The sequence below is a fragment of the Micromonospora sp. NPDC051925 genome, assembly GCF_044548625.1.
Classification (GTDB): Bacteria; Actinomycetota; Actinomycetes; order Mycobacteriales; family Micromonosporaceae; genus Micromonospora.
The window spans coordinates 1-56,285 of record NZ_JBIUCH010000030.1; the positions used below are offsets into that span (position 1 = coordinate 1).

General features: G+C 72.9%; 51 protein-coding genes, 1 rRNA gene and 1 pseudogene (1 of these 53 running past the window's edge). 16 read left to right on the plus strand and 37 right to left on the minus strand.

Going from position 1 to position 56,285, the window contains the following annotated elements; translation table 11 throughout:
* From rrf to ACIG87_RS29505, 3 genes are all read left to right on the plus strand, one after another.
* Positions 1-91, plus strand: a 5S ribosomal RNA gene (rrf, locus tag ACIG87_RS29495); the annotation flags it as partial.
* 235 nt (positions 92-326) lie between these two features.
* Positions 327-914, plus strand: coding sequence for a LuxR C-terminal-related transcriptional regulator (locus tag ACIG87_RS29500; protein ID WP_396854890.1), 588 nt, complete (start codon positions 327-329; stop codon positions 912-914).
* Between the two features lie 110 nt (positions 915-1,024).
* Complete coding sequence (locus ACIG87_RS29505) at positions 1,025-1,726, plus strand: LuxR C-terminal-related transcriptional regulator (RefSeq protein WP_396854891.1); 702 nt, start codon at positions 1,025-1,027, stop codon at positions 1,724-1,726.
* 12 nt (positions 1,727-1,738) lie between these two features.
* On the opposite strand, the gene ACIG87_RS29510 is transcribed toward ACIG87_RS29505, so the two are convergent.
* The 15 genes and pseudogenes from ACIG87_RS29510 to ACIG87_RS29580 all read right to left on the minus strand — a co-directional run bounded on the left by ACIG87_RS29510 (position 1,739) and on the right by ACIG87_RS29580 (position 18,478).
* Complete coding sequence (locus tag ACIG87_RS29510; protein WP_396854892.1) at positions 1,739-3,649, minus strand: ATP-binding cassette domain-containing protein; 1,911 nt, start codon at positions 3,647-3,649, stop codon at positions 1,739-1,741.
* Positions 3,646-5,313: an ABC transporter ATP-binding protein gene (locus ACIG87_RS29515; RefSeq protein WP_396854893.1), complete on the minus strand. Its 1,668-nt coding sequence runs from the start codon at positions 5,311-5,313 to the stop codon at positions 3,646-3,648. The genes ACIG87_RS29510 and ACIG87_RS29515 overlap by 4 nt, the downstream gene beginning before the upstream one ends.
* A 72-nt stretch (positions 5,314-5,385) precedes the next feature.
* On the minus strand, positions 5,386-5,505 hold the full coding sequence (locus tag ACIG87_RS29520; RefSeq protein ID WP_396854894.1) for a SapB/AmfS family lanthipeptide: 120 nt from the start codon (positions 5,503-5,505) through the stop codon (positions 5,386-5,388).
* A gap of 76 nt (positions 5,506-5,581) precedes the next feature.
* Positions 5,582-5,701, minus strand: coding sequence for a SapB/AmfS family lanthipeptide (locus ACIG87_RS29525; RefSeq protein WP_088647629.1), 120 nt, complete (start codon positions 5,699-5,701; stop codon positions 5,582-5,584).
* A gap of 67 nt (positions 5,702-5,768) precedes the next feature.
* Complete coding sequence (gene lanKC / locus ACIG87_RS29530; RefSeq protein ID WP_396854895.1) at positions 5,769-8,375, minus strand: class III lanthionine synthetase LanKC; 2,607 nt, start codon at positions 8,373-8,375, stop codon at positions 5,769-5,771.
* Between the two features lie 433 nt (positions 8,376-8,808).
* Positions 8,809-9,510 carry an aspartate/glutamate racemase family protein gene (locus tag ACIG87_RS29535; protein ID WP_396854896.1) on the minus strand — a complete coding sequence of 234 codons (702 nt, stop codon included), beginning with the start codon at positions 9,508-9,510 and terminating at the stop codon, positions 8,809-8,811.
* A complete protein-coding gene (locus ACIG87_RS29540) occupies positions 9,507-10,808 on the minus strand; it encodes an NAD(P)/FAD-dependent oxidoreductase (protein WP_396854897.1) in 1,302 nt (433 codons plus the stop codon). Before ACIG87_RS29540 ends, ACIG87_RS29535 begins: the two co-directional genes overlap by 4 nt.
* An 11-nt stretch (positions 10,809-10,819) precedes the next feature.
* A complete protein-coding gene (locus ACIG87_RS29545) occupies positions 10,820-11,695 on the minus strand; it encodes a family 3 encapsulin nanocompartment shell protein (protein ID WP_396854898.1) in 876 nt (291 codons plus the stop codon).
* A 51-nt stretch (positions 11,696-11,746) separates the two neighbouring features.
* Complete coding sequence (locus ACIG87_RS29550; protein ID WP_396854899.1) at positions 11,747-12,586, minus strand: class I SAM-dependent methyltransferase; 840 nt, start codon at positions 12,584-12,586, stop codon at positions 11,747-11,749.
* 36 nt (positions 12,587-12,622) lie between these two features.
* Positions 12,623-13,450 carry an SDR family NAD(P)-dependent oxidoreductase gene (locus tag ACIG87_RS29555; RefSeq protein ID WP_396854900.1) on the minus strand — a complete coding sequence of 276 codons (828 nt, stop codon included), beginning with the start codon at positions 13,448-13,450 and terminating at the stop codon, positions 12,623-12,625.
* A gap of 5 nt (positions 13,451-13,455) precedes the next feature.
* Positions 13,456-14,430 (minus strand): sulfotransferase, encoded by a 975-nt coding sequence (locus ACIG87_RS29560; RefSeq protein WP_396854901.1) that lies wholly within the window; start codon positions 14,428-14,430, stop codon positions 13,456-13,458.
* Complete coding sequence (locus tag ACIG87_RS29565) at positions 14,427-15,602, minus strand: MFS transporter (RefSeq protein ID WP_396854902.1); 1,176 nt, start codon at positions 15,600-15,602, stop codon at positions 14,427-14,429. Before ACIG87_RS29565 ends, ACIG87_RS29560 begins: the two co-directional genes overlap by 4 nt.
* Complete coding sequence (locus ACIG87_RS29570) at positions 15,599-16,978, minus strand: DegT/DnrJ/EryC1/StrS family aminotransferase (protein WP_396854903.1); 1,380 nt, start codon at positions 16,976-16,978, stop codon at positions 15,599-15,601. Before ACIG87_RS29570 ends, ACIG87_RS29565 begins: the two co-directional genes overlap by 4 nt.
* Positions 16,979-17,728: 750 nt before the next feature.
* Positions 17,729-17,887 (minus strand): annotated as a pseudogene (locus ACIG87_RS29575) (AAA family ATPase); the annotation flags it as partial.
* Between the two features lie 189 nt (positions 17,888-18,076).
* Positions 18,077-18,478, minus strand: a complete 402-nt coding sequence (locus tag ACIG87_RS29580; RefSeq protein ID WP_396854904.1) for a hypothetical protein — start codon at positions 18,476-18,478, stop codon at positions 18,077-18,079.
* A gap of 451 nt (positions 18,479-18,929) precedes the next feature.
* Between ACIG87_RS29580 and ACIG87_RS29585 the strand changes: the two genes are divergently transcribed.
* The gene (locus tag ACIG87_RS29585; RefSeq protein ID WP_396854905.1) at positions 18,930-19,856 is read left to right on the plus strand and encodes a 3'-5' exonuclease; all 927 of its coding nucleotides are present in this window, start codon (positions 18,930-18,932) and stop codon (positions 19,854-19,856) included.
* A 144-nt stretch (positions 19,857-20,000) separates the two neighbouring features.
* Positions 20,001-20,861 (plus strand): phosphotransferase, encoded by an 861-nt coding sequence (locus ACIG87_RS29590; protein WP_396854906.1) that lies wholly within the window; start codon positions 20,001-20,003, stop codon positions 20,859-20,861.
* A 134-nt stretch (positions 20,862-20,995) separates the two neighbouring features.
* Here the strand turns inward: ACIG87_RS29590 and ACIG87_RS29595 are convergent, their stop codons facing one another.
* The 8 genes from ACIG87_RS29595 to ACIG87_RS29630 form a co-directional block, all read right to left on the minus strand.
* Positions 20,996-21,511: a Uma2 family endonuclease gene (locus ACIG87_RS29595; protein ID WP_396854907.1), complete on the minus strand. Its 516-nt coding sequence runs from the start codon at positions 21,509-21,511 to the stop codon at positions 20,996-20,998.
* A 157-nt stretch (positions 21,512-21,668) separates the two neighbouring features.
* A complete protein-coding gene (locus ACIG87_RS29600; RefSeq protein WP_396854908.1) occupies positions 21,669-21,953 on the minus strand; it encodes a hypothetical protein in 285 nt (94 codons plus the stop codon).
* Positions 21,953-23,098, minus strand: coding sequence for a WXG100 family type VII secretion target (locus ACIG87_RS29605; protein ID WP_396854909.1), 1,146 nt, complete (start codon positions 23,096-23,098; stop codon positions 21,953-21,955). Before ACIG87_RS29605 ends, ACIG87_RS29600 begins: the two co-directional genes overlap by 1 nt.
* Complete coding sequence (locus ACIG87_RS29610) at positions 23,095-23,415, minus strand: type VII secretion target (RefSeq protein WP_396854910.1); 321 nt, start codon at positions 23,413-23,415, stop codon at positions 23,095-23,097. The genes ACIG87_RS29605 and ACIG87_RS29610 overlap by 4 nt, the downstream gene beginning before the upstream one ends.
* Entirely contained in the window at positions 23,402-23,803 is a 402-nt protein-coding gene (locus ACIG87_RS29615; protein WP_396854911.1) for a YbaB/EbfC family DNA-binding protein, read from the minus strand. Before ACIG87_RS29615 ends, ACIG87_RS29610 begins: the two co-directional genes overlap by 14 nt.
* 69 nt (positions 23,804-23,872) lie before the next feature.
* Complete coding sequence (locus ACIG87_RS29620) at positions 23,873-25,426, minus strand: B12-binding domain-containing radical SAM protein (RefSeq protein ID WP_396854912.1); 1,554 nt, start codon at positions 25,424-25,426, stop codon at positions 23,873-23,875.
* A gap of 62 nt (positions 25,427-25,488) precedes the next feature.
* On the minus strand, positions 25,489-26,139 hold the full coding sequence (locus ACIG87_RS29625; protein ID WP_396854913.1) for an HAD family hydrolase: 651 nt from the start codon (positions 26,137-26,139) through the stop codon (positions 25,489-25,491).
* A 42-nt stretch (positions 26,140-26,181) separates the two neighbouring features.
* Positions 26,182-28,347 (minus strand): hypothetical protein, encoded by a 2,166-nt coding sequence (locus ACIG87_RS29630; protein WP_396854914.1) that lies wholly within the window; start codon positions 28,345-28,347, stop codon positions 26,182-26,184.
* A 401-nt stretch (positions 28,348-28,748) separates the two neighbouring features.
* On the opposite strand from ACIG87_RS29630, the gene ACIG87_RS29635 reads away from it, so the two are divergent.
* Positions 28,749-30,215, plus strand: coding sequence for an SDR family NAD(P)-dependent oxidoreductase (locus ACIG87_RS29635; RefSeq protein WP_396854915.1), 1,467 nt, complete (start codon positions 28,749-28,751; stop codon positions 30,213-30,215).
* A gap of 22 nt (positions 30,216-30,237) precedes the next feature.
* On the opposite strand, the gene ACIG87_RS29640 is transcribed toward ACIG87_RS29635, so the two are convergent.
* The 3 genes from ACIG87_RS29640 to pip form a co-directional block, all read right to left on the minus strand.
* Complete coding sequence (locus tag ACIG87_RS29640) at positions 30,238-31,812, minus strand: glutamate synthase-related protein (protein ID WP_396854916.1); 1,575 nt, start codon at positions 31,810-31,812, stop codon at positions 30,238-30,240.
* A gap of 60 nt (positions 31,813-31,872) precedes the next feature.
* Positions 31,873-33,006, minus strand: a complete 1,134-nt coding sequence (locus ACIG87_RS29645; protein ID WP_396854917.1) for a peptidoglycan-binding protein — start codon at positions 33,004-33,006, stop codon at positions 31,873-31,875.
* 214 nt (positions 33,007-33,220) lie between these two features.
* Positions 33,221-34,192 carry a prolyl aminopeptidase gene (gene pip, locus ACIG87_RS29650; protein ID WP_396854918.1) on the minus strand — a complete coding sequence of 324 codons (972 nt, stop codon included), beginning with the start codon at positions 34,190-34,192 and terminating at the stop codon, positions 33,221-33,223.
* 267 nt (positions 34,193-34,459) lie between these two features.
* On the opposite strand from pip, the gene ACIG87_RS29655 reads away from it, so the two are divergent.
* The 3 genes from ACIG87_RS29655 to ACIG87_RS29665 all read left to right on the plus strand — a co-directional run bounded on the left by ACIG87_RS29655 (position 34,460) and on the right by ACIG87_RS29665 (position 38,765).
* Positions 34,460-36,094, plus strand: a complete 1,635-nt coding sequence (locus ACIG87_RS29655; RefSeq protein ID WP_396854919.1) for a protein kinase — start codon at positions 34,460-34,462, stop codon at positions 36,092-36,094.
* 75 nt (positions 36,095-36,169) lie between these two features.
* The gene (locus ACIG87_RS29660) at positions 36,170-37,270 is read left to right on the plus strand and encodes a hypothetical protein (RefSeq protein WP_396854920.1); all 1,101 of its coding nucleotides are present in this window, start codon (positions 36,170-36,172) and stop codon (positions 37,268-37,270) included.
* Positions 37,271-37,457: 187 nt separating this feature from the next.
* Positions 37,458-38,765: an MFS transporter gene (locus tag ACIG87_RS29665; protein WP_396854921.1), complete on the plus strand. Its 1,308-nt coding sequence runs from the start codon at positions 37,458-37,460 to the stop codon at positions 38,763-38,765.
* Between the two features lie 43 nt (positions 38,766-38,808).
* On the opposite strand, the gene ACIG87_RS29670 is transcribed toward ACIG87_RS29665, so the two are convergent.
* Positions 38,809-39,222 (minus strand): YchJ family protein, encoded by a 414-nt coding sequence (locus ACIG87_RS29670; protein ID WP_396854922.1) that lies wholly within the window; start codon positions 39,220-39,222, stop codon positions 38,809-38,811.
* Positions 39,223-39,300: 78 nt separating this feature from the next.
* Positions 39,301-39,960 (minus strand): C39 family peptidase, encoded by a 660-nt coding sequence (locus ACIG87_RS29675; protein ID WP_396854923.1) that lies wholly within the window; start codon positions 39,958-39,960, stop codon positions 39,301-39,303.
* Positions 39,961-40,505: 545 nt separating this feature from the next.
* On the opposite strand from ACIG87_RS29675, the gene ACIG87_RS29680 reads away from it, so the two are divergent.
* Positions 40,506-41,510, plus strand: coding sequence for a phosphotransferase family protein (locus ACIG87_RS29680; RefSeq protein ID WP_396854924.1), 1,005 nt, complete (start codon positions 40,506-40,508; stop codon positions 41,508-41,510).
* Between the two features lie 9 nt (positions 41,511-41,519).
* Here ACIG87_RS29680 and ACIG87_RS29685 read toward each other — a convergent pair whose 3' ends face one another.
* The 4 genes from ACIG87_RS29685 to ACIG87_RS29700 form a co-directional block, all read right to left on the minus strand.
* The gene (locus ACIG87_RS29685) at positions 41,520-42,629 is read right to left on the minus strand and encodes a magnesium and cobalt transport protein CorA (RefSeq protein WP_396854925.1); all 1,110 of its coding nucleotides are present in this window, start codon (positions 42,627-42,629) and stop codon (positions 41,520-41,522) included.
* 118 nt (positions 42,630-42,747) lie between these two features.
* Positions 42,748-43,380, minus strand: coding sequence for a class F sortase (locus ACIG87_RS29690; RefSeq protein WP_396854926.1), 633 nt, complete (start codon positions 43,378-43,380; stop codon positions 42,748-42,750).
* A gap of 118 nt (positions 43,381-43,498) precedes the next feature.
* Positions 43,499-43,987, minus strand: coding sequence for a hypothetical protein (locus ACIG87_RS29695; protein ID WP_396854927.1), 489 nt, complete (start codon positions 43,985-43,987; stop codon positions 43,499-43,501).
* A 355-nt stretch (positions 43,988-44,342) separates the two neighbouring features.
* Positions 44,343-45,203 carry a class I SAM-dependent methyltransferase gene (locus tag ACIG87_RS29700; protein WP_396854928.1) on the minus strand — a complete coding sequence of 287 codons (861 nt, stop codon included), beginning with the start codon at positions 45,201-45,203 and terminating at the stop codon, positions 44,343-44,345.
* Positions 45,204-45,212: 9 nt separating this feature from the next.
* On the opposite strand from ACIG87_RS29700, the gene ACIG87_RS29705 reads away from it, so the two are divergent.
* Positions 45,213-46,544 carry an MFS transporter gene (locus ACIG87_RS29705; RefSeq protein WP_396854929.1) on the plus strand — a complete coding sequence of 444 codons (1,332 nt, stop codon included), beginning with the start codon at positions 45,213-45,215 and terminating at the stop codon, positions 46,542-46,544.
* Positions 46,545-46,583: 39 nt separating this feature from the next.
* On the opposite strand, the gene ACIG87_RS29710 is transcribed toward ACIG87_RS29705, so the two are convergent.
* Together ACIG87_RS29710 and ACIG87_RS29715 are read right to left on the minus strand one after the other, a co-directional pair.
* Entirely contained in the window at positions 46,584-47,651 is a 1,068-nt protein-coding gene (locus ACIG87_RS29710; RefSeq protein ID WP_396854930.1) for a Gfo/Idh/MocA family oxidoreductase, read from the minus strand.
* Between the two features lie 164 nt (positions 47,652-47,815).
* Positions 47,816-48,913, minus strand: coding sequence for a serpin family protein (locus ACIG87_RS29715; RefSeq protein WP_396854931.1), 1,098 nt, complete (start codon positions 48,911-48,913; stop codon positions 47,816-47,818).
* 182 nt (positions 48,914-49,095) lie between these two features.
* Here ACIG87_RS29715 and ACIG87_RS29720 point away from each other — a divergent pair, with 182 nt between their 5' ends.
* Positions 49,096-50,283 carry a lycopene cyclase family protein gene (locus ACIG87_RS29720; protein ID WP_396854932.1) on the plus strand — a complete coding sequence of 396 codons (1,188 nt, stop codon included), beginning with the start codon at positions 49,096-49,098 and terminating at the stop codon, positions 50,281-50,283.
* A 39-nt stretch (positions 50,284-50,322) separates the two neighbouring features.
* On the opposite strand, the gene ACIG87_RS29725 is transcribed toward ACIG87_RS29720, so the two are convergent.
* Positions 50,323-51,429: a serine hydrolase domain-containing protein gene (locus ACIG87_RS29725; RefSeq protein WP_396854933.1), complete on the minus strand. Its 1,107-nt coding sequence runs from the start codon at positions 51,427-51,429 to the stop codon at positions 50,323-50,325.
* 133 nt (positions 51,430-51,562) lie between these two features.
* On the opposite strand from ACIG87_RS29725, the gene rnhA reads away from it, so the two are divergent.
* Positions 51,563-52,039, plus strand: a complete 477-nt coding sequence (rnhA, locus tag ACIG87_RS29730; RefSeq protein ID WP_396854934.1) for a ribonuclease HI — start codon at positions 51,563-51,565, stop codon at positions 52,037-52,039.
* Between the two features lie 31 nt (positions 52,040-52,070).
* Here the strand turns inward: rnhA and ACIG87_RS29735 are convergent, their stop codons facing one another.
* Together ACIG87_RS29735 and ACIG87_RS29740 are read right to left on the minus strand one after the other, a co-directional pair.
* Positions 52,071-52,322 (minus strand): hypothetical protein, encoded by a 252-nt coding sequence (locus ACIG87_RS29735; protein WP_396854935.1) that lies wholly within the window; start codon positions 52,320-52,322, stop codon positions 52,071-52,073.
* Positions 52,323-52,369: 47 nt separating this feature from the next.
* Positions 52,370-53,230 carry a pentapeptide repeat-containing protein gene (locus ACIG87_RS29740; RefSeq protein ID WP_396854936.1) on the minus strand — a complete coding sequence of 287 codons (861 nt, stop codon included), beginning with the start codon at positions 53,228-53,230 and terminating at the stop codon, positions 52,370-52,372.
* 138 nt (positions 53,231-53,368) lie between these two features.
* On the opposite strand from ACIG87_RS29740, the gene ACIG87_RS29745 reads away from it, so the two are divergent.
* The 3 genes in view from ACIG87_RS29745 to ACIG87_RS29755 are tightly spaced (at most 51 nt apart) and all read left to right on the plus strand, a layout consistent with a single transcriptional unit that may run on beyond the window.
* A complete protein-coding gene (locus ACIG87_RS29745; protein ID WP_396854937.1) occupies positions 53,369-53,974 on the plus strand; it encodes an MBL fold metallo-hydrolase in 606 nt (201 codons plus the stop codon).
* A complete protein-coding gene (locus ACIG87_RS29750) occupies positions 53,971-55,461 on the plus strand; it encodes a flavin-containing monooxygenase (RefSeq protein WP_396854938.1) in 1,491 nt (496 codons plus the stop codon). Before ACIG87_RS29745 ends, ACIG87_RS29750 begins: the two co-directional genes overlap by 4 nt.
* 51 nt (positions 55,462-55,512) lie before the next feature.
* Positions 55,513-56,285 carry the 5' portion of an SDR family NAD(P)-dependent oxidoreductase gene (locus ACIG87_RS29755; RefSeq protein ID WP_396854939.1) on the plus strand. 118 nt of this gene lie beyond the right edge of the window, so 773 of the gene's 891 nt are visible here — the first part of the coding sequence; it begins with the start codon at positions 55,513-55,515; the stop codon falls past the right edge of the window.

Below are 56,285 nucleotides of genomic sequence, written 5' to 3' on the forward strand. Positions count from 1 at the left end.
GCCCGGTCACATTCCGAACCCGGAAGCTAAGCCCTCCAGCGCCGATGGTACTGCACTCGGGAGGGTGTGGGAGAGTAGGACACCGCCGGACAACCTTTCACCAGTAGGCCCACCCCACCACGGGGCGGGCCTACTGGCATTTATCGGGCCTGACGTTATCGGCCCCGTTTCCACCCATTTCGGCTCCGTCGTCATTCTGACAATCGCGCCTGGTTCGGCATTTTCTCGGGAAAATGTGATGAGTGGATGAACTGACGAATCGGAAACAGCCGTCGTCGGGTCCGGGCCGGCCTTCGGAAACCGATTCACCGACGATCCGGGTCGTCGTGGTGGGCCCACCGGGCCTGTTGCGCACCGCACTGGCGGCGGTCCTGGCCGCCACGCCCGGGTTCGAGCTGGCCGGGGAGAGCGACCCCGACCATCACCCGGCGGAGGGGGTCGTCACCCGGCGTCCGCACGTGGTCCTGCTCGACCTGGACGCGATCGAGGATCCCGCTGTCCTCACCGGACAGTGGCGTGCCCGGTTGCCGGAATGCGCAGTGGTGGTGCTGACCTCCCGACGGACCGCCCCGGTGCTGCGACGTGCCCTCGGGGCGCGGGCCCGGGGCATCATCGCCAAGGATGTGCCACCACAGGAACTGCTGGATCAACTGCGGCTGGTCGCCGCGGGGCGACGAATGATCGATCCGGTGACCGCGTTGGCCGCGCTCGACGCCGCCGTCAACCCGTTGAACGATCGGGAGCGCGAGGTGACCGCCGCTGCGGCGCGCGGCCTGCCGACCAAGGAGATCGCCGCCCACCTGCACCTGGCGCCGGGCACTGTCCGCAATCACCTGTCCGCCGTGCTGCGCAAGACCGGTGCCCGTAACCGCTGGGAAGCCGTCCAGCGGGCGCAGGATGCAGGCTGGATCTGACTACTGGTGAGAAGGGGTGTCGTACCAGTTACGAGTTCAATAAGATTCCCAACCGTGCGTCACTGAACGCACACGTATTGTCAATACGGGGTTGATGTCGGGAGTCGCTTATGGTCCGCACACTGCTCGCTCTCCAGGGCGGGTTGCTCCGGGGTGCGCTCGCTCAGCTGCTCTCCGCCGAGCACGACATCGAGATCGTGGGCGAGGTGGACAGTCCACATCACCTGCGGGCGGCTGTCCGGGCCGAACGCCCCGACGTGGCCGTGGTCGAGTTCGACATGCTGACCGTGGCGGAGCTGGTCCGCCTGGCGACCGCCGATCCCACCGCGCCCGCTGATGAGCCCACCACAGCGCCCGGCACCGATCCGACCGTCGCGGGGGCCGCCGACGATCGGTCGCCCCACCCGCCTGCCGCCCCACCCGTGGGCTCCCTGCTGGTCCTGGTCGAGCAGCGACGGGCCGGCCGGCTCGGGCCGCTGCTCGCCGAGTACGGCCACCGGATCGGCTTCCTCAGCCGCGACGTGCCGCCCGGTCGGATCGTCGACGGGGTCCGTCAGCTCGCCGAGGGGCGGGTCGTCCTCGATCCGGACCTGGTGGTCGCCGCGTTGGAGGTCGCCGACAGCCCGTTGACCAACCGGGAGCGGGAGGTGCTCGACGTGGTCGCCGAGGGGCATCCGGTCCAGGAGATCGCCGAGCGGCTGGTGCTGTCGGCCGGGACGGTGCGCAACCACCTGTCGCGGATCATGGCCAAGACCGGGGCGCGGACCCGCTGGGAAGCGGTGCGGATCGCCCGCGAGTCGGGCTGGCTGTGACCGGCACCGGCTCTACCTCTGCCCCACCTCTACCTCCCGCACCGGCTCCGGTGGAACCTCCGGCTCCGGTGTGGCCGCTGCCTCCGGTGCCGGTGCTGTCTCCCCATAGCCGACCAGGGCGCGGTAGGCCGCTGAACGGGCGAGCAGCCCCTGGTGGGTGTCCAGCAGCGCGGTCCGCCCGTCGAGCAGCAGGACCCTTCGGGCCCGCAGGGCCGAACTGACCCGGTGGGCGATCACCACCAGGGTGCCCGGCCGGGCGGCGAATGCGCTCTCCAGTCGGGCCTCGGTCGCCGGGTCGAGGTGACAGGTGGCCTCGTCGAGGATGGTCAGCGGGGCGGGGGAGAGCCAGGCCCGCAGCAGCGCCACCTGCTGGCGTTCACCCGCCGACAGGTCCGTCGGGCGTAGCAGCGCGTCGTAGCCGCCGAGTCGGGCCAGCAGCCCGGCCAGGCCCAGCCGGACCGCCGCCCGGTCCACTGTGCCGTCCGGCAGGCCGGGGGTCAGGTAGGTGAGATTCTCCCGGAGCGTGCCGGTGAAGACGTACGCCTCCTGGGGGATGAGCACCCGCCGGTCGGCCAGTTCCCTCGGCATGGCCCCGGCCACCGGCAACCCGCCGACGTGGACCGCGCCGGACTGTGGGTGCAGCACCCCGGCGATCAGCCCCGCCAGGGTCGACTTGCCGATCCCGCTGGCTCCCACGATCACCAGGTGGTCTCCGACGGGCACCTCGAGGTCGAGGCCGTCGAGGACCGGATCGGCGTGTGGACCGTACCGGAAGGTCACCGCGGACAGCGACAGTGCCGCCGCGGCCCGTCCCGGCACCCGGCGCGACAACGGTCCGACGACTGGGGTGGCGGAGGCGACGGCCCGGTCGGGAGCGGGGACAGTGGCTTCGGTGGCCTGAGGGGTGGTGGGCCGGGCCGTCGGCGCGGCGGCCCGAAGGGTGGCCGTTGCCGGTGCCGCAGGCGGTGGGGCGGCGGTTACCGGTGCCGCGGTGCGCAGGAGCCGGTCCAGGGTGACGGTGAACCGGAGGCCACCGGCGGCGACCCCCTGCACCAGGCTGTGCAGGGCCGGCTGCACCCCCCGCGTCACGTAGACCAGGGCACCGAGCACCGCACCCGGCCCCAGCCCCTGGCGGACCAGCCACGGCGTGGCCAGCAGTAGCACCGGCACCGGCAGCCAGCCGCCCAGCGCCAGGCTCAGGCCCCGGGTGGCGGCCATGGTGGCCAGCCGTCGCTCCACCCGGGCCTGCGCGTCGACGGACGCGCCGACCCAGCCGGCGACCCGGTCCTGCGCGCCGCTGGCGCAGACGTCGCGGTGGCCGGTCACCGCGGTCACCACGGCCCGGCCCAGCTGCTCGTCGGCCAGGACGTACTCCCGTTGCCGGGCCACCATCACCGGCAGCGCCACGGCGAACAGGACGAGGCCGGCCAGCACCGGCACCGCCACCACCAGGGCCACCGGTGCGGCCAGCGAGAACAGGCCGAGCACGGCGGCGCCGAGGGCGAACAGGAAGCCGCGCACCACCATCAGCAGCCCGGCGTAGGTGTCCCGGACCAGCTCCACCTGGTGGGTGAGCCGGGCCACCGCCGCGTCGTCGGCCCGGCCGCCGGCCGCGCCGGCCACCGCGCCGCGTACCACCCGCCGCAGCAGGTCGTCGCGGAACGGCTCCACCACGTCGCCGAGCAGCGCGTACGACCGGTTGGTGCCGACCGCGCCGACGAGCACCGCGAGGCCGAGCAGCGCCAACCAGGCCAACCCGGTGCCCGGTCGGCCGGCCAGGAAGCCGCTGTCCACGGCGCGGGCGGTCAGCAGCCCGGACAGGGCCGCCGGCAGCACCTCGGCCGCCGACCAGCCGGCCAACCGCCACAGCTGCTCCCGCCGGGCCCGCAGCGCGGCCCGGGTCACGCCGAGGACCGTGCTCACGTCCGGAACACCTCCCGGTAGTCGGGCTCGGCCCAGAGCGTCGGGTGCGGGCCGACCGCGCGGACCTGTCCGTCGGCCACCCACGCGACCAGGTCCGCGCGGGCCGCCATGCCGAGCCGGTGACTGACCACCACCCGGGTACGCCGGTCACCGGGCCCGGTCAGCGCCCCGGTCACCTGGTACTCGGTGGCGGTGTCCAGGCTGGATGTGGCGTCGTCGAGGATCAGCAGCCGGTCGGCGCGCAACGCGCGGGCCAGGCCGAGCCGCTGCCGTTCCCCGCCGGACATGGCGACCTCGGCCAGCGGCGTGCCGTACCGGTCGGGCAACCGTTCGACGAAGTCGTGGATGGCCGCGGCTCTAGCCAGCGGCACCGGGTCCGCGCCGGCCCCGACGGCGGTGCCCACCGTGTCGCCGACCAGCACCGGTCGTTCGAACCCGTAACCCACCGCGGCGTGCAGAGCGGACGGGGTCAGCTCCGGCAGCGGCACGCCGTCCAGGAGCACCTCGCCGTCGTCCGGATCGCGCAGCCGGCCGGCCACGGCGGCGAGCAGGGACTTGCCCGCCCCGGAAGCGCCCACGACGACCAGCAGAGTCCCGCCGGGCACCCGCAGGTCCACCCGGTCGAGCAGGGGCCGGCCGTCGGCGTCGCGAACGGTGACGCCGCGGAGTTCCAGGGTGCCGGGTCCGGGGGGCAGGGGGCGGGTGCCGTACCGCCGGGCCGGTTCGGCGAGTACGTCGGCGGCCCGGCGGCAGCCGGCGCGGACCCGGACAGCGGTGTTCAGGGCGGCGACCACGGTGCCGAGGCCGGCGCCGAGCGCGGCGTACTGGATGGCGGCCAGCAGTTCCCCGGGCGTCAGCCGGCCGGCGGTCAGCGACAGCCCACCGACGGCGACGATCGCTACCTGGAGCAGCGGATTGAGCACCGCGCCCCGGGTCGCCGCCCCGGCCAGCACGGTCCAGGTCCGCGCGCCGTGCCGGTGCAGCGCGGCGAGGGGGGTCAGCACCCGGGCGACCTCCCGGTCGGTGGTGCCGGCGGCGGCGATGGTGCGCGCCCCGGCCAGCGTCTCCACCAGCCGGCCGGCGAGGTCGCCCTGGGCCTGCTGGTAGCCGGCGACGGCGGCGGAGGCGTCGGCGACGAAGCCGCGCAGCAACAGGCCGAGCAGGAGCAACCCCAGCACGAAGGTGACGCCGAGCCACGGGTCGATCAGGGTGAGGGCCACCAGGCTGCCGACCGGCGGCAACGCCACGGTGGCGGCCGTCACGAGCGTCGGGGCGGCGTGGCCGGCGTCGGCGACCTGACCCACCACCCGGCCGGCCAGGTCACCCACCGGGCGGCGGGCGGCGGTCTGCGGGTCGAGGGCGAACAGGTGCCGGACCAGGGTGTGCCGCAGTTGGGCCACCGAACGGGCGGTGGCCGCACCGGTGCCGTAGTCGCGGATCACGCCGACGACGACCAGGAGGGCGATCAGTCCGGCGACGGCGGCCAGCCAGCGGCCGGGGGAGGCCTGCGGCGCGGTGCCGACGGCGGCGTCGACGGCCCGACCCAGCACGGCCGGCAGGGCCAGTTCGGCCGCTGTCGCGGCCACGGTGGCCACGGCCAGCGTCGGAGTCCACCAGTCGGCTGCCCGTACGGCGCGCAGCAGGAGCCGGTCAGCCGGCGTCATCGCACCTCCCCCTGCACCGCGCGGGGCCCCGGACCGGCTCGAGCCGGTCCGGGGCCATGCGACACCTGTCGGTCAGTTGCAGGTGGTGACGCTCAGCGAGCTGTTGCCGCAGAGCAGCAGGCTGGCCTGGCTGCCGCCGCCGGTACGCTCGGCGGCCGGCAGTTCCATCGCCTGGAGGTCGAGCAGAGCCATGGTCTTACCTCTTTCTGTCGATATGGAGGTGCCTGGTGGTGAACTCGGTCGGTCGTCGGCTCGACGACCGTTCGCCTCAGTTGCAGGTGGTGACGCTCAGCGAGCTGTCGCCGCAGAGCAGCAGACTCGCCCGGCTACCACCGCCGGTACGCTCGGCGGCCGGCAGCTCCATCCCCTGAAGGTCGAGCAGGGCCATGTCTTTCCTCCTTCCTCCGTCGTCGGGTCGGTCGGCCCCGGGGTGACCCCGGGGAGCGGGTGGGGCGTCAGCCGGCCGGGGTGGTGTCGCCGGTCGGGCCGGCGGCGGATCGGCTCAGCAACGGCAACCGGACCGGGTCGGTGGGCCGGCTGGCCGCCAGCGCGGCCAGCACGCCGGCCGTGCCGGTGGCCAGGTCCATGGAGAGCCGCAGCAACTGGTCGCCGGGGAAGGCGGTGCCGTCGCCGTACGGCAGGGCGTGCCAGCCCAGCAGTCGGGCCTGGGCGCGGGCCACCTCGTACTCGCCCCGGCCGGCCAGGTAGGCCACGATGCCGGCACGGCCGGCGAACAGCCCGGACTGGGCGTAGAACGGAAAGTCGGCGCAGCGGCGGATCGCCTCGGCCTGCTCGCGCAGCACCCCGTCGGGCCGGTGGCGCAGGTACTGGTCGAGCACCAGACCCACCCCGACGCTGCCCTCGGCGAGGTACGGCATGGTCCGCCAGCCCTCGTTGACCTCCAGGTTCCCGTCGTCGCGGCGGACACATCGGCGCAGGTCCTGGCGCAGCGCGGTGGCGGCATGGTCGAGCAGCGTCTCGTCGGGCTCCCGTTCGTGGTGGCGTAGCAGCATCAGGGCCACCCCGGCGCCGCCGCGCATCAACCCCGCGTACGGGTACCGGCCGCCGCTGATCTCGGCCACCGAGTCGACGTCGCCGAGCCGGTCGACGACCAGGTCGACGGCTCGCCGGGCGGCGGCGGTGTAGCGGGACTCACCGGTCACCTCGGCGAAGTGGGCCAGGTTCAGGGCGATGCCGGGCAGGCCGCCCACCAGGTCGTTCCCGAGCTCCGTCCACGGTTCGTCGAGACAGCGGTCGAGCAGCCGGCGGGCCTCGTCGCGGTGCCCGAGCAGGTCCAGGACGTACGCCACCCCGTGCAGCCCGTCGAAGAAGCCGAGCCGGCTCCCGGAGGCCGGCTCCCGGACCCGGTCGATCAGCCACCGTACGTGGGTGGGATCGACGGGGGTACCGGTGGCGTGCAACGCCCAGAGCACCCCGGCCGCGCCGTGGGCGAGGTTCAACCCGCCGTCGCCGCCGCTGAACTGCCGGATGTCGCCCGGGAAGAGCCGGTCGTCGCGCTGCGGGGTGGCGCTGGCGGTGATCGCCCGGACCAGCCGGTCGCGCAGGCCGGGCCAGTCGTCCGGGTCGACCCGCACGACCTCGGGGTCCAGCAGGGCCCGACCACCCGTCGCGGTCGGTGCGGTGGGGGATGCGGCCGGCCGGCCGCCGACGATCACCGCGACGGTCTGGTCGAGTACGGCCCGGTCGACCGGGAAGTGCTCGGCCACCACGTCGGCCAGGTGCGCCGCCTTCGCCGGGGCCAGCCGCAGCATCGCGGTCAGCGGTAGGAACAGGGCCAGCCGCAGGCAGGCCAGGGCGTACCGGTCGACGTCGACGCCGACGCGGTCGCGGGGCGCGGCGAACGCCTGGTTGCGCAACGCGGGCCGGCTCGCCTCGTCGGCCGGCGCGGCGACCTCGAAGTCGATCAGGGTGACGGCGTCGTCGTCGCCGACCATGATGTTGAACATGTGCAGGTCGCCGTAGACGATGCCGTGCGCGTGGATGGCCTCGACCGCCTCGGCGACCTGCCGGTGCACGTCCAGCGCCCAGCGGGTGTAGTCGGCCCGGTCGGCGTCCGGGTGCACCAGCGGGTAGCGCTGTACGACGACCTGGTTGAGCGGGCTGCCCTCGACGAAGGCCAGGGCCAGGAACTCGTGCCCACCGAAGCTGAACTCGTCGTGCACCCGGACCAGGTGCGGCACGTCGGCGAGCTGGCGCAGCACCGTGGCCTCCCGCCGCAGCCGGGTCACCGCGTCCGCCCCGGTGGCGTCCAGACCGGCGTACGGGCGGGCCTCCTTCAACACCACCCGGTCACCGGTACGGGTGTCCCGGGCCTCGTACAGGCCGCCGCCATTGGAGAAGTGGATGACCTTCTCGATCCGGTAGGGCAGTGCGGTGGTGCTGGCGGCGTTGCGGGCGGCCAGGTGCGGGGCGAGGAAGTCGGGCAGGGTCACCCAGTCGGGCAGGTGGAACACCGGGTCGCGGCGGTCGGGCACCAGGGTGCCGGTGGCGTCGGCGATGGCCGGCACCACCTGACCCTCGGCCGAGAGGCAGTAGCGGGCGGCGAAGCCGCCGTAGCGCAGGTAGACCGGCCCGTCGCCGTAGCGCAGGTCGCTCAGGATGTACGGCCCCTGCTCGCCGTCGAGCAGCGCCGCCAGTTCCTTGGCGGTCAGCTCCAGCTCGGCGTCGTCGCGCGGGTAGACGGTGACGAACTTGCCGCTGCCGCCCCGACGGGCGTACTTGCTGTTGCGCATCAGCAGCATCCGGGGGCCGCGCAGGTGCTTGAACGGGATGCCGCGCGGCTGGCAGTAGTCCATCACCCGGGTCAGCACCCGCTCGGCGTTGTCCAACCGGGCCGAGACGTGGATCTTCCAACCCTGGGCGGGCAGGGTGCCGCCGACCGGGGCGTGGACCAGCCAGTCGTCCTTGACCTCGGACTCCCAGCCTGCCGGCTGCGGGCGGTCCGCGACGTAGCCGATGCCGGTGGCGGTGGCGCTCGCGCTGGACAGCGAGTCGTAGAAGAGCGGGTCGACCGCGCAGTACGAGTCGTATCTGTCGTCCATGTCGTCGCCTCCCACCACCTGATCGGTTGACGTCAATCCTGCGATCGGGTGCCCGTCGAGCACAGTGCGATGCCTCATCAACCGGCGGTGAGATTACGTCGGAAACTCGTGACAATAGCGGAGTTTGAAATCGCGAATACCGCATCACCTGGCGGTTGATGCCCCGCCAGCCCGCCCGCCGGTTGGCCGGCCGGGCGATGCAGGGACCTGCCGGTCGGCGGGCAGGGAAGGCCCGACCACCGGCCGACGGGCAAGATGCCCGCCAGGCCGGTGGGCAGGGGAAGGCACGACCCTTGGGCAGGGGAAGTCGCGGCCCGTGGGCGGACGTGCGAAACGCCCGCCGGTAGACAGGGGAGCTGCCGCCCGTGGCGGACGTGCGTACGCCCGCCGGTCGGCGGGCGTACGCACCGACCGGCGGACGGGACCGGGGTGGCTACCGGCGGCGGTCGGTGTACGGGCGACGGGACAGGCCGGCGTGCACCATGGTGGTCAGAGTGACGATGTCGTAGACCGGCACCGCGAGCCGGGCCTGGATCAGGTGCGCGAACGGCACCAGGTCGGTGCACTCGATGACCAGCGCCCCCAGGTCCGGCCCGGCCAGGGCGTCCGCCCGGTCCAGCACCTCGGCCGCCAACCGGTCGACGTCGAGGGCGTCGCGCCGACCCTCCAGCATCACCTCGCGGAACTCCGGCGCGTCGGCCATCCCGGCCACCCGGATCGGCACGTCCTGCGCGCCGATCGCGGCCAGGTGCCGCGGAGTCAGCGCCGTGGCGTCGGCGGTCAGCACGCCGACCGTCCGGCCCGGACCGAGCATCCGGTGCACCAGGGGCAGTTGGAGCAGGCTCGACGAGTGCAACGGCACGTCGACGGCGGCGGCCAGCTCGGCCTGGAACAGCACCAGGAAACCGCACGCCCCGGTGATCGCGGCGACCCCGGCGGCCTGAAGGTCCCGGGCGGCGGTGACGAACGGCTCCAGCAGGGTCGGGTCTGCCTCGCGGACCAGCCGCTGCGGGGTGGCCCCCTCGACGACCCGGTACACCACCGGGAAGTCGAAGGTCGCCGGGTTGCGGATGTGCCCGGGGATCTTGTCGAAGCTGGTCTGGAGGCAGAGCACTCCGATCGCCGGGGCGGTCACCGGTGCCCCCGGCGGTGCCGGTCCACCGCGAACGCCGCCACCGGCACGTCCGGTGGCGCACCGGTGACGAGCTGGGCGAGCAGCCGACCACCGGCCGGGGCGAGCCCCATCCCGATGTGGCCGTGCCCGGTGGCGACGCTGACGTTGCGGTACGACCCGAGCCGGCCGATCAGCGGCAGGCTGTCCGGGGTGCACGGCCGCAGCCCACTCCACACCTGCACCCGCCCGCCGGTGTCCAACGCCGGCAGGTACGACCGCACGGTGCGCAGGATCCCCTCGACCCGGCGCGGGGACACGGCGGTGTCCAGGCCGGTCAGCTCCAACGTCCCACCGAGCCGGACCCGGTCGCCCAACGGCATGACGGCCACCTTCCCCTCGCTGAGCAGGACCGGCAGGGTCGGCGTGGCCGGTCCGGAATCGACGGTCACCGCGTACCCCTTGGCCGGTTGCAGCAGCAGGCCGACGCCCAGCTGCCGGGCGCAGGCCACCGACCACACCCCGGCGGCGAGCACCACCTCGCCGGGCCGCAGGTCTCCCCGGCTGGTACGGACCGTGCGGACCTGCCGGCCGACCGTCTCGAAACCGCGTACCTCGGTGTCGGTGAGGATCTCCACCCCGGCGGCGCGCAGCAGTCCGGCGAAGGCGACCAGGAACGCCGGGATGTGCAGGGCGGCGCCCTCCTCGTTGAGCAGCGCTCCGGCGACGGCGAACTCGACGCCCGGCTCCAGCCGGGCCAGCTCCGCCGGGTCCAGGGTCCGCAGCGGCACCCCCCGGGCCACCGCCGCCGGCACCGTCGCCCGCGCCTGCGCGTACCCCTCGGGGGTCCGGCAGGCCAGCAGCATGCCGCGGGCGGTGAGGGTGCCGGCCAGCTCGTCGCGGGCGCAGACCTCCCGCAGGATCGCCAGGCTGCGCTGCTTGAGGTCGAGCAGCACCTCGAAGCCGGCGCGGGCCTGCCGCTCGGTGCAGTGCCGGCGGAAGTGCCACAGCCAGGTCAGCAACTCCCGGTCGAGCCGGGGCCGGACGTGGAACGGGCTCTCCGGGTTGAGCAACCAGCGCAGCCCCTTGGCCGGCACCCCCGGCTCGGCCAGCGGCGCGGCGCCCTGGGTGCCGACGAAACCGGTGTTCCCCGACGAACAGGCGGCCGGATCACCGACCTCGCCCCGGTCCACCACGGTCACGGTCAGCCCGGCCCGGCACAGGAACCAGGCGCAGAACAGCCCGGCCACGCCCGCGCCGACGACCAGGACGTCGGGATCGGAACGCCCGGGTACGTCAGCCGGCGCGGGCGTCGTCGACACGTCGACCCCCGCTACAGGGAGACGACGAAGAAGCAGGTGGGCAGGTTGACCACGACCCGCTCCCAGATCTCGGCGCAGAGCGCCCGACCCGGCTCGGCGAAGGTGCCCGGCGGCGGCTCGGCGAACCGGATCGTCGACCGGCCGGCGTCGAACAGGACCGCGCCGTGGCCGAAGTCGCCGACGATCGCGGTGCCCGGGTCGACCAGCCGGGTCCGGACGATGAAGACGCCGTTCTCCTCCACGTCGCGCATCAGGGTGCCGGAGCCGAGCAGCCGGTAGTAGTCCGCCGGGTTGATGATCAACCCGTCGGCGGTGCTGCCCATCTGCTCCACCTCGTTGCAGGCGGCCAGGATGGTCGAGGCGAACGGTGCCGGGTCGGTGAGCCGGCCGAGCTGCGGCATGTTCAGCAGCCCGCCCTCGCCGCGCAGGATGGTGTGGTTCTCGGCGGTGGCCAGCCGGACCACCAGGCGGTAGTCGATGAACTGGGCGAAGCCGACCGGGTCGGCCCACAGCTCGTCGGGCACCTGCACCCAGGCCCGGGTGGTCAGCAGCGACGGGATGGGGGAGCGGTGGAAGTGGTTGGCGGCCTCCCGGCGCAGGTCCGCGCCGTCCACCGCGGGGTCGCCGGGGCGGGGTGGGCTCTCGTGCCAGTAGAACTCCTGCGGCTCCCGGGACAGGTCCACCACCTTGAGCACGTTCCGCGACGGGTAGCGGGGCTTGCGCCGGGAACTGGTCAACGAGTCGGTGATGGTGACGTCGTAGTCGACGGAGGTGTCGAAGCCCTCCTTGGCGAACGCCTCGACGAACAGTCCGCCGGGCGACATCTGGGTCCTGCGTTCGGCGACGACCTCGGCGATCGTCCGTTTGACGGTGTCGGTGCGCTGCATGACATTCCCTCCTGGGCAGGCCGGTGTGCGGGTCAGGCCGGTGTGCGGGGGTCAGGCCGGTTTGCGGGCGACGAACATGCCCCAGCCGAACTCGCCCCGGTCGATCGCGGCCTGGATCTCGTCACAGGAGGCGGCGAAGCCGAGGATCCACTGCCGGGCCGTCTCGTCGTCGGTGGCGGCGGCCCGCTGGCGGGCGGTCTCACCCAGCACCCGGTACGTCTGCCGGATGTGGTCGTCCAGGCTGCGCGCGACGGTCACCTCGAACCCGGCCGCCGTCAACGCCTCGCGGTAGCCGTCGAGGGAGTAGCCGCCGCTCCACCGGACCCGGTCGTAGACGTGCCGGCGGGCCACCTCGCCGATCTCGGGAGTGGGTTGCAGGAAGTCGGTGACGGCCAGCGTCCCGCCCGGGGTGAGCACCCGGAACATCTCCGCGTGGCTGCGCGGCTTGTCCGGCACCAGGAACAGCGCGTCCTGGCTGACCACGTGGCTGAAGCTGCCGTCGTCGTACGGCATGGCGGTGGCCGAGCCGTGCTGGAAGGCGATCGGCAACCCGTCGCCGCGCGCGGCGAGCTTGCCCTGGGCGAACCGGACCCGCTCGATGCTCAGGTCCAGCCCCTCGCCCCGGCACCCGGTGCGCTCGGCCAGCCGCAGCAGGAAGTTGCCGCAGCCGCAGCCGACGTCCAGCACCGTCGCGGAGGCGTCGATGCCGGCGTCGGTGGCGAGGATGTCGGAGGTGCGGTCCGCCGCCGCCGGGTAGTCGGTGTCGTCGGCGTCGGCGAAGTAGCCGGTGTGCAGCACCCCCTCGCTGTCCCAGAAGCTGAGGTACGTCTGGGTGGTCTCGTCGAAGAACTCGGAGACGTCCCGTTCGGTGAACTGGCTGGTCGTGGACATGCGGGAACTCCTTCGGACGCGGGGGCGGGGGCGGGGTCAGGCGTAGGTGTCCTTGCGGACCCCGGTCAGGTGGGGCAGCTCCGGGCCGGTGGCGGCGGCGCCACCGTCGATCAGGTGCACCCCGGCGGTGACGAACGAGGCCCGTTCGCTGGCCAGGAAGGCGGCCACCGCGGCCACCTCGTCCGGCCGGGCGAGCCGACCCAGCGCGCTGTGGTGCCCCATCGCCCGCAGCCGGCCCTCCACGTCGCCGTCGGTGGCGAGCCGGGCCGCGGCGCGTTCCATCGGCGGGGTACGCACCCCGCCCGGGGCCAGCACGTTGACGGTGATCCCGTCGCCGCCGACGTCGACGGCGAGCCCCTGGGCGAAGCGGACCAGCGCCGCCCGGGTCACCCCGGACAGCACCAGCGGCCCGATCGGCACGCAGGCGGTCTCGGAGGCGACGAAGAGCAGCCGCCCCCAGCCGGCGGCCCGAAGGTGCGGCAGCGCGGCCGTGGCCAGCGCCACCGCCGGCAGCAGCACCCGGTCCACGGCGGCCCGGTAGTCCTCGACCTCGAAACCGGTGGCGGTGCCGACCGGAGGGCTGCCACCGCTGGCCAGCAGCACGTGCACCCCACCCAGGTCGGCGGCGACCGCGTCGACCCAGCGGCGGGCCGCGTCGGAGTCGGTGAGGTCCACGCTGGTGGCGCTGACCCGTCCGGTCGCCACCTGCGCCACCTCCCGCTCGGCGGCGGCCAGCCGGTCCGGGTCGCGTCCGCAGATCGCCACCTGGGCGCCCTCGGCGGCGAACTCCTTCGCGCAGGCCAGTCCGATGCCGCTGGAACCACCCGCGACGAGGACCACCCGCCCCTTGAGCCCGAGATCCACGCCCGTTACCTCCCGTTGTCTCGTGGGGTGCCGACCCCCGGCATGTCGCCGGGTCGCGCGGTGCCCGCACTGTCGTACCGGTAGCCGTAGCGGCCGAACAGCGGCCAGGCCAGCGCCGTGGCGGCCCACCGACGACGGCCCGACAGGGTGTGCCGCCAGCCGTCGTCCCGGTCCCGGATGGTGGTCGGGCCGGTCCGGAACCGGTCCGGGTTGCCGGTGACCGTGTGGTTGGTGTGCAACTGCACCGTGCGGTCGCGCACCGGGTTGCCGGCCGGGTCGGCGTCGCAGAGTCGCAGCAGCGCGTCGACGGTGCCGGCCGGGTCGGCGGTGAACTGTTCGTAGCGCAGGAACATCGACCGGTCCGGGTGCCGGCGGGTGATCGCGGCGGAGGCCAGGTTGAAGCCGTGCCAGTAGGCGGTGCTGCGGGCGGCGGACATCGCGTAGACGTACTGCTTCGGTTCCCGCCACGAGTGCGCCACCGCCCGGGGATCGCGGACCAGATGCACGTAGTACGGCCGGATACCGGGCAGGTACGACAGCAGCGCCGCCTCGCCGGGGATCTTCGTGGTGTCCACGATCACCCGGGCGCCGGTGCGCTCGGCGATGCCGTGGTAGACCCGGCCCATCAGGTCGGCGTGCGCGCGGATCTCGTCGTCGTACAGGCCGCGCCGCAGCACCCGCCAGGTGTGCCGGGTCCGCACCCGGGACCACTGCCGCCGGATCACCTGTGCGGCGTGCGCGTCCGGAGAGACGCTCCCGGGGCGGCCGATCGGCAGCACCGCCGACCAGATCGGACAACCGGTCAGCGGCTCGCCGCAGCCACACCGGTCGTTGACTCCCCGGCCGGTGGCGTTCTTCCACAGGAAGTGCAGCTCACCGACGTGGAAGAAACCGGGCACCTCGTTGAGGACGTTGCCGATGATGGTGCTGCCGTTACGGCACCAGCCGGTGACACACAGGATGGTCAACGGGTCGCTCATCCGGTGCGTACCTCCGTCGGTGCGGTGACCGGGCGGCCGATCCGTACCGCCAGCACGGCCGCGACCAGCGCGCAGGCCGCGCCGGCGGTGAAGACCGCCGGGTAGCCGAAGCCGGCGGCGACCAGGCCGGTGACCGGCCCCCACACCGCGAGCCCCAGATCCCAGAACGACGTGTACGCGCCGATCGCCGCGCCCTGCCGCGCCGGATCGGTCCGGTTCATCACGATCAGCGCCAGCGACGGGTGCAGCAGCGAGAAGCCGACCCCCATGATCAGGCTGCCGAGGACCGCGACCGGCAGGTTCGGGGCGACGGCGATGATGGCCAGCCCGACCGCCTCGCCGATCCCGCACCAGGCGGCCACCCGACGCGGGCCGAGCCGGTCGGGCAGGTGCCCGATGACCAGCCGGGTGCCGGCGTAGACGGCGCTGAAGCAGCTCAGCACCACCACCCCGTGCCCGATGTCGCGGGCGTCGAGGTGCAGCACCACGAACGCGGCGAGCCCGGCGTACCCGGCGGCGCCGAAGGTGAGCGCGATCCCGGGCAGCAGCGCCGGCCGCAGCAGCAACCCACCGCCGCCGCTGGTGGGGGCGGTCCGGGGCGGCGTCGGCACCATGGCGACCAACCCGGCGGCGACCAGCGGGGCGACGGCGCTGAGCGCCCAGACCGCCGTGAAGGAGACCTGTTGCAGGGTGGCGCCGAGGAAGGTGCCGGCGGAGATGCCGCCCCACATGCTCACCCCGTACAGACCGATGAGCTGGCCGCGCCGGTGGTGCGGGGCGAGCGCCACCGTCCACACCGCACCGGCGGTGAACAGGGCGGCCTCCCCGGCACCGAGCAGCAGCCGCACCGCGACCAACGCCGGCACGCTCATCGGTAGCAGGTACAGCAGGCCGCCGGCGGCGACGATCAGCGCGCCGGCCAGCATCACCGTGCGGTGGCCGTGCCGGTCGGCCAGGGCCCCGGCGACCGGGCGGACCAGCAGCGCGGTCACCGCCGTCACGGTGACCACCAGGCCGACGGTGAAGTCCCCGGCGTCGTGCCGGTCCCGCAGGAACGCGGGCAGCACCGGGATGACGGCGGTGAGACCCAGGTAGCCGGCGAAGAGGCCACCGAAGATGCCCACCATCGCCAGCCGTGGGACGGCGGTGTCCCGGGTGGAGGCAGAGGTCATGAGCGCACCGGCTCCGCGTCGACGGGCGTCGGGGTCGACGGCTCGATGCCGACCGGTGTCGGGGTCGACTGCTCCGTCCGGAGCGCTGCTGCCGCCGCCACCTTGCGGACCGCGCGGATCAGCTGGTCACAGTCGTCGGGGGTCAGGCTCGACGACAGCGGCACGTCGACCGTCTCGGCGAGCAGCCGGGCGGTGCGCGGCAGGGTGGCGCGGATCGCCGTCGGGTCGGTGTCGTCGTACATGAACCGCCAGTTCCAGAAGGCCCGCACGTTGAGGTCGTCGTCGGCGCCGATGTTGCGGGCGTCGATGCCCTCCGCGCACAGCGCGCGGGCGAACCAGCCGGCGTCACCGCCGGGCACCCGGAACACGAACGCCTCACCGAGGTACGCCCCGGGCGCGACCGGATTGCGGACGGCGATCCCCGGCAGGTCGGCCAGCGCGTCGCTGACCTGGGCGTAGTTGCGGTGGAACAGGGCCAGCCGCTGCGGCAGCCGGGTCAACTCGGCGCGCAGCAGGGCGGCCCGGATCTCGTCCATCCGCAGGCTGAGCAGGGGCAGGTCCAACCCGTTGACCGGTGGTTCGGTGTCGGGGAAGTGCCGGCGCAGCCGCCCCTCGTACGCCCCGGACAGCGCCACCGCCCGGCCGAACAGGGTGCTGTCGTCGGTGATCAGGAAGCCGCCCTCACCGCAGTTGAGCGCCTTGTCGGACTGGGTGCTGAATGCCCCCGCCACGCCGAACGTCCCCAGCTTGCGACCGTGCAGCTCGGCACCGAGCGCGGGCACCGCGTCCTCGATCAGCGGTACGCCCATCTCGGCGGCGAAGGCGGCCAGCGCCGCCACGTCGGCGGCGAAGCCGCGCATGTGCACCACCAGGATCGCCTTGATCTCCGGTCGCCAGCGGCGGCGCAGGTCGTCGAGGTCCATCCGCAGGTCGTCGTCGACCTCGACCAGGAATGGTTGGCAACCAGCCAGCACAATGGCGCTGGGGGTGGCGACGAAAGTGAACCCCGGGCAGGCCACCAATGCGCCCGGCGGAACAGCGGCACCCATGATGGCCAGCGCGAGCGCGGCGGTGCCACTGGATACCGCGAGCGCGTGCCGGGTGCCGAAATAGCGGCACAATTCGGCCTCGAACTGCCCGCACTCCGTTTCCGACTCGTTACGGTGGTCGTAGCGGAAGTAGAGGTGGCTGCGGATAGCCCGCATCGCCGCCTCCTCGTCTTCCTGACAGACGTGGACGGCACCCTTGTCGTAGGTGGGCCAGGGGGTGCGCCGGATCGGCGCGCCGCCCCGAAGGGCGAGCTGTCCGTGCAGCTCAGCGCCGTGCGAACCCGGTCCGGTTCGGGTCGGCGCGAGAGCTTCGTCGTTCCCGTTCACCGATGTGCTCCTGACTGCCTGCGGCGGTTTTCCGACTGAGTCGATAGGAATTGTGCGCGGGGCTTGCGCCTCGCGGGCAACCGCGTCGAAACGCCGGAACAACCACCAGATCCGACATTTGCGCGGGCCGGGAATCCAGTGAACAACATGATTACTGCCGGGATGCGGGCCGTCAACCATGCGGTCGGTCATGAGTGCTGACTTAACGCGCGTTGAGGCGGATCGCCGGCCACCGTGATTGCTGACAGTGAGCATTACGAATGGCGAATGTCGGGCAATTCGGCGGACCGGATCGCCCCCGGCCTGCCCGTACGCGCCGCCGACCGGCGGGCGGGGCCTACCGTCCGTGCGGGGCGGTCCGGCGCGGCAGACTTCCCGGCCGTTCTGGGTCGACGTCCCGGGTCGACGCGACGATCCCCCGTGGCGAGCAGTTCCTCGGTGCCGTCGGCGTCGGCGCAGAGGGTGGCCAGGTGAGGTTCCCCCGGGATGGACAGCGGGTTGTGCCGTGATCTGCTGCCGAGCAGTCGGTGTGAGGGTTCGGCAGCGTTGCCACAGCTGGGCCGGGATGGTGGCGGCGATGCCGGGGCTGGTCGCACCTGCGAATGGTCAGTTCCCGGCCCGGCTGCGTTCGGCCGAGGTCGTGGTAGGCAACGTCGGGCACCTCCGCCAGGCCGACCGCGGCGCTCACCGTCGGGTCAGCACCACGTTCGGCCTGATCACCCTGGGAACAGCTACCGGTCCAGCAGATCTCAGCTCGCCGATCAGGTGGCTGGAGAGGAACACCGTGCGGCCCTCGGCGGCGAGCCGCCGGAACAGCCTGCGCGCCCAATGGACTCCTTCGGGGTCCATCCCGTTCACCGGCTCGTCGAAGACGAGCACCGGTGGGTCACCGAGCAGGGCAGTGGCGACCCTTGTCGATACTCGTCACGGGCTTTCGACGCAGATTAGCCCGGTCGCCGATGGGGAGCCCTGTCGGCTATCCGGCGGGTCTTCCTCAGTCGGATGAACGATTTCTCGGTGCGAGCCGTGAACTCGCCGGGCCGCCCGACGCGAGCGGTCCCCGCCACCGGGGGTGACTGGGACCTGGATGCGCCACTGTCAGGACGAGATGGTGAGGTGGAACGCCCGGTCGGCGGATGCGCCCGCCGAGGTGAACGTCTGGACGAAGACGCCGTTCGGCACGCCGAAGCGGCCGACCACCGCGATCTCGCCGCTGGGCGAGGTGCCGACGGAACCGGTCAGACCGATGGTCCCGACGAACGCGGAGCGGGTCACGTCGTGGCTGAACACCACCTGGTACTGCCCGACGGCGAGGCGGGCGGACGAGACGACCCCGAAGCCGCGGTTCAGGACCCCGGTGGCCTCGACCACGGCGAAGAAGAGCTGCGCGGTCGGCGGCATGCCGGCGGAGGTGGCAGGGACCAGGAGCGCGCTGGCTGCGGCGATGTCACTGGCGCTCGGGGCGGGTTGGTCGGCGTGCTTGCTGGACTCGGTGGACATGAGGGACTCCTTCGAGTGGTGCCGCGAGGTGCGGTCAACCTGGCGGTAAAAGGGGAAATTTGATGATCAGATATCACTTGCCGGTTGAATCTGATCAATACCCTTTATGAGTCAAAAGGTAGTCACCGCGACCTTCCTCGAACCAGGGTTGGAAGTGTCCAATCACGGACAATGGGCGATTTGATCATGCCTTTGAGCTGCGTAGATGTCGTCAGATCAAGGACCCTCGCGGCCAGTGATGGTCGAGTCCTCCTTTTGAGAGAGAACGGGATCGGGAGCCGGTGATGATCCAGCGTCGGGTGCCAGGTAGCGAGGGCGTGGCTGCGTCGGTCCCGGTTCGCCGACGTGGCAGCCCTGGCGAGGTGTCTGACCAGGTTCTTGTCTGAGCCCCGCAGCGGTCAACGGTCATAAACCTGTGGCCCGAGGACGTGGTGGAAGCAATCATGTCAGCGTGAAGCAGTACCGGGATATCGGTGATCCCCTCGACGGCGCTGACGTCGTACTCGTCGGTTTGTTCTCGGCCAGGGAAAGGCGGTACGAGGCGCGGCTCGACCAGTTTGCCGCGTTGGTCGAGGCCCGCGGTGGTCGGGTGGTGGCCAGGTACGTCCAGCGCCGGGGAGCGTCCGACCGGTGGAAGGTGCATCCCGGTGGGGCTACCCGGATGTCCCGGCCATTCTCCCGCCGGACGCTGCTGACCCACGGCAAGGTCCTTGAGGTCGCCGAGGCGTGCCGAAAGGCAGACATCGACGCCGCAATCTTTGTGAACACCCTGACACACGTCCAGCGGACCGTCTTGGCAGACATCCTCGGCTGCCTCGTAATCAGCGGCGACGACCTCGCAGCCAATGGCGGGACCGGGCACCGTCCGCTGAAGGGCGTAACCGCGAGCCGGTTCATCCCGCGAAGACGTGGTGCAGGACGTCAGCGCAGCCAGAGGTACGACACCCAGCAGACCGAGGTCGCGGCGCTGGCGAAGCAGGTGGGGGAGTGGCTCGCCCAGGGCGTCCAACCCGGCGAGATCGCGATCTGCACCCGGTTCAACCTGCTCCTCGACGCGGTGTACGACGAGCTGACCGGCGTCGGAATCCCAGCCGTCCGGGTGCGCGACCAGCCCGGCGCGGACGTCGACGGGGTACGACTGGCCACCATGCACGCGATGAAGGGCCTCGAATTCCGCTGCGTCGCCGTGGTGGGAGTGACGGCGAAGGCGGTCCCCTTCACCAAGGAGATCACCCCGAGCGAGGTGGACCAGGCGCAGCACGACAGCGACCTGCTCCGCGAGCGCTGCCTGCTCTTCGTCGCGGCCACCCGCGCCCGGGAGGCGCTGTACGTGTCGTGGAGCGGAGCCCCCAGCCCGTTCCTGCCGTCGACCCGGTGAGGAACACCGAGGAGATCCCGAAATGCCGGTAGATCGACGATTGATGAGGATATGAAGAGCTTCATGACTCCGGAGCAGATTGCCCACCGAACCCGGCGCGCGGTCGACGCGGCTGTCCACGTCGGGCGCGCACAGGGGCTGGTCGTGACCGACGCTCGCGTGCTCTACGACGCTTTCTCCGTGGTCGTGCACCTTGCGCCGTCGTCGGTCGTGGCCCGGGTGCCCACGGTCCTGCCGCACTATGCGGACCTTGGCAGTGTGGCTGGTCGGCAGCGGGCGGAGCTGGACGTGACGGGGTGGCTCGCGGACCGGGGTGTGCCGGTCATTCCACCCAGCTCCCTCATGCCCCGGGAACCCGTTCGGCACGACGGCTTCTCGATGACGTTCTGGCAGTTGATCGAGCTGGCCCCGGCCGCGGAACCCGACTATGTGGCGAACTGCGGCCTCATACCCGAGCTGCACGCCGCCCTGCGCGACTATCCGGGTGAGCTGTCCTTCCTGTCTGCGGCCGAACCGCGGTTCATCGAGGACGGTCTCATCGTGCTCGACGGCCGGTCCGAACTCATCGACCGGGCGGACCTGGACCGTGCCCGCCGTGAATGGCAGGTGCTGGAACCCCTCGTGCGCTCCCGCGAGCTGTTCGAGAAGACGTTTCCGGGGGTCGACCTCCAACCCGTCCACGGAGACTCCCCGGTCGTGAACATCGTTGCCGGAGTGGACGGATATCGCTACGCCGACTTCGAGATGGTGACGCTGGGACCCGTCGAGTGGGATGTCGTCAGCGTCGGTCCGGACGGCGAGGCCGCCTACCGGCGTGCGGCGCAGCGCCGGAACATGCGGCAGCTCGACGAGGACGTGCTGCGCTTCGTGACGGCGGTGGGGATGCTGCGGGGCGTCGCCTGTCTCGCACTGGCCCCCCAGTTGCCGATGCTGGTGGACGCCCTCGGCGGCATGCTCGACCAGTGGCGGTCGACGCCGTTCGCCGGGGGTTCGGCTAGAAAGTGACGACGAGGTCCGCTACCCGCGCATGCCCGAGGAGGCTGAAGCGCGGGTTGACGGGCGCGGGAGAGCCGGGACAGTTCCTCGACCGCTCTGACGCCGGCGACCTGTGCTGCCCGCCACAGGGGCGGGCGGTGATGTCAGCCGAGGTCGTGCTCTGCCGGGTCGGTGTTGAGGACCCAGGCAAGCGGCATGGTGGCCCGTACGGCGTAGTGGTCGCCGTCCAGACGGTGCATCGTCATCGTCTGAGCCTGGTCCTGGTCGACCGTCCAGTACTGGGGGATGCCGGCGGCGGCGTACTCGCTGCGCTTGGTGACGGTGTCCACGCCCTCGGAACCGGGTGAGACGATCTCGACGACGAGCAACACGTCGGCGACCGGCAGCCAGACACCATCGGCCTGTTCCTTGCTCCACACCACCAGATCGGGGATCCGCCCGCCGACCCCACCGTGCCGTCCGGGGATGCGTAGCCCGACCGCCTGTGCGAGCCGGTCCGCCGGTAGACCGCCTTGGGCGAGCCAGATCGTGAGCCGGGTAGCGATGATGGCATGGGCGAATCCCGAAGGCTGCCTGATCGAGAGGATTTCCTCGGGACTGATCTCACACCGGTGCTGTTCGTCCGCAACCATCATCGAGGTGAGGTCATCAAGCGTCACGACAGGGGGCATGACCTGCCAACCGCCTCCGAGCTCATCGAAGTATCGTACCGGCCTGCGGGCAGGCTCCGGCGGGCGTACGGTTCGGTGTCGACCGTCGAGGCGCTCGCTGGCGAGGCCACCCGTAGCCGAGACCGGGTCGGTGTACCGGTCAGGGCTACGTGACCAACCGATAGTTGGGGACGCCACGGCTGCGTTCTTCGGCCGATGCGTCGAGAGAGCGTGCCGCTGCCCCTTCCGGAATGGGTGCTCGGGAAAGGTGAATTCCCTCCATGCAGCTGTCGCACCAGAACGAGGCGTAGCCGTATCCCGATCCGGGGGGACCGGTGAAGACCAGGCGCAACGTCCGATTACTGCAGTTTGGGCATTGCAGGTCAGAGCTTGCGGGCAGGGTGCGGTAGACGATGTCGTACGCGTCCAGCCACTCGTCGAAGGTCGCCATCAATTCACTCCCTCTGGCCTGACCGGATGGCTGTTCCACCACTGCTCCTCATGGGCGTAGGCCCGATCCTCGAAGGCGTCGGCCTCGTCACGGGTGGTGGGGTAGGTGTGCCCCTCACGGAGCTCCGATACATGGAACCTCTCGTGTTCGAGAGTGCGCGCCAGATCTTCCTCGCTCCGGAACGCCTCTCGGCAGAGCATGACCGACTGATCAGGCCTGGTCACTCCGCACACGCCCGACATCCGGTTGTTGATGTTGAACCGGATGCCGGACACATCGATGCCGTACCTGGCGGCGATGTCCCGCACCGACTCCATGCTCATTGGCATCCGGGGCCCGCGACCTCTGCCCCGTACCCGACTGAGGTCGTCAGGGTGGGGATCAGCTCGCCTCAGCCGATTCAGGGCCTGCTTGAGCTTTTCGATGAGGTCGCCGAGGCGGCGGATCTCCGGTAGCAACCGCCGCAGGCTGGCCAGCAACCCGCGCAGCAGTCGCGCGATCCGCGCCGCCCACGACCCCACCAGCGTGGTCACCTGCTCCACCACCAGCGGCGTCGCCAACCCGCCGGTGACGAGCAGCTCGCCTGCGTACACGATGAGGCGGGAGACGCAGGCGGCGATGGCGTCGCGGACGAGGAGCCGGACGGCGGCGACCAGGCCGGCGGCGCCTTCGGTGGCGGCGGCGAGGGTGTCGGCGCCCCGGGCGAGCCCGGTGATGGCCTGGTGTTGTTCGGTGGCCCAGGCGCGGTAGGCGGGGCCGGCGCTGCCGCCCCAGCCGGCGACCTCGGTGCGTGCCGCGTGGGCCAGTTCGGCGGCGTCGTCGCGCAGCGCGGCGGCGACGTTGCGCCAGGTCCGGGCGTGCGCGGTGATCTGCGCGGGGTCGCCGGCGAGCCAGTCCAGCGCCTCGCTGAGCGGCTTGACGTGCTCGATGAGCCAGGCGATGCCGTACTGGAGCAGGGCGCCGACCGGGTCGGCGACCAGCGCCAGGGCGTCCAGGCCGGCGCTGACCACGCCGAGGCTACCGTCGATCCAGCTCCCGGTGCGGACGCCCTGCGCGATGAGTTCGATGTCCTCGCAGATCCAGATCCCGGCCCATGCGCTGGGCGCGGCGTGCGACGCGGTGGCGACGAGCGGGTTGCCGGTCACCGTCGATCCCGTACCCGGTCGAGCTGGTGGGCGGCGCGGGCGTCGGCGGCCCGGTAGCGCTCGGCGCTGGACCGCAGTTTCCCGGCGGTGTCGCGGACCGATCCGGCGGCGGTGCCGATCCCGTCGACCAGGGTCCGCTGGAGGCCGTCGAGCAGCGTCGGCATGATCGCGCACAGTTGCCCGTACGCATCGGCGTCGAGCCGGACGTGCTGGCCGGCGTGCCGGGCGGTGTCGAGGCGGTCGGCGCAGCGGTCGAGGTGGGCGGCGTGCGTGGTCAGGTCGTCCGGGTCGACCTGGATGCCGTCACCGGTGGGCATCCGGCGTGCCCTGACCGGGGTCGAGTCGTCGCCGGTAGGACTCGACGATCGCCTGCCCGGCCGGATCGCCGTCACCGAGGGTCCGGTGGGTCGCTGCGGTGAGCTGCCGCAACAGGTCGGCGTGCGCGGCTCGGGTGGTCGCCACGATCTGCCGGGCGGTGTGGGTCGCGGAGTGCTGCCGGGTCTGTTCGTCCAGACGCAGGTCGACCAGCAGGCCGGTGGAGTCGACGGTGACCTCGATCGTCCGGTCGGGGCTGCGGGCGGTGCCGGTCAGGGCCTGTACCCGGGCCGACAGCGTCTTCGCCCGCTCCGCCCGCTCGGCGAACGACGATTCCCACTCGTCGAGCCGCCGTGCCGCCGCGTCCAGCGCCGCCTCATCCGCCCACATCCCGACCCTCCCCAGGGGACGTCGGTAGCCGTCGGCCATCGACCACCGACACTGTAGCGGTCGGACCGGTCACGCTGCCGCGTCCGCCGGTGGCGATGCCGGTCCGCGTGCGCGTGCGCGTTCCACCCGTTCCAGCCCGGCGGCGAAGTCACGTCGCCAGGCGGGTGCGTTCCACGCGTAGCTGAACGCCCAGGGGGCGACGCCGTACAGCTCGACCCCCGGTGGTGGATCGGCGACCATGGGGGCGCCCCGCACCAGCTCCAGCATGTTCAACGAGCAGTCCACCCGACCGACCGGCGCTGCCGCCTGGAGCTGGAGGAACCAGGCCAGCTGGGCCTGCGCGTCCTGTTCCCGTTCGCCGGGAGAGCCGAAGATCAGGTTCGTCACCACCGTGATGCCCTGTTCCGCCAGGGCGAGGATCAACTCCTGGAGCATCACCGGGTCCGCGCGTTTGTCGAAGAGCCGCTGACCGGCCGGGTGGATCGTCTCCACACCGATCTCCACCGTGGCGAGTCCCGCCTCGGCCAGCAGTGGGACCAGCGGGAACAGCGCCCTGCTGGCCTTGGTCGTGGCGCTCCACCGGACCGCGACCGTCGGCTCCCGCAGCAGGGCCTCGGCGAGGGCGCGCAGCATCGGCGCGGTGAACAACGAGTCCTTCAGGGAGAACCGGCGCACCCCGTGGGTCCGTACGAGCGTGTCGATCGCCGTGCGGGCGGCGTCCCGGCCGAGGGCGGTGACCTGAGGCTCGACCACCGGGTAGGTGCAGAAGGTGCACCGGCCGTACGAGCAGCCCCGGGTGAACTGGATCGGCAGGGTCAACGACCGCCGATCGTAGTGGGCGAGTTGCCGCTCGGAGAACGTGGGAAGGTACTCGAACGGCGCGTCGGTCTGCGGGAACGGCGGCAGCAGCGGTCGGCGGATGCCCCGCGCGCTGAGCCGGGCCAGGATGGCCACGAACTCGTCCTCGCAGTGGCCGGTGAGCACGACGTCCGCCGCGTCCCGTAGCCGCCGGTCGTCGCGCAACTGTTCGCGCAGCAGCGTCACGTGGCTGCCGCCGAGGACGGTCGTCGTCTCCGGCCAGATCTCCTTGACCACCCGCAACGTGACCAGGCCGAGGAAGACCTGGGAGGGGCCCATCAGGGACACCCCGACCACGGTCGGTGGGCGGTCACACCCGGCGCGGAGGTGCTCTTCCAGCCATCCCCGCCACGGCTCGGGCTCGCTGGCGGCGGTGGCCACGGCGGCGGTGACGGCGGCGAGCGGGTAGTGCATTCCCGCCACCGGGTGGGCGGTGTCCGGCAGGTGTAGCGGAGGTGTGCCGTCCAGCCCGGTGTGTGCGAAGAGCCACCGTGCCGCCGCTGCCACGCCCGACCGGTCCTTGCCGTGGTCGCCGAGGGTCCGACCGAGGCCGGCGGGTTGGCTGCCGAAGCGTTTGAGCAGGAGGATGTTGAGATCCAGCACGTCGACGCCGAAACCGCTGCGGGCGGCGGCGGTGGCGAGGATCGCCGGACCCAGGGGCGGATTCGTGTCCGATGGCGACGGTGGTGGTACGACGATCAGCGCATCACCGCACGCTCTCGCAGCGTGCTGCGGGCTGGGCTGGATGATCCGAGGTGCGACCATGGCACCCTCGCACTCAGCTAGGTATCGATTGCTCTGAGTGTAGGTAGTGGTGCCGCTGTGGTCTATACGCGTTGCAGCACTTCTCGGAGGTCCCGAATGCGAAAGTCTGCGGTGCAGTTGCGGAATGCAAAGTCGGGATGGGCGAAGAGATAGGACGTCCCGCCGGCCACCTCCGCCAGGCGCATGTCGCTGACCGAGTCCCCGATGATCACGATTTCCTCGAAGGTCGGTCGCCCGGCGAGGTATCCGGCGAGGACGTCCTTCTTGGTGGTGCGTACGTCCCGCACGTGCTGGTCGACGGCGAATGCTCGTCCGGGGGTGAAGTAGTCGGTGAGTTCCAGCAGTTTGAGAAACATGTCGAGGGTGCCCGGCCGGGTGTTGGAGATGACGATCTGCTCGTGGCGGGCGGCGACGGCGGCCAGCACCCCGGCGACGTGCGGTGTCGGCCTCATCCAGTGATATTGCAGCTCAGGGCGCTCCTCGGAGAGCCTGAAGCAGGCGTCCTGAAGCTCCAGGTGACGGTCGTGCGGCGCATCGGGCAGCAGGAGCGCGAAGTACTCGTACCACTTGTGCCCGTACAGTCGCCGGCCGTCCTCGTACCCGAATCTCTGCTCGTATCCGAAAGCCGACAGTACCTCGTTGGATATGTCGATCACGGCCTTGTCGTTTCCCTGTTCCAGGGTGCCGTGCAGGTCCCAGACAAAGAGTTTCACAGCTTGCCCTTCCCGTGATCGCGTCGCATCGGCATTCACTCATCACGCAAACGATGGCGAGTTCGGGTCCGGTGTGGGCCGGCGGGAGATCGCTCTCAGCAGTTCGGAAAGTTGCTCTTCCATCTGCGGGGTCAGCCCCTTCCCGGACAGTGCGTCGACGGCCGCGCGGAGCGTGGACAGGGGACGGCCACCGATCATCTCATGCCGCACCAGATAGATGTCCATGAACGTGTGTAGATCGACATAACGGCGTTGTACGGGAATTTCTTGGAATGTTGGACTTCCGAACATCGCCAACACCCGGGTGGAGGTGCGTTCGTGGGTCACGTACGGCGGGACATCCAGGAAGGGCGGCCGGCGCGTCCGGACGTCGCCGTAGTAGTAGAGGACGTAGCCACGGCTGCAGGCGCGGAACACGGCATCGTGCCGTAGCAGCGCGAAGAAGCGGGCCAGCGCCGGGTCCGACCGGTGGTGGCACAGCGCCCAGAGGATCGCGCTCAGCAGGAACGCGTCCCGCTCCCGCCGTAGCAGCGCGCTCAGCAGCTCGGCAGCAGTCGGGCTGGTGCGCGAGATCAGATACACCAGCAGGTTGCACACGGTGAGTCGATCCGCGACCTGCAGGCCCGGTGCGGACCGGAGCAGGCGGTACAGCTCGGACAGCCGTTCGCCGAGCCGGTCGTCGGCCAGCTCCCGCAGCTGGCCGATCAGGTGATGCCGGATCTCCCGGGTCAGGTCGCGTCGGAGCAGGGCGATCGCCTGTTCGGACGAGAGTTCGGAGAGCAGCCGGTCGCGGATGTAGCGGGCCAGCAGGTACTCGTAGAACGAGTAGTGCAGGAACTCGCCGACCTCCGTGCCGTGCAGGGTGCGCCGGTCGATCACCTGGTCGAGCGCCCGCCCTTCGGCGCCGCGGCCACGTTCGCGATGCAGGGCGACGTGCAGGTCGGTCATGGGGATGGCGTCCGCCGGTAGTTCGCGGGAGTGCACGAACCAGGCCGCCGCCTGCCACACCGCCAACGACTGGCCGCTCCACCCCGGGTGGCTGCCCCGCACCGCGAAGTCCGTGCTGCGGCTCAACCGGTTCAGGTACTCGCCGTAGAGGTCGCTCGCACCGCTGACCCGCATCGCCGCGTCGGGGCCGATGAAGGTGAGCATCCGGGCGTACAGCGGTCGTGCCACGAGGCGGGCCAGTCGTTCCGAGGCCACCACCGTCCGGTAGAGACCGGGATCGGCGATCAGCCCCTGCCGCCGCAGTCGGACCAGGTAGTCGGCGAACTCGACCTCCACCGACCAGCCCTGGAGCACGAAGACCTCGTCGAAGCTGAGCGTGGTGGTCTCGAAGGCGATCCACTCCTCGTACTCCCTGGTCCGGGAGGTCACCAGTACGGGGGTGTGTCGCAGCAGCTCCCACAGCGCGGCGGCGAGCGGACCGTCCTCGGCCAGTTCGCTCGCCTCGTCCAGTCCGTCGACCAGCATCACCACCTGCGGCGACGTGGCCGGGTCCAGCGCCAGTGCGCCGATGCGGTCGAGGATCTCCGCGGCGTCCAGTGCGCGCCACGGAATCGGCAGCAGGCCGGCCTGCCGGAGTCCGAGTGCCACGTCGTAGAGCGAGAGGCTCTTGCCGGACCCCGGCTCGCCGAGCAGCAGCACCGACTCACCCCGTCGCAGGCGATCCACAAGCGTCGCGACCGCCCGGCCGACCGTCTCGGGGCGACGCTCGTGGTAGGCGACCAGCCGACTGGGCACGAACAGGTCCAGGCGGTGCAGTTCGGCCAGGCTCAGGTCGAGGGGGTACGCGGTCCGCCGCCGACCGAGACGGCTCACCAGGGCGGTGGAGAGGCGGGTCAGCCGATCCCGCTGCGCCTCGCCCCGATCGTGGGGCGCGACGGCCTGCGTACCGGCCGTGGGGTAGGGCGGCGAGTCGTCCTGCGGTGACGCCGCCGGCGGGCCGGACCCGGAGACGACGGGACCGCCCGCGTCGTCGTCTCCGACCCCGCCCTGGGGCAACGCCGTCAGGACGACGGTCAGCCCCACCAGCAGCAGCGCCAGCACCCCGAGTGAGTGCCACGGGTGGGTCCGGACGAGTTCCAGCCCGCCGGGCCAACGCTGCTGGGCCGATGCCTCGTTGGTGATCAGCCCGGTCAGCACGGTCGCGGCGGAGAGGACGCCGGTGACCGCGATCGCCGCCGCCATCCGCGGTCTCCTGAACATCGGCATCCCTCATCACCAGTCGCTGGTGGCCGGATGATCGGGGCGGCTCCGAGGGGGAGCGCCGCCATCGGCGGAAGGTGACCGGAGCCTGACTCCAGGTTAGCGCTCCGGTCGTTGACCGGCGTGGGCCCGACCGGTGGGGCCGGTCCGCCGAGCGGCGGGGTCGACGGGCACTTCCGGCCGAGGTCGGCGGGATCGGGCGACGGGCGTCAGCGGCGTGGCCGACTCGCGCCGGCCCCGCCGGGAACTCCTGGCCGCACGACCGGCCGGCCCGGGGCGGCGGTGGCCCAGCTCACCGCCGACGCCGCGCGAAGGCGTCGCGCCGGCCCGGTCCGGGTGCGTACAGTTCCCGGGTCGGGCCGGCGGTCGGCCCCGGGCGTGAGGGCGAGACGATAGCGGACATGACGGTGGACAACGTCGGACAACCAGGGCGCGACGCCGGCCCCCCTGGCGTCGACCAGGACGAGCTGGCGATCGCGCTGCGCGTCTTCGCGGCGTTGGAGTCGCTGCCGACCGAACACCCGGACGTGGTGCGGGTGCAGCGGGCCACCGCCCGGCTGTACAAGATGGTGAAGCAGCGGCGACGCGAGGAACGGCGCGACGCCGTCCTGGCCCACGACCGGGCGGTGACCGCGGCCACCGCCACCGGCGCCCCGGGCCGCATCGACGACGAGACCAGGGGCATCCCGCTCGCCTCGCCGACCGCCGGCGACACCGCCGGCACCCTGATCAACCCGCGCGGCTGCTACATCTGCAAGAAGCGTTACCGCGAGGTCGACGCGTTCTACCACCAGCTCTGCCCCGAGTGCGCCACCCTCAACCGGGAGCGCCGCGACGCGCGGTGCGATCTGACGGGGCGGCGGGCCCTGCTCACCGGGGGCCGGGCGAAGATCGGCATGTACATCGCGCTGCGCCTGCTGCGCGACGGCGCACACACCACGATCACCACCCGGTTCCCGCACGACGCGGTCCGCCGGTTCACCGCGATGCCGGACAGCGCCGACTGGCTGCACCGGCTGCGGGTGGTCGGCATCGACCTGCGTGACCCCGCCCAGGTGGTGGCGCTGGCCGACTCGGTCGCCGCGCAGGGCCCGCTGGACATCCTGATCAACAACGCCGCGCAGACGGTACGCCGCACCCCCGGCGCGTACGCCCACCTGGTCGCCGCCGAGGCGGCGGCGCTGCCCGAGGGGCCGCTGCCGGAGTTGCTCACCTTCACCGGTGGCCGGGGTGTCACCCTGGCGCTGCCCGACGGGACGCTGCCGGCGCCCACCATCGCCCCGCATGCCCTCACCGCCCTGGCGCTGACCGGCCGCTCCGCCACGCCGGAGCGGATCGCCGCCGCCACCGCCGTCGACGCCGGAGGGCTCGCCCCCGACCTCGGCGACACCAACAGCTGGGTGCAGCGGGTGCACGAGGTCGACCCGGTCGAACTGCTCGAAGTGCAGCTGTGCAACGTCACCGCGCCGTTCGTCCTGGTCAGCCGGCTCCGCCCGGCGCTGGCCGGGGCACCGACGGGTCGGGCGTACGTGGTCAACGTCTCGGCGATGGAGGGGCAGTTCGCCCGGGGCTACAAGGGGGCGGGACACCCGCACACCAACATGGCCAAGGCGGCGCTGAACATGCTCACCCGCACCAGCGCCGAGGACATGCGCGCCGACGGCATCCTGATGACCAGCGTCGACACCGGCTGGATCACCGACGAGCGCCCGCACCCGACGAAGATGCGTCTCGCCGACGAGGGCTTCCACGCCCCGCTGGACCTCGTCGACGGGGCGGCCCGGGTGTACGACCCGATCGTCCGGGGCGAACAGGGCGAGGAGCTGTACGGCTGCTTCCTGAAGGACTACGCCCCCTGCGCCTGGTGACCGGTCGCCGGTCGGCCGCCTCTCAGCCCTGGGCGGTGGCCGACGGGGGAGCGCTGCCGCCCAGGGGCGCCTCGCCGGCCATCAGCCGGATGATCTCCGCCCGGTCCGCCGCCGACGGCAACCCCCACTGCGGTTGGTAGCCGTAGACCTCCCGCAGCGGCCGGGCCGAGGTCCGGCCGTCGAGGATCTCGACCGCGTCGGTGTCGATCAGCCCCGGATGCTCGACCCCGCACGCCTCGGCGACCTTCACCAGGTCCCGGCGCAGGGCGCTGATGTAGTTCGCCGCCCGTACCGACTTGCGGGCCGGGTCCAGGCCCCGGGCCAGCCAGGCGTTCTGGGTGGCGACGCCGGTCGGACAGGTGTCGGTGTGGCACTTCTGCGCCTGGATGCAGCCGATCGCCAGCATCGCCTCGCGGCCCACGTTGACCAGGTCGCAGCCGAGCGCGAAGGCCACCACGGCGTTGTCCGGCAGGCCCAGCTTGCCCGCGCCGACGAAGACGGTCTCCTCGTGCAGCCCCTTCTCGGCGAAGGTCCGGTAGACCCGGGCGAAGCCCTGCTGGAACGGCAGCGACACCGAGTCGGTGAAGATCAGCGGCGCGGCGCCGGTGCCGCCCTCGCCGCCGTCGACGGTGACGAAGTCGACGCCCCGACCGGTGTCCCGCATCAGGGTGGTCAACTCCTCCCAGAACCCGAGGTCGCCGACGGCGGACTTGATGCCGACCGGCAACCCGGTCTCGGCGGCCAGCAGCTCCACCCAGTCGAGCAGGCTGTCGCAGTCGGAGAACTCGGCGTGCCGGGACGGGCTCACGCAGTCCCGCCCCGGAGTGATCCCCCGGGTGGCGGCGATCTCGGCGGAGACCTTCGCCCCCGGTAGCAGCCCACCCAGGCTGGGTTTCGCGCCCTGGCTGAGCTTGATCTCCAGGGCCCGTACCGGCGCGCCGGCCACCAGGTCGCGCAACCGGGCGAGGTCGAACCGCGCCTGGGCGTCGCGGCAGCCGAAGTACGCCGTACCGAGCTGGAAGACCAGCTCACCGCCCTTGCGGTGGTACGGCGACAGCCCGCCCTCACCGGTGTTGTGCAGGCAACCGGCCAGCGCGGCCCCCTGGTTCAGGGCGGTCACCGCGTTGCCGGACAGCGAGCCGAAGCTCATGCCGGAGATGTTGACCACCGATCCGGGGCGGAACGCCCTGGCCCGTCCGCGTGGTCCGCCGAGCACCTTCGCCGCCGGCAGTCGTACGTCGTGCCCGGCGGTCGGGGTCGACGGCGGGACGGTCCGGCTGAACGTGCGGTGTTTGATGATCGGGTAGCCGGGGCTGCGTTCGATGTCGTTGTCGGTGCCGAAGCCGAAGTAGTTGTTCTCCTGCTTGGCCGAGGCGTAGATCCAGCGCCGTTGGTCCCGGCTGAACGGCCGCTCCTCGTCGTTGCCGGCCACGATGTACTGCCGCAGCTCCGGCCCGATCGACTCGAGCAGGTACCGGGCCCGCCCCAGCACCGGAAAGTTGCGCAGCAGCGCGTGGTCGCGCTGGAGGACGTCCCGGGCGGCGAGGCCGGCGACGGCGGCGGCGATCACGGGTACGGTGCGGCTGGCCCACTTCATGCCGGCCACACTCCCCGTTGCCGCCGCCGCCCAAACGGCCCTGGTGGCGCGGCGTGCGACTCAGCGGTGCGGGAACGACTGCCGGACGACGCCACCGACCAGCGCGCACCAGGTGCTGGTCGAGACCCTGCCGGTGCGCGGCAGGCCGTGCAGCGCCTGGATGTCCTGGACGGCCCGGCGGGTGGCGTGGTCGTAGTCACCGGTGACGGCGACCTCGGCGTAGCCCTTCCAGTTCAGGATGAACTGCACGGCCTGCACCGGCAGCCCGGTGGCGTCCCGGTCCAGCTCCGGGGCGAGGGCTTCCCAGGTGGGGCCGGTCAGGGTGGCGTCGATGTCGACCGGGAGACCGTTGCGGGCCTGCCAGTCGGCGATCGCGGCGATGGTGGCGTCGTCGAAGGTGCTGTTCGGGGTGACCGGGTAACCCCGGTACGCCAGCAGATACTGGGCGACCTGGACGGCGGGGGAGCTGACGAAGCGCCACAGGTCCGGCCAGCGGCGGGCCGGCACGTCGCCCAGCCGGGTGCCGAGCTTGTGGAAGACCTGGCGGCGTACGCCGGGGAAGAGACGGTAGAACTGCGCGCCGGGGCAGAGCGTGGTGCGGAAGTCCCAGTGGCCGAAGATGTCGTGGGCGTGCAGCCCGTACTGCCGGCAGATGGTGGTGCAGAGCCTGACCAGTGAGTCGAGCAGGTCCTGCGGCGGGGTGTCGGTGACGTAGGTGCCCTCGTTCTCGATGCCGATGGCGCGGCCGTTCTCGCCGGGGCAGTGCGCCGAGATCATCTGCCGGTCGCCGGCCCGGAGCTGTTCCAGGCTGCCGTGCCGTCCCTCCAGGACGTGGCCGCCCCGGCTGACGGTGAAGTGCTGGCCGGTGTCGGACCAGCCGTTGCCGTCCATGTGCAGGTCCTGGCAGTCGTGGGCGAGCTTGATCGCCTGTTCCCGGGAGTAGTCGGTGACGTTCGGGAAGGCCATGTGGTGCACGATGATCTTGTTGGTCGGGATGGTGCTGACCGACAACGGGTCGGCCGCCGGCCGGGCGTCCCACTCGTCGCAGCCGATGATCCAGTCCAGGCCCGCGCCGGGGGCGGCCTGAGCGGCGGCCGGAAGGGCCAGTTCGGACCCGACGACCGCTACGGTGGCCGCGCCGAGGCCGGCCCGCAGCAGGGTACGACGGTCGAGTGCAGGGCGTGCGACGGGCATGGCATCTCCTCGGCGACCGGCAGCGGCACTGCCGACGAACGTGAAAACTAGCTCCGATGGGTGTGGGTAAAGTGGAGGATATTGCCAGGATAGCGGTCGGCGCTAGTGGCGCGCGTCGATCGGATCCGCGGCTACCGCCCGATGCGACCAGTGCCGCGGCCGGGAGCGAACGGTCCAGCCGCCGGGTGCGGACCGTTCAGCCGACGGCGGATCCTCAGTGGGCGTGGACCGTTCGACCGGCGGTGGCGAACCCGTCGAGGGCGGCCAGCAGATGCCGGCGGGTCGCCGCGTTGCCGAAGTGGCCCGCCTCCTCGACCACGTGCAGCTGCGAGCCCGGCCACGCCCGGTGCAACTCCCAGGCGGTGACCAGGGGGCTGCCCAGGTCGACCCGGCCGTGGATCAGCACGCCCGGGATGCCGGCGAGCCGGCCGGCGTGCCGGATCAGCTCGCCCTCGGCCAGCCAGGCCCCGTGGGAGAAGTAGTGGGCGCAGATCCGGACCATGGCGATCCGGTCCGCCGACGGCCGGTCGCCGTACGGGGTGCCCACCCCCTCGGCGGAGACCACCGCGTCCTCCCAGGCGCACCAGTCCTGCACGGCCCGTTCCCGCACCGCCGGGTCCGGGTCCTCCACCAACCGGGCGTACGCGCCGACGACGTCGTCGTCCGGACCGACGCCGCCACCGGCGAGGAACCGTTCCCACTCGCGGGGGAAGTGCCGGCCGACACCCCGGTAGAGCCAGTCGATCTCCGACCGGCGGGTGCTGGTGACGGCGGAGATCACGATCTCCGACACCCGGGCGGGATGCCGCTGCGCGTACGCCAGGAGCAGCGTCGAACCCCACGAGACGCCGTAGAGCAGCCAGCGGTCGACCCCCAGGTGCTCGCGGAGTCGTTCCATGTCGGCGATCAGGTGGTCGGTGGTGTTGTGCCGCAGGTCCGTCGTCGGGTCGCTGGCGTGCGGGGTGCTGCGCCCGCAGCCGCGCTGGTCGAACAGGACCAAGCGGTAGCGGGCCGGGTCGAAGTACCGCCGGGCCCAGGTGCCACAGCCGGAGCCCGGTCCACCGTGGACGACCAGCGCGGGCCGGCCGGCGGGGTTGCCGCACACCTCCCAGTAGACCCGGTTGCCGTCGCCGACGTCGAGCATGCCGTGGTCGTACGGCTCGATCGGCGGGTACAGCTCGTCCATGGGCGGGTCCTCCCGGCTCGGCATACGACAGCGCTGTCAAGTCTCGCTCATGCCCGGCGTCCTGCCCGCCCCGGAACTCGGCGAGCCACACCGTTGCCCGGACGATCCACGCGGGAGCGGGCCGTTGACCGAAAACCATTGCCGGGAGCGGACGTCCGGACGCGAGGAAACAACCGTTGCGCCGATGGACCGCAGCGTGCACCGGGTAAGAATGATCAGTGTGGCCCTGACCTGTGACCAGTCCCGGCGGACCGGAAAGGCCGGCGCGTGACCGGCGACTGGCGATTGTCCGGCTACACCCCGGTACGTCAGCTCGGCGCGGGCACGTCCGGCCGGGTGCTGCTCGCCACCCACGACGCCACCGGCACCCCGGTCGCCATCCGGTATCTGTCCCCGGCCCTCGGTGCCGATCCCGCCTTCCGGCTGGCCTTCCGGGAACAGGCGCGACTGCTGGTGGACGTGGACGATCCGCACGTCTGCCGACTCTACGAGTACGCCGAGTCGCGCTCCGGGGCCGCGATCGTGATGGAGCTGGTCAACGGGGTGACGCTGCGTCACCTGCTGCACGCGCACGGCCCCACCGGGCCCGAGGCCGCGCTCTGCGTCCTGAAGGGCTCGCTCGCCGGGCTCGCCGCCGCGCACGCCCGCGGTGCCGTGCACCGCGACCACCGGCCGGAGAACGTCCTCGTCGGGCTCGACGGAGGGACCAGGCTCACCGACTTCGGCATCGCCCTGCCGACCGGCATCGCCCACGGCACCCCCCGCTACCTGGCCCCCGAACAGTGGACCGGCAGCCCCGCCGAGCCGGCCGGCGACATCTACGCCGCCACCGCGACCTTCTTCGAGTGTCTCACCGGTCGACCCCCCTACGACGGGGAGGACCTGGCCACCGTGCGCGAGCAGCACGCCGCCGCCCCGATCCCGACCGCCCCGACCCCCGCACCGCTGCACGACCTGCTCCGGCACGGGATGGCCCGGTGCCCCGCCGACCGGCCGCAGCCCGCCGAGATCTTCCTCGCCGAGCTGGAACACACCGCCGCCCGCTCGTACGGCGGGGACTGGGAGGAGCGGGGTCGCCGTCAGCTGGCCCACCGGGTCGGGCTGCTCGCCGCGTTCCTGCCCTTCCCCGACGGCGCTCCCGGGCCCACCGGCCCGACCGTCAGCGCCTTCGACGCCGAACCCCGACCCACCTCCCGGCGCGGCGGCACCCGCAGCGCCCTGGCCGGGGTGGGGCTGACCGCGGTCCTGCTGGCTGGGGTGGTCGGGCTGAGCTACGCCGCCCGCCGACCCGGGCCGCTCACCCTCGCCGACGGCACCGCCGGGCCGAAATCGACCGCTTCGGCGACCCGCAGCCCGGCCCCGCTCGCCGCCGCCCCGGCCATCACCGTCGTACCGCCGGAGCCGACCCGCAGCCCCACCCCGGCGGCGACCACCAGCGGCCCACCACCCACTCCCGGCCCGGCCCGGTCCGCCGCCGCGAGCACCACCCGGGTACGCACCCCGAGCCCCACGGCACCGACGACGGCCGTCAGCCCGATCCTGCCCACCGATGTGTTTCCGCCGACGGTGTCGGCACTGGACGCCAGCCCGGCCACCGTGGAGCCGAAGGGCTGTCCCGACGCGGTCACCTCGACCACGGTCACCGCCACGGTCGTCGACGACCGGGCCGGCGGCGACCTGCTCCGGGTGGTGTTCCGCTACACCCTCGACGGTGTCACCCGTACCGTCGGAATGGACCGGACCGGCGGGGACGTCTTCCAGGGCACCCTCGGCGACCTGCCGGTGCCGCCGTCGGTGACCAGGATCGCGGTCCAGGTGATCGCCGTCGACGATGCCGGCAACGCCTCGGCGCCCGCCGGTCCGGTCGTGGTGTCGCTGCTGGCCACCTGCACGTCGGGCTGACACCGGCCGGTGTTTCCGGTGACCCGGCCGAGGGTAGCTTCGGGGGTCGACCGAGCAGACGGTGGAGGACCCGGGATGACAGACAACTTCGGCGACGCGGCGGGTGACGCCCTGCGCGCGGTGATGCTCTTCCTGCCCAAGGCGGTCGCCTTCGTGGCGATCCTGGTGGCCGGTTGGCTGATCGCCAAGGCGGTCCGCAAGATCGTCGACAAGGCGTTGGAACGGGTGCACTTCGACCGGGCCGTCGAGCGCGGCGGCATCAAGACCGCCCTGGCCCGCTCCCGCTACGACGCCGGCGACATCGTCGCCAAGCTGGCCTACTACGGGGTGCTGCTGGTGACCCTCCAACTCGCCTTCGGCATCTGGGGGCCCAACCCCATCTCCGACCTCATCGCCGGCGTGATCGCCTGGCTGCCCCGGGCGTTCGTCGCGATCGTCATCGTGGTCGTCGCCGCCGCGATCGCCAACGCGGTCAAGGACATCATCAGCAGCGCGCTCGGTGGCCTCTCCTACGGCCGGGTGCTGGCCAACATCGCCTCGGTGTTCATCCTCGGACTGGGGGTGATCGCCGCGCTCAACCAGATCGGCGTCGCCACCGCGGTCACCACACCGGTGCTGATCGCCGTCCTCGCCACCGTCGGCGGCATCCTCGTCGTCGGCGTCGGCGGCGGGCTGGTCCGCCCGATGCAGAGCCGCTGGGAGTCCTGGCTGACCCGGGCCGAGCAGGAGTCCCGCACCATCGCCACCCACGCGCGTGCCTACCAGGAGGGTCGACGGGACGTCGAGGCGCGACTGAGCCCTCACGCGGAGGCCGAGCGCACCCCGGCGGTGTCCCGTCCCGGCGACGCCGGACCCACTCCACAGGTGTCGCAGGAGGACGATGCCGAGCGTACCCAGGTCGTCTTCCGCCCCGACGACGCCGAGCGTACCCAGGTCCTGCCGCGCCCCGACGAGGCGGAGCAGACGCAGGTCGTCTCCCGCCCCGACGCCGCGGAACCGACCCAGCCGGCGGCCCCGCACGAGGACCGGGACACGACCCCGGTGTCCGGCAGCCCGGTCACCGCGCCGTCCGCCGTGGTGCCGCGTCAGCCCGGGTCGGTGGACGCCGTGCCCCCCTCCGACAGCGAGGCCACCATGGTCATCCCACCGATGGACCCCGACACGTCCCGCCGTTGACCGGCCGGGGGCGGCCCGGACCGGATCCCGCCCCCCGCCGCCGGGCCACCATGCCGGGGCGGCGCTCCGGGCCGGTCTAGCATTGGCGCATGACCTGGCGATGTTGATCCGTCACTGAAGGCCGAAACCGTGGGCCACCGCGGACGCCGTACCTCCCGCGTCCGTCCCGCCCCACGGAAAGGCCCTGATGACCCTCACCTCCGTGTGGGTGGCCGACACCCGCGTCCGCCGTCTGTCGGCCACGCTCTACGGCTACCTGTTCCTCGTCGATCTCGTCCTGCTCTACCCGGTGTACGTCCTGCTGTTCGGCGACACCGGCCTCACCGTCGGGCAGATCTCCGCGCTCTTCGTGATCTGGTCGCTGACCGCGATCGTGCTGGAGGTCCCGTCCGGGGCATGGGCCGACACCGTCTCCCGACGCCTGCTGCTCTGCCTCGCGCCGCTGTTGACCAGCGCCTGCTTCGCGCTGTGGGTGCTGGTCCCGTCGTGGTGGGCGTTCGCGCTCGGCTTCGTCCTCTGGGGGGCCGGTGGCGCGCTCCGATCCGGTGCCCTGGAGGCGTTGGTCTTCACCGAACTCGACCGGCTCGGTGCGGCCGGCCGGTACGCCCGCACGATGGGCCGGGCCCGGACCGCCGGGGTGCTCGGCGCGCTCGCCTCGATCGGCCTGGCCGGGCCGGTCCTCGCCGTCGGCGGCTACCCGGCGGTCGGCGCGGCGAGCGTGCTGTCCGGTGTGCTCGCCGCCGCCGTGGCCACCCGGTTTCCGGAGCACTGCCCCGACGCACCCGCACCGCTGCCGCCCACCGGCTCGCCGACCGTACCGGCCGGCCGTCTGCGGGACGGCGCAGCCGACGGGGAGGAGACGGAACCGGGCTGGTGGGCGAGCCTGCGCGCGGGCCTCGCCGAGACGCACGCCGACCGGCGGGTACGGGCGGCCGTGCTGCTCGTACCGGCGGTGACGGCGGTCTGGGGCACCCTCGACGAGTACACCCCGCTGCTGGCCCGCGATGTCGGCGTCACGGCGTCCACGGTGCCGCTGCTGCTCCTGCCGATCTGGCTCGGGATGACCGTCGGCGGCCTGCTCGCCCCGACGGCGGAGCGACTGACCACTCCCGGGTTCGCCGGGCTGCTCGTCCTGGCTGCGGTCGCCCTGGTCGCCGGGGCCGTCGTTCGGCATCCGGGGGGCTTCGTGCTGCTCGGCGTCGCGTTCTGCGCCCTGCAACTCGCCACCGTGCTCGCCGACGCCCGGCTGCAGGCACGGATCACCGGGCCGGGGCGGGCCACCGTCACCTCGGTCGCGGGGGTGGGCACCGACCTGGCCATGATCGTCGCCTACGGCGGCTATGCGCTGGTCGCCGCCAGGGGCGGCCATGTGGTGGCGTTCGCGGTGGCGGCCGTGCCGTACCTGCTGGTCGCCGGTGCGCTGGTGGCGTCGGGATGGGCCCGGCGGCCGGCCGCCTGTGCCGCCGGGCTCCCCGCCGGCACCGGTGACGGGTGAGGGGGGTTCCCGCGCCCCCGGTGCGGGCCGGGTCGCGCCCGGATCAGTGCGGCAGCGCGTCGAGGTAGACCCAGCTGCCGTCCTCCCGGACGAACCGGCTGTGCTCGTCCACCGTCCCCGGCTGCCCGGCGTCCCGGTAGTGGGCCCGGAACGCCACCGTGCCGGTGCTGTCGAGCAGGCCGCCGCGCGTGCTGTCGACGATCTCCAGCCGGGTCCACCGTTGGGCGGGGTCGAGCCGCAGCCGGGTCGGCCGGGTGGTCGAGTGCCAGCTGCGCAGCAGGTAGTCGGTGTCGCCGACGGCGAAGGCGCTGAACCTCGACCGCATCAACGCCTCCGCCGTCGGGGCCGTACCGGTGCCCCGGTGCAACGGCCCGCAGCAGTCGACGTACGGCAGGCCGGTGCCGCAGGGGCAGGACCGAGGGGTGCCGCCGTCCCGGCGGGCGGTACGTTTCGCCACGGCGTCCATCCTGCCGCATGCCCCGCAAGCGCCAAGCGGGCCGACCCCTGGTGGGGTCGGCCCGGTCGGTGTGTGGGGTCAGGAGGAGGTGTAGCCGCGGGTGGCGATCCAGTCGGCGAGGTTGTCGACGCTGATCCGGTAGGCCGCGGTGTCGGGGTTGGCGGAGTCGGCGATGGTGACGGTCTTGCCGTTGTCGCGGTAGCCGACGACGCTGATGTAGTGCCCGCCCTCGAAGGAGTGGGTGTTGCCGTCGGTGTCGGTGCTGGTGCCGGCGATGTTGGCGACCACGGCCCGGCCGTCGTCGACGGTGCGGACGATGTCGGCGCGCAGCTTGTCGGTCTGCTTGTCGTCGGCCTTGGGGCTGCGGATCTCGGTGCTGTGGTAGGCGTCCTTGCGGCCGGTCTGCTTGTTCAGTACGGGGGTGATGTCGTTGATGCTGTCGGTGCCGCTCTCGGTGGTGCCCATTTCCTTGGCCATGGCGTCGACGTCGATGTTCTTGCCCTGGACGCTCAGGGCGTTGCGGGTGGCGGCGGGGCCGCAGTAGTAGAAGTTGGGTTGGGCGGCGTAGTCGACCTTGAGTTCGCGTTCGCCGGTGGGCTTGCGGTCGGCCTGGACGGCGGCGGCGGGTCGGGTGGTCTGGGCGGCGTGTGCGGCGATGGCGGGGCCGGCGATGCCGCCGGTGGTGACGGCGAGGCCGGCGATGGTCAGGGCGGTCTTACGCAGGATGTCGGTACGCATGATGGGAGTGCTCCTCTGCGTCGGGGGTGTGCGGCACGCGGGCGGGGGCGCGGTGGTGCCGCGAGTGGGGGACGTTCCGATAGGTCGACCCGGGTGGTCGGGGACCGGAGCTGCGCGATGGCCGGCGGCGGTGCCTGCTCGGTGGCGCGAGGGGTGTAACCGATCCGGTGGCGACCGCATTCCACGGGCGGCGGCCGTCCCCGGGTGGGGCAGTGGCGGTGGTATGCCAGATACAACGCCCCGGCCCCGGCGGCGATTCCGTCGCGGGGGTGGCCCCGGCCACGGGACGCCGGGGTACGGACCGGACGCGTCGGCGGACGCCGGCACCGACCCCACCCCGGCGAACCGGACACCGGCGTGGTCACCCGCCCTCCGCACCTCCACCGGCCCCGGGCGGGCAGGTCGGACAGATGGCACGGTCGGCCATTGCGGGGACGAAGATCGGGCCGGGTGGGTATGCCCCGGTCGCCGACCCGCCGCTAGCCTTGACCCGTCATGGGTGTTTCACAGCTGAGCCGCACCGGCGGTACGGGGGCGTGCGCCGGATGAGCCCCACCCAACGCCTCCTCGATGCCGACCAGGTCCGCCGTTACGTCGCGGCCTCCCTCGGCCCGACCGTGCAGGTCACCGACTGCGGGCCCCTGGCCGGCGGCGGGTTCGCCGCGGTCTGGCGGGTGCTCCTGGACGACGGGCGGGCCGTCGTGCTCAAGGTCGGGCCACCACGGGAGGTGCCGCTGCTGCGCTACGAGCGCGGCCTGGTCGCCGCCGAGGCCCGCTACCTGCGCCTGGTGGCCGCCCAGGCGCCGGCTGTGCCCATTGCGCCGTTGCTGCACCACGGCAGCGACCCGGAGCTCGGCGACTGGCTGCTCACCGGTCACCTGGCCGGGCGGACGCTGGATGCGCTCGTCGCCGACGGTGTGCCGGTCGACGGGGTCCACGCCGAGCTGGGTGCCGCGTTCGCCGCCCTGCACCGGGTGACCGGTGACCGGTACGGCTACGACGGTGGTCGGGCCGGCGGCCCGACCTGGCGGTCGGCGTACACCGCGATGCTGGACGACCTGCTCGCCGACGCGGCGGACTGGGGGGTGCCGCTGCCGCTGCCGGCGGACCGGATCCGGAGCCTGGTGGCCCGGCACGCCGGGGTCCTGGACGCGGTGCGTCGCCCGGCGCTGCTGCACTTCGACGGCTGGGCGGGCAACGTCCTCGCCGGGCCCGGCGAGGACGGCGAGCACCGGCTCAGCGGACTGGTCGACGGCGAGCGGTACCTGTACGGCGATCCGCTGCTGGACCTGGTGTCGCCGCTGCTGTTCCGTCGGGCCGAGGACGTCCCGGACGACCCGTTCCTGCGCGGGTACCGCGCGGCGGGGGCGTCGGCGCCGCTGGCGCATCCGGGGGTGCGTCGCCGACTCGGCCTCTACCGGCTCTACCTCTACCTGCTGATGACGGTGGAGCTGCCCAGTCGGGGGATCACCGCGCAGTCCGCGCCGGGGCGGGTGCGTACGGTGGCGGCGCTGCTCGACCGGGAACTGTCCGACCTGGACCAGCCCTGAGCATCGCGGTCAGAGCCAGCCGGAGCGGCGGAACAGCCGGTGCAGGGTGAACGCGGCGGTCGCCATCAGCGCCAGCGCGGCCGGGTAGCCGTACCGCCAGGACAGCTCGGGCATGTGGGCGAAGTTCATCCCGTAGACGCCGGCCACCGCGGTCTGGGTGGCGGCGATCGCCGCCCACGCCGCGATCTTGCGCATGTCGTTGTTCTGGTCGACCGCGAGCTGGGTCAGTCGGGACTGGAGGATCGAGTTGAGCAGTTCGTCGTAGGAGGTGATCCGGTCGACGGCCCGGGTCAGCCGGCCCTCCACGTCGACGTACCAGCGGCGCAGCCCCGGTGGAGGGCCGCCGTCGGGCCCGGCGACCAGCGCGCGCAGCGGCTCCTGCAGCGGCAGCACGGCCCGCTTGAACTCCACCAGCTCCCGTTTGAGCTGGTAGATCTGCTGGATGTCGGCGTTGCGGTCGGGGGCGAAGACGCTCTCCTCGACCCGTTCCAGGTCCCGTTCGAGGTGTGCCGCGACCTCCAGGTAGAGGTCGACCATCCGGGCGGTCACCGCGTACGCCACCGCCCACGGACCCTCGGCGAGCAGTGACGGACGGTCCTGGATCTCCTGGCGGACCGGCGCGAGGGCGCCGGAGGCGCCATGCCGGACGGTGACCACGAACCGGTCGCCGAGCAGCACCATCACGTCACCGGTGTCCACCACCTCGGAGGTGGCGGTCAGCTCACCCTGCGCGACGTACGCGGCGGTGCGCAGCACCAGCAGGGTCACCGGGCCGTGCCGCTGCACGGTGGGCCGGTGCCCGTCGGCGAGCGCCTGCGCGACGGTCAGCTCGTCGAGGCCGAAGACCTGCCCGACGGCGGCCAGCACCGCCCCGCCCGGGTCGTGCAGGCCCAACCAGACGAAGGCGTTGCGGCCCCGTCGGACCCGGGCGTACGCGTCGGCGTAGTGCGGCTGGCCGGCTTCCCGGCGGCCGTTGACGTAGACCGCGCAGTCGACCACGGCGTCCGGGTTGACGCGCCGGGCGGTGCCGGCGGGGGTGTCGTCGGTCCGTTGCCGCAGCCGCCCGACCAGGGTGCCGAGCCGGGGTCCGAGCAGCGCCGTCAGCCCTCGCCGCTCCACCCTGTACCTCCGCCTCGCCGCGCCCGTTCGACGGCCCACCGTAGTACGTCGGTGCGACTGCCGATCGAGGGCGGTAGGGTCGCGCGGATTCCGGCCGAGGCGGCTGGGCGCGTGCCGGTCAGCCGAGGGCGGTGGCCCGCACGACGATGTTGTCGGAGTAGTCGCGGGCCCGTTCGTCGAACCGCCCTCCGCAGGTCACCAGGCGCAGCGCCGGTCCCGGTCCGCCCGGACCGTAGACCAGCGCGGTGGGGAAGTGCCGCTTCGGGTACGTCCCGACACCGTCGACCGCGAAGGTCACCGCCCGCCCGTCGGCGCGGGTGACCCGGACGGTGTCGCCGGGGCGCAGCCGCCCGAGGTCGAAGAAGACCGCCGGCCCGTCCCGGGTGTCGACGTGCCCGACGACGACGGCGTTGCCCGCCTCGCCGGGGCTGGCCCCGGGGCGGTACCAGCCGGCGACGGTGGGGCGGTCCAACGGGGGCACCTCCAGGGTGCCGTTCGGATCACCGGCCACCGGCACCAGTTCGGCGTGCACGCCGATGGCCGGAATGTCGATGCGTACCGGGGTGGAGCGGGGCAGCGCCGGTACGGGGGAGCGGCTGCTGTTGCCGCCGCTGACGTCGATGCTCGGTTGGGGTGGTCCGGCCGGTCCGATGGTCAGTCCGGCGGCGATCAGGGCGATCCCGGCGGTGCCACTGACCGTGACCGCCGCGACGGCCGCGCGGGTCCGGGCGGCCCACTCGCGTACACCCATCGCCCGTCCTCCCCGACGTCCGATGTGGTCGGGGTGCCCGCGCCGGTGCGGACCGGTGCGGGCACCCGTTCCCAGGGATGGTGTGTCTCGTCGTCAGGCGACGGTGGTCGCCGTCCGCTCAGGCGACGGTGGTCGCCGTCCGGCGTCGACGGCGCAGCAGCACGGTGGTGCCGAGCGCGGCTGCTCCGGCGAGCGCGCCGCCAGCGGCCAGCAGGCCGGTGTTGCCCGTGCCGCCGCCACCACCGGCGGGTGCCGCACCGATCGGCGTGACGGCGAAGGTGGCGCTGCCCGCAGTGCTGCCGTCACCGCAGGTCGCGGCGACCGTGTAGGTGCCCAGGGTGAAGCCGGCGGTGAAGAGTTCGGCGCTCAGTCCGCCGCCCGCGGCGGCGGTGGTGGAGCGGACGTTCTGGTCCCGGTCCGGGCCGGTGACCCGGAAGATCACGTCACCCGACTTCGGGTTGCAGGTCGTCGCGGTGAGCACCACCGTCCCGCCGACCGGGGTGGAGGCCGGCGATACCGTGGTGTCCGCGAGCGCGGCGGTCGGGAGCAGGAGCGTGCCGAGTCCCACGCCGAGCGCCGTCGATACGAGAACCTTTTGTGCCTTCATACGCGTCTTCCCTCACTTTTCGTCCGCTGTCTGCGTGGGGACGTCGTTCGGGTGGCCAACTCCGTAACTAGCACCGGTGTGCCCAACACTAGGAGGGTTGGGCACCCGTACCGGTGTAAATGAGAAATCTTCGTTGCCGTCACGTGTTTTCCCCCGCGCCGCAGAGCGGTGGAAATGCCGGCACAAGAGCGGACATCCGCCCGTTCCCTACTACCCAGCCTCCTAGGATGCTTAGCGGGTGTGTGCCGCGCCGCGGAGCCGACGCCCCGGCATCGAGACACCGACGACACCGGCCTGCGGCGTGGAATCAGGAGAGGCCCGGCGATCTGGGCGGCCTGCGGTGGGGCGGGTGGGGTCAGCGGCGACGGGCCTGGAGGGTGTAGGTCTGGGGGAGTCGCCACGGACGTTCGGTCAGCCGCCACTCGCCGTGGTCGTCCCTGGCCTGCCGTCCGGGCAGCGAGTCCCAGGGGGCGCTGTCGTGCTCGCACAGCATGGTCAGCTCCAGCCCGGCGTCGAGCAGGGCGGTGACCACCTCGCCGAGGCCGTGGTTCCACTCGTGCACGGTGTTGTTCGTGAAGGTCGCGTCGGTGCTCACGTAGGTGCCGCCCTCCTCCCAGACCATCGGCTCGGTCCGCTCGAAGTACGGGTACTCCACCACCAGCAGGCCGTCCGGACGGGTCTCGTCGACGGCCCGCAGCATCGGGTGCCCCTCACGTAGGAAGAGCCGCCCCCCGGGGCGCAGCAGGGTGGCGACCACCTCCGCCCAGCGGCGGATGTCCGGTAGCCAGCACAGCGCGCCGATGCCGGTGTACACCAGGTCGAAGCCGCCCACGTCGAGGACGTCGGGCGCGTCGTAGACGTCGGCCTGGACGAAGTCGACGGCCGCGCCGGTACGGGCGGACAGCGACCGGGCCTGGGCGAGGGAGAAGCCGGAGAAGTCCAGTCCGGTCATTCGCGCGCCGAGCCGGTGCAGCGAGACGGTGTCGGTGCCGATGTGGCACTGCAGGTGCACGCCGCGCAGTCCGGTCACGTCACCGAGGCGGGGCAGGTCGAAGCGGACCACCTCGCTGAGGTAGGCCGGGTCGGCGGCGAAGCGCGCCACCGCGTACTCGGGCGAGGCGGCGTGGGCGGCGGCCCGGTCGTCCCAGCTGGCCCGGTTGAGGGTGCGGTAGTCGGTGGCGGGCCGAGCGGGCCCCTTGTCGTCGTTGTCGGTCACCGGCTGACCGTGACAGATGTCGGTTTCCGGCTCAACGGCAATTCGCGTCCGGCCGGGCTGGTAGGTTGCCTGTCCGTGGCGGGGGAGCGGTGGGACGCCCGGTTCGGCAAGCTCTGGGCGGCGAGCACGCTGTCGGCGCTGGGTAGTGGCATGGCCACCGTGGCGGCCCCGTTGTACGTGGCCTCCCGCAGCGACGATCCGCTGGTGATCGCCGCCGCGTCCGGGGTGGCGTGGCTGCCCTGGCTGCTCTTCGCCCTGCCCGGTGGGGTGCTGGCCGACCGGCTGGACCGGCGGCGGTTGATGGTGGTGATCGACTCGGTGCGGGTGGTCGCCCTGGTGACGTTGGGCACGGCGATGCTGGCCGGGCAGGCCGGCGTACCACTGCTGTACGCGGTGCTGTTCGTGGCGAACACCGGCGAGATCGTGTTCCGGGCGGCCAGCCAGGCGATGCTCCCGGCGATGGTGCCGACGTCCCGGCTGGAACGGGCCAACGGCTGGCTCAGCGGCGGCGCCACGCTCACCAACCGGATGCTGGCCGGCCCGCTCGGCGGGTTCCTGTTCGTGCTCGCCGAGAGCATCCCGTTCCTGGCCAACGCCGGCACGTACGCGATCAGCGCGGTGCTCGTCGCGCTGATCGCCGGGTCGTACCGGGGTGGCGGGGACACCGGTCGGGCGGCGGCCCGGTCGATGCGCGCGGAGATCGCGGCGGGGTTCCGGTTCCTGCTCGGCCAGCGGTTGCTGCGCACCATGGCCGTCCTGATCGGCCTGCTCAACCTCACCCTGACCGCCGCGATGGCGGTGCTGGTGCTGCTCGCGACCGAGCGGCTCGGGTTGGACTCGGTCGGCTACGGCCTGCTGTTCACCAGCATGGCGATCGGCGGGCTGCTCGGCGCGGTGGTCGGTGACCGGCTCATCGCCTGGGTCAGCCCGACCTGGACGGTGCGGGTCGGGCTGCTGGTCGAGGCGGGGCTGCACCTGGTGCTGGCCGCTTCGACCAGCTCCTGGCTGGTCGGGTTCGCGCTGTTCGCGTTCGGCGTGCACGGGGCACTGTGGGGGATCGTGTTCCATTCGTTGCGGCAGCGGCTGACCCCGTCGGAGCTGCACGGCCGGGTCGGCGCGACGGCACTGTTCATCGCGGCCGGCGGCAACTGCGCGGGTGCGCTGCTCGGTGGGGCGGTGGCCGGGACGTTCGGGTTGACCGCGCCCTACTGGGCCGGGTTCGTGGTGGCCCTGGCCGTCTCCGTCGCGACCTGGCGGGTGTTCGACCGGCCCACTGTCGCCGCCGCCTACGCCGGGTCGGCGGCCCGGCAGCCCGCCCCGACGGGCGCCGGCACGAGCTGAGCGGACCGGCACCGGAGACCTCGGGACCGGCGTCCCCGGTCAGGAGGAGACGGTCAACACCGTCCGCTCGGCGGCCGAGCGGTGCGCCAGCTCGATCAGCTCGACCGTGTGCACCGCGTCGCGGGGGTCCACCGGCAGCGGCCCGCCGTTCCGCAGCGCCGCTTCGACCTGGGCGTAGAAGTCCTGGTAGCGGCCCGGGTCGGTGGGCTCCGGGCGGAGGTCGTCGCCCGCGCCGAGCAGGCCGTACCGGTCGGGGGTGACCTCGCCCCAGCCCGGCGCGTCCGGCCGGCCGCCGAGGCGTAGCGCCTCCTCCTGCCCGTCGAGGCCGTGGCAGGTGTACCCGGCCCGGTCACCGAGGACGCGCAGCCGGGGGCCGAGCTGGGCGGTCACCGCGCTCATCCACAGGTGGGAGCGGACTCCGCCGACGTGGGTGAGCGCCACGAACGCGTCGTCGTCGACCTGCGCGCCCGGTCGCCGCCGGTCCACCTCGGCGTAGACGGTGCCGACCGGTCCGAACAGCTGTACGGCCTGGTCGACGAGGTGGGCGCCGAGGTCGTAGAGGACGCCGCCGGCCTCGGCGGGGGTGCCGCCTTCTCGCCAGCCGGCCTTGATCTCCGGCCGCCAGCGTTCGAAGCGGGACTCGAAGCGGGTGACCCGGCCCAGCGCACCACCCTCCACGAGCCGTCGGGCGGTGCGGAAGTCGCCGTCCCACCGGCGGTTCTGGAACACCGTCAGCGGGACGCCCCGGCGGGTCGCCTCGTCGACCAGCGTACGGGCGTCGGCGGCGGTGGCGGCGAGCGGCTTGTCCACCACCACCGGCAGGCCGGCCGCGACGGCCTGCCGGGCCGTCGGCACGTGGGAGCTGTTCGGGGTGGCCACCACGACCAGGTCGAGGGCGTCCGGGTCGGCCCACAGCGACTCGGCGTCGTCGACGACCCGGGCGTCGGGGTGCTCGTCGGCCACCTGTTCCCGGCGCTGCGGGTTGGCGGTGACGACGGCGGCCAGCCGCAATCCGGGGGTGGCGGCGATCAGCGGGGCGTGGAACACCCGGCCGGCGATGCCGTAGCCGAGCAGCCCGACCCGCAGTGGGCGTGTCGTGTCCGTCATGGTGTGCCCCCCGATCGCCGGTGCCGGTCGCCCGTCCCACCGAACCTACGCGCCGGCCGGCGGGGCGCGGGTCACCGGCCCGGTCCCGGACGTCGACCGGGCCGGTGACCCGCTGGCCCGCACCCGCTTGTCTCAGGACCGGGCCGGGCGGTCAGCGGCCCGCGTCAGGCCGGTGCGGGGTCGTTCACCCAGCCGGTGACCAGCACCAGGCCGGTGGGGCGGTGCACGGCGAGGAAGCCGAACGGCCGGTCGACGTCGAAGCGCACCCGCCGTCGGCGGACGGTGGCGCGGGGTGACGCGGCACCGGCCCGCATGGAGACGGTGGTGACGGCCGCGGCGCGAAAGCCGGTCGCGGCGAACTCGGCCCGGGTGCTCTGCCGGGCGTCGGAGATCGACAACTGCGGGCTGATGTCGGGGAAGTGGTCGCCGTCGTGACGGGCGGTGGCCAGGCCGAACAGGTCGGCGTGGTCGAGCAGGTCGTGGTCGCCGGTCACGGTGAAACCGACGGTACGCACCAGCAGCTCCGGCCGGTCGTCGTACGCCTCGACGGTCTCCTCGGTGACACCCGGCCCGGCCTGCGGGGGCAGCGTCGGGGTGTCGTCGAGCGCGCCGAGCGCGGCCGGTAGCACCCGGGCGGGCGGCTGTCCGGTGGGGCCGAGGACGAGCAGCACGTCGACGTCGGCGTCCCCGGTGACGGTCAGCAGGCTGATCGGGCCGGCGGCGGTGTCGGCGACTCTCAGCGCGGCCGGGTCGCCGCCGGGTCGGTGCAGGCCGGCCAGCGGGCGACCCTGCCACGGCCCGGTCGTCGGCTGGCACCGGGCCGGCTGGAACGGGGAGGCCCAGTCGACGAGCACGGTCAGCGCGTTGGCCAGCACCAGCGCGGTGCCCGGCCCGACCTGGACCGGCATCCGGGTGATCAGGCCGTCGGTGCGCTGGTGTGCCCACCGGTCGAGCACCGGCTGGTCGACGGTCGGGTCGCCGGTCAGCTCGCCCCGGGTCGAGGCGTCCAGCTCGGTACGCCAGCGGTGCCCCAGGGGCAGGCCGGCGCGGGACCAGAGGCCCGCCGCCAGTCGGGTGGTGGGGGAGTCGATCGGGTTGTCCGGGGCGGGGGCGACGGCGCGCAGCTCGTCGCGAGCGGGGCCGGTCGCGTACCGGGCGAGCAGGGCGAGCAGCGGGTACACCCCGGCGCCGGACAGGACGGTCTGCCGGTCGTCCAGTCGGGACGCCCAGCGGGCGGTGAGGGCGTTGGCGTACGGGCTCATGGGGCGGCACGGTACCCGGGTCGCCCCGGCCGGCGTTCAGGTGCGGGCCGGACCGGTGCGGACCGGGGTGGGCGCAGCCGGGTGTCCCGGTGCGGGCCGGGCCGGGTGCCACCGCGTCGCCGCCTCGGCAGGTGGGGTGGGGTCCGTTCCGCCGGCCGCCGGTGGTGTGACAGCGTGATCGGGTGAGCGTGCGCGTACCGGTCGACGTCGACCTGGCCGTCGTCGGTGGTGGTGGGGCCGGCTCGCTGGTCCTCGCCGCGCTGGCCCGGCACGAGCTGCCGGGTCTGCGGATCGCCGTGGTGGACCCGGTGCGCAAGCGCGGCCAGGACCGCACCTGGGCGTTCTGGGGCACCCCCGGTGGTGACCTGGAGGCGATGCTCAGTGCCAGTTGGTCGCGGGTGGAGGTGACCACGCCGGCCGCCGTCCGGGTGCTGGACCTGGCCCCGTTGCGGTACGCGATGCTGCGCTCCGGGCCGGTGTACGAGCGGGCCGCCGAGGCGGAACTGCGGCTCGGCGCGACCCGGTTCGACGCGGCGGTGGGGGCGCTCGACGACGACGGCACGACGGTGACGGTGCGGGACACCGACGGGCGGGCGTTGCTGCGGGCCGGCTGGGTGCTCGACTCGCGTCCCCGTCCGCCCCGCCGGCCCGGCCGGACGGCCTGGTTGCAGCACTTCCGGGGTTGGTGGTTGGAGTCGTCGACGCCGGTGTTCGACCCGGGCCGGGCGGTGCTGATGGACTTCCGTACCCCGCAGCCGGCCCGTGGTGTCTCGTTCGGCTACGTGTTGCCGGTCAACGATCGGTACGCGTTGGTCGAGTACACCGAGTTCTCCCCGTCGTTGATCTCCGACGCGGGCTACGACGCCGGGTTGCGCGGTTACGCCGGGCTGCTCGGGCTGGACCTGGCCGCGCTGCGGGTGCGGGAGGTGGAGGACGGGGTGATCCCGATGACCGACGCGCCGTTCGACGGCCGACCGTCGCCCCGGGTGGTGCGCCTCGGCACCGCCGGTGGGGCGACCCGCCCGTCGACCGGGTTCACCTTCTCCGCCATGCACCGGCAGGCCGAACAGGTGGCCGCCGCCCTCGCGGCCGGTCGGCCCCCGGTGCCCCGGCCGGCGTACCCGGGGCGGCACCGGTGGATGGACGCGGTGGCGTTGCGGGCGTTGGACTCCGGCGCGGTCGGTGGTCCGGAGTTCTTCGACCGGCTCTTCGACCGGAACCCGGCGGCGCGGGTGCTGCGGTTCCTCGACGGGGCGACCGGCCCGGTGGAGGATCTGGCGGTGATGCGGTCGAGTCCGCTGCTGCCGATGACCTCGGCGGTGCTCGGCGACGCCGCCGGCCGGCTGCGTGCCCGGTTGTCCCGGTCCTGACGGGTGGGTGCCGGGCCGGCACGGTGGGCGCCGATCGGGTCAGCCTGCGGCGCGGACCGTGTCGCGGATCAGGACCCGGAGACCTTCCATCGGGTCGCCGTCGTTCGCGCCGAGCCGGTTGCGGGTCGCCGCCACCGTCAGGCCCAGTTCCGGGTACGCGTAGGCGAGGCTGCCACCGCTGCCGGCGGTGCCGAACGAACCGTCGTCGTCGACCGCGTAGCCGAGACCGAACGCCATCTGCTGGCCGAACACCCACTCGACGCCCCGGACGGCCGCCGTGCTGACCTGGCGCAGCCGGGCGGCGGAGATCAGTCGTACCCCGTCGACCTCGCCGATGAGGGCGGCGTACAGCCGGGCGGCGGCGCGGGCGGTGAGGGTGCCCACGGCGGGCACGTCGGCGCGGAGCACGTCCGGGCGGCTGCCGATGGTGGCGTCGGGCCGCACGGCCGGTGGGGCGACGGCGTCGAAGTGCGGCAGGTGGGTGGAGGCGAACTCCATCAGGTCGGCCAGGCCGTTGTCCTCCAGCGTCGCCAGCCGGTGCAGGTCCGCCTCGGGTACGCCGAAGAACAGTTCCCCGGGCACGCCCAGCGGCGCGACCACGTCCTCGGCCAGCACGGCGGAGATCCGCCGTCCGGTGACCCGGCGGACCACCTCGCCGACCAGCCAGCCGTACGTCCACGCGTGGTAGGCGATCTGTTCGCCGGGTGCCCATCGGGGCACCGTGTCGGCGACCAGCGCGCACATCCGGTCCCAGTCGGTGAAGTCGGCCGAGGTGGTGTTGGCGGGCAGGGCCGGCACCCCGGCGGTGTGGGTGAGCACGTGTCGCAGCGTGACGGCGTCCTTGCCGTGCCGGGCGAACTCCGGCCATACGTCGGCGATGCGCAGGTCGTAGTCGAGCCGGCCCTGTTCGGCGAGTACGTGCACCACGGTGCTGGTCAGGCCCTTGCCGGTGGAGACGCCGAAGATCGGGGTGTCGGCGGTCAGCGGCCGTCCGGTGGCGATGTCGGCGGTCCCGGCGGTCTCGTCGACGATCAGCCGACCGTGCCGGTAGGCGGCCACCTGCACGCCTGCTTCCCGGCCCGAGTCGACCAGCGCGTCGATGGTCCTGCGTACCTCGGCGCTCAGGCCGGCCCTGTCGTCGGTCATGGTCGTCGACTCTGCCAGAACCGGTCTCCGTCCCGCCGCCGGTTTTCCGCTGCGGCTGACGGTCGTGGGGCGGTGGCGCCGGGAGCGGGGTGCCGCGCCTCCGGCGACCGCCGGCACCGGTAGGTTCGGCGCCATGGTGGACGCGACGGCCGGCAGGGTCGTGGAGATCTGGACCGACGGGGCGTGCAGCGGCAACCCCGGCCCGGGTGGTTGGGGTGTGCTGCTGCGTTACGGCGGGCACGAGCGGGAGGCGTGTGGTGGCGAGGCCACCCCGACCACCAACAACCGGATGGAGCTGACCGCCGCGATCGAGGCGTTGGAGATGCTGACCCGGCCGGCCACCGTGCGGCTGCACACCGACAGCACGTACGTCCGTAACGGCATCACCAGTTGGCTGGCGTCGTGGAAGCGCAACGGCTGGCGTACCGCCGCCCGGCAGCCGGTGAAGAACGCCGACCTGTGGCAGCGGTTGGAGGCGGCCTGCGCCCGGCACGAGGTGAGCTGGCACTGGGTGAAGGGGCACAACGGCCACCCGGAGAACGAGCGCGCCGACGCGTTGGCCAACCGGGGGATGACCGAAGCGCGGTCCGGGGTGGGCGCATCTCGCTGAGCGCGCCGCGGGTGGTGGGTCGCGGGTCGGACTACTCGGTGGGTGGGTGGGCCGCTTCCTCCTCGGCGGGGTCGCCCGCGCCGGAGACGGCGTCCACGTCGTAACCGGCGCGGCTGGTCGCCCGCGCCGACAGGTGCTCCTCGGCCGGCAGGTCGGCGAAGTCGTCGCCGGTGTCCCCGCCGCCGCCCAGCGACTCGCCCGGCGGGCGCAGTGACGCCTCGTACGCCGGCACGCCGTCCGGCTCGTCGGTGTCGGCCCGGTCGGTGCGTCGTTCATCCGTCATGCTGACCTACCTGCCCGCCACGGCGGCGGGCAAACCCGCCGTCGTGGTCAGCAACGGCCGCGTTCCCGGCGCGCGGGTGGTGGTGGCCGGACCGGGGTGAGGGTCAGTCCGGTCCAGTGCCCGGGGTGCCGCAGCGTCGGGGGGAGGGTGGTGTGCCGGTCGCCGCGCGCCGCGTCGAGCTGGGACTGGTGCAGGAAGAGGGTGCTCGACAGGTTCGCCCGGCGCAGGTCCGCTCCGCGCAGGTCGGCGCCCGTGACGTCGGCCCGACGCAGGTCGGCACCGCGCAGGTCGGCCCCGACCAGGCACGCGCCGCGCAGGTTCGCCCCGACCAGGTCCGCTGCGCGCAGGTCGACGCCGAGCAGCATCGCGCCCCGCCGGTCGGCTCGCCCGGTGCCGGCGCGGGCGGCGTCGCTGGCGGCCGAGAGCAGCGGGTTCACCCGGCCCCGGTGGGTGTCCACGTCGACCGAGGCCAGCTCCTCGGGGGTGCCGGCGGCCAGGGTGTCGGTGGCGTCCCGGGCGGCGCGTAGCTCGTCGTGCAGCGGGCCGGGCGGGGTGAGCGTCAGGGCCTCGGTGAGGTACCAGAGCAGTTCGTGCAGGGGCCGTAGGACGGTGAACGAGGCGAACATGCCGGCGGCCGTGGCCGGGTCGTCACGCCAGTCCCGCCCCGGGTAGGTGACCTGGCTGACCCGCTGGCCGGCACCGAAGCAGTCGAACACGACGCAGCCGGGGTAGCCGCGTTCCCGCAGTTCGTCGTGGATGCCGCAGCGGGAGTCGGTGCGCAGGTGCGGGCAGGGTCGACCGGCGGGTTTGTGCTGGGCGAAGTCGGCGGAAGCGGCGAAGGCCGGGGCGACGCAGCACAACCCGACGCAGCGGGCGCAGTCGGCGCGCAGCCCGGTGGTTTCCGACATGCTGCCCGGTGTCTCCCTGTCTCGACGGTCATGGTGGGTGGTGGGGTGGCGGGCGGGCCACCTCGCCCATTGTTCCGCACGGGCAGGCTGGGCGTGCCGGGGCAGCGCGGTGGCGTCGGTCGGCGTAGGTTGCCACGGGTGCGGATCACCAGGTACACCCACGCCTGCGTCCGGCTCGAACAGGACGGCCGGGTGCTGGTCGTCGATCCGGGCACCTGGAGCGAGCCCGGGGCGTTGGCCGGCGCCGACGGGGTGCTGGTCACCCACGAGCACACCGACCACGTCGACGTGTTACGGCTGGCCGGGGCGGGTGTCCCGGTCTTCGCCCCGGAGGGTGCGCGGCTACCCGGCCCGGTGTCGCTGCCGGTGACCCGGGTGAGGGCCGGGCAGCAGTTCACCGTGGCCGGGTTCACCGTCCGGGCGGTCGGGGGCCGGCACGCCACCATCCACGACGGGCAACCGGACTGCGTCAACCTCGGCTATCTCGTCGACGACGCGGTCTATCACCCGGGTGACAGCCTGCACCTGCCCGGCCGGCCGGTGCAGACGCTGCTGGTGCCCGCGCAGGCGTCCTGGCTCAAACTCTCCGAGGCGATCGGGTTCGCCCGGACGGTCGGCGCGGCACATACCCATCCGATCCACGACGCGCAGCTCAACGACCGTGGGTTGGCCAGCGTCAACGGCTGGTTCACCGAGACCCTCGGCGACGGCTACCGGTACCTGCCGCCCGGTGCCACGGCATGAGCCGCGCCCGGACGGCCACCGAGCACGTCGACGTGCTCATCGTCGGTGCCGGGCTGTCCGGTGTCGGTGCCGCCTGCCACCTGCGGCGCAACTGCCCCGACAAGACGTACCGGGTGTTCGAGGCGCGCGACGTGATCGGCGGCACCTGGGACCTGTTCCGCTATCCGGGCATCCGCTCCGACTCGGACATGTTCACCCTCGGCTACTCCTTCCGACCGTGGACCGACCCGAAGGCCATCGCCGACGGTGACGCCATCCGCCGCTATGTCCGCGACACCGCCCGACAGTACGGCGTCGAGGAGCACATCCGCTTCCACCACCGGGTGCTGCGTGCCGAGTGGGACAGCACCGCCGCCCGTTGGACGGTCCACGCCCGACGCGGCGACACCGCCGAGGACGTGACTCTGACCTGCGACTTCCTCTTCACCTGCACCGGCTACTACCGGTACGACGCCGGGTACACCCCCGAGTTCCCCGGTGTCGAGCGGTACGCGGGCCGGCTGGTGCACCCGCAGCACTGGCCCGAGGACCTCGACCACACCGGACTGCGGGTGGTGGTGATCGGCAGCGGCGCCACCGCGGTGACCCTGGTGCCGGCGTTGGCGCGGCGGGCCCGGCACGTCACCATGCTCCAGCGCTCACCCACGTACGTGATCGCGCTGCCGGCCCGGGACCGGCTGGCCGACGCGCTGTGCCGTCGGCTTCCTGCCCGGGTGGCGTACCCGGTGGTGCGCGGGAAGAACGTGCTGCTGGGCGCTGCCAACTACCAACTCAGCCGGCGGGCGCCGAGGCTGGTGCGGTGGTTCCTGCGCCGGGCGGCGAAGGGACGCCTGCCGGCCGGCTACGACGTGGACCGGCACTTCTCGCCCCGCTACGACCCCTGGGACCAGCGGCTCTGCGTGGCACCCGACGGCGACCTGTTCGCGGCCCTGGCATCCGGCCGCGCCTCGGTGGTCACCGACACCGTCGACACGTTCACCCCCGGCGGCATCCGGCTCGGCTCGGGCGTCGAACTGCCCGCCGACGTCGTGGTCACCGCCACCGGGCTGCAACTGCTCGCCCTCGGCGGGATGACCCTCACCGTGGACGGTGTCGACGTCGATCTCGGCCGGACGGTGGCGTACAAGGCGATGATGCTCTCCGGGGTGCCGAACTTCGCGCTGACCATCGGCTACACCAACGCCTCCTGGACGTTGAAGGCCGACCTGGTCGCCACCTACGTCTGCCGGCTGCTGCGTCACCTGGACGCCACCGGCCAGCAGATCGTCACCCCGGTCGCACCGACCGACGGTGCGCTGACGCCGCTCATCGACCTGCGCTCCGGGTACGTGCTGCGCAGTGTGGACACGCTGCCCAGACAGGGTGCCCGAGCACCCTGGCGGCTCTACCAGAACTACGTCCGCGACGTCGTGCTGATGAAACACGGGCGACTCGTCGACGAGGGGGTGCGTTTCACCCGGGCGACCGCCGACCCCCCGACCGGTTGAGCCCGTCCACCACCTTCTTCCCCTGTCCCTCTCACGCAGCAAGGAGGCCGCGTGCGTAGCTTCGACTTCACGGCCGGGACCGCCGTGGTCACCGGTGCCGCCAGCGGAATCGGCGAGGCGCTCGCCCACGCGTTGGCCCGGCGCGGCAGCAACCTGGTCGTGCTCGACCGCGACGGCGACCGGCTCGACGCGGTGGCCGCCGCGGTCCGCGCCGCCCATCCCGGCCGTCGGGTCGACACCCATCTGGTCGACCTGGCCGACCTGTGCACCACCGCGCGGGTGGCCGAGGAGATCCGGGCCCGGCATCCCCGGATCCGGCTGCTGATCAACAACGCCGGGGTGGCCCTCGGTGGTCGGTTCGACCAGGTCACCATGGACGAGTTCCACTGGGTCGTCGACGTCAACTTCCGGGCGCCGGTGCAGCTCACCCATGCCCTGCTGCCGGCGTTGCGGGCCGAGCCCGGCGCGCACCTGGTCAACGTCTCCAGCCTGTTCGGCCTGATCGCCCCGGCCGGGCAGACCGCCTACGCGGCCAGCAAGTTCGCCGTCCGGGGCTTCACCGAGGCGCTGCGGCACGAGTTGGCCGACGACGGCATCGGGGTGACCTCGGTGCACCCCGGCGGCATCGCCACCCGGATCGCCCGCAACGCCCGGGTCGGCAGCGGGGTGTCCCCCGCGGAGTTCGAGTCAGCGCTGCGGCAGTTCGAGAAGCTGCTGTCCATCCCGCCCGAGCGGGCCGCCGAGGTGATCCTGCGCGGGGTCGAACGTCGACGCGGTCGGGTGTTGATCGGCTGGTCGGCGAAGCTGCCCGACCTGCTGGCCCG

What these genes read in the sequence shown, in the direction of transcription:
- ACIG87_RS29505 (WP_396854891.1), top strand. Translation starts at nt 1,025, where the DNA reads ATGGTCCGCACACTGCTCGCTCTCCAGGGCGGGTTGCTCCGGGGTGCG.
- ACIG87_RS29515 (WP_396854893.1), bottom strand. Translation starts at nt 5,313, where the DNA reads ATGACGCCGGCTGACCGGCTCCTGCTGCGCGCCGTACGGGCAGCCGAC.
- ACIG87_RS29520 (WP_396854894.1), bottom strand. Translation starts at nt 5,505, where the DNA reads ATGGCTCTGCTCGACCTCCAGGCGATGGAACTGCCGGCCGCCGAGCGT.
- ACIG87_RS29525 (WP_088647629.1), bottom strand. Translation starts at nt 5,701, where the DNA reads ATGGCCCTGCTCGACCTTCAGGGGATGGAGCTGCCGGCCGCCGAGCGT.
- lanKC (WP_396854895.1), bottom strand. Translation starts at nt 8,375, where the DNA reads ATGGACGACAGATACGACTCGTACTGCGCGGTCGACCCGCTCTTCTAC.
- ACIG87_RS29545 (WP_396854898.1), bottom strand. Translation starts at nt 11,695, where the DNA reads ATGCAGCGCACCGACACCGTCAAACGGACGATCGCCGAGGTCGTCGCC.
- ACIG87_RS29550 (WP_396854899.1), bottom strand. Translation starts at nt 12,586, where the DNA reads ATGTCCACGACCAGCCAGTTCACCGAACGGGACGTCTCCGAGTTCTTC.
- ACIG87_RS29560 (WP_396854901.1), bottom strand. Translation starts at nt 14,430, where the DNA reads ATGAGCGACCCGTTGACCATCCTGTGTGTCACCGGCTGGTGCCGTAAC.
- ACIG87_RS29565 (WP_396854902.1), bottom strand. Translation starts at nt 15,602, where the DNA reads ATGACCTCTGCCTCCACCCGGGACACCGCCGTCCCACGGCTGGCGATG.
- ACIG87_RS29580 (WP_396854904.1), bottom strand. Translation starts at nt 18,478, where the DNA reads ATGTCCACCGAGTCCAGCAAGCACGCCGACCAACCCGCCCCGAGCGCC.
- ACIG87_RS29600 (WP_396854908.1), bottom strand. Translation starts at nt 21,953, where the DNA reads ATGGCGACCTTCGACGAGTGGCTGGACGCGTACGACATCGTCTACCGC.
- ACIG87_RS29610 (WP_396854910.1), bottom strand. Translation starts at nt 23,415, where the DNA reads ATGCCCACCGGTGACGGCATCCAGGTCGACCCGGACGACCTGACCACG.
- ACIG87_RS29615 (WP_396854911.1), bottom strand. Translation starts at nt 23,803, where the DNA reads ATGTGGGCGGATGAGGCGGCGCTGGACGCGGCGGCACGGCGGCTCGAC.
- ACIG87_RS29620 (WP_396854912.1), bottom strand. Translation starts at nt 25,426, where the DNA reads ATGGTCGCACCTCGGATCATCCAGCCCAGCCCGCAGCACGCTGCGAGA.
- ACIG87_RS29630 (WP_396854914.1), bottom strand. Translation starts at nt 28,347, where the DNA reads ATGTTCAGGAGACCGCGGATGGCGGCGGCGATCGCGGTCACCGGCGTC.
- ACIG87_RS29635 (WP_396854915.1), top strand. Translation starts at nt 28,749, where the DNA reads ATGACGGTGGACAACGTCGGACAACCAGGGCGCGACGCCGGCCCCCCT.
- ACIG87_RS29640 (WP_396854916.1), bottom strand. Translation starts at nt 31,812, where the DNA reads ATGAAGTGGGCCAGCCGCACCGTACCCGTGATCGCCGCCGCCGTCGCC.
- ACIG87_RS29645 (WP_396854917.1), bottom strand. Translation starts at nt 33,006, where the DNA reads ATGCCCGTCGCACGCCCTGCACTCGACCGTCGTACCCTGCTGCGGGCC.
- pip (WP_396854918.1), bottom strand. Translation starts at nt 34,192, where the DNA reads ATGGACGAGCTGTACCCGCCGATCGAGCCGTACGACCACGGCATGCTC.
- ACIG87_RS29660 (WP_396854920.1), top strand. Translation starts at nt 36,170, where the DNA reads ATGACAGACAACTTCGGCGACGCGGCGGGTGACGCCCTGCGCGCGGTG.
- ACIG87_RS29665 (WP_396854921.1), top strand. Translation starts at nt 37,458, where the DNA reads ATGACCCTCACCTCCGTGTGGGTGGCCGACACCCGCGTCCGCCGTCTG.
- ACIG87_RS29675 (WP_396854923.1), bottom strand. Translation starts at nt 39,960, where the DNA reads ATGCGTACCGACATCCTGCGTAAGACCGCCCTGACCATCGCCGGCCTC.
- ACIG87_RS29680 (WP_396854924.1), top strand. Translation starts at nt 40,506, where the DNA reads ATGAGCCCCACCCAACGCCTCCTCGATGCCGACCAGGTCCGCCGTTAC.
- ACIG87_RS29690 (WP_396854926.1), bottom strand. Translation starts at nt 43,380, where the DNA reads ATGGGTGTACGCGAGTGGGCCGCCCGGACCCGCGCGGCCGTCGCGGCG.
- ACIG87_RS29695 (WP_396854927.1), bottom strand. Translation starts at nt 43,987, where the DNA reads ATGAAGGCACAAAAGGTTCTCGTATCGACGGCGCTCGGCGTGGGACTC.
- ACIG87_RS29710 (WP_396854930.1), bottom strand. Translation starts at nt 47,651, where the DNA reads ATGACGGACACGACACGCCCACTGCGGGTCGGGCTGCTCGGCTACGGC.
- ACIG87_RS29715 (WP_396854931.1), bottom strand. Translation starts at nt 48,913, where the DNA reads ATGAGCCCGTACGCCAACGCCCTCACCGCCCGCTGGGCGTCCCGACTG.
- ACIG87_RS29725 (WP_396854933.1), bottom strand. Translation starts at nt 51,429, where the DNA reads ATGACCGACGACAGGGCCGGCCTGAGCGCCGAGGTACGCAGGACCATC.
- rnhA (WP_396854934.1), top strand. Translation starts at nt 51,563, where the DNA reads ATGGTGGACGCGACGGCCGGCAGGGTCGTGGAGATCTGGACCGACGGG.
- ACIG87_RS29735 (WP_396854935.1), bottom strand. Translation starts at nt 52,322, where the DNA reads ATGACGGATGAACGACGCACCGACCGGGCCGACACCGACGAGCCGGAC.
- ACIG87_RS29740 (WP_396854936.1), bottom strand. Translation starts at nt 53,230, where the DNA reads ATGTCGGAAACCACCGGGCTGCGCGCCGACTGCGCCCGCTGCGTCGGG.
- ACIG87_RS29750 (WP_396854938.1), top strand. Translation starts at nt 53,971, where the DNA reads ATGAGCCGCGCCCGGACGGCCACCGAGCACGTCGACGTGCTCATCGTC.